The sequence below is a fragment of the Bacillus thuringiensis genome (assembly GCF_001182785.1).
In the GTDB taxonomy this organism is placed as follows: Bacteria; Bacillota; Bacilli; order Bacillales; family Bacillaceae_G; genus Bacillus_A; species Bacillus_A thuringiensis_S.
Genome location: NZ_CP012099.1, coordinates 90,001 through 146,977 on the forward strand (window position 1 = coordinate 90,001; position 56,977 = coordinate 146,977).

Below are 56,977 nucleotides of genomic sequence, written 5' to 3' on the forward strand. Positions count from 1 at the left end.
AAGGTCCGTCGTAGAGGGTAACAACCCCGTAGTCGAAACTTCGTTCTCTCTTGAATGTATCCTGAGTACGGCGGAACACGTGAAATTCCGTCGGAATCTGGGAGGACCATCTCCCAAGGCTAAATACTCCCTAGTGATCGATAGTGAACCAGTACCGTGAGGGAAAGGTGAAAAGCACCCCGGAAGGGGAGTGAAAGAGATCCTGAAACCGTGTGCCTACAAATAGTCAGAGCCCGTTAATGGGTGATGGCGTGCCTTTTGTAGAATGAACCGGCGAGTTACGATCCCGTGCGAGGTTAAGCTGAAGAGGCGGAGCCGCAGCGAAAGCGAGTCTGAATAGGGCGTTTAGTACGTGGTCGTAGACCCGAAACCAGGTGATCTACCCATGTCCAGGGTGAAGTTCAGGTAACACTGAATGGAGGCCCGAACCCACGCACGTTGAAAAGTGCGGGGATGAGGTGTGGGTAGCGGAGAAATTCCAATCGAACCTGGAGATAGCTGGTTCTCCCCGAAATAGCTTTAGGGCTAGCCTTAAGTGTAAGAGTCTTGGAGGTAGAGCACTGATTGAACTAGGGGTCCTCATCGGATTACCGAATTCAGTCAAACTCCGAATGCCAATGACTTATCCTTAGGAGTCAGACTGCGAGTGATAAGATCCGTAGTCAAGAGGGAAACAGCCCAGATCGCCAGCTAAGGTCCCAAAGTGTGTATTAAGTGGAAAAGGATGTGGAGTTGCTTAGACAACTAGGATGTTGGCTTAGAAGCAGCCACCATTTAAAGAGTGCGTAATAGCTCACTAGTCGAGTGACTCTGCGCCGAAAATGTACCGGGGCTAAATACACCACCGAAGCTGCGAATTGATACCAATGGTATCAGTGGTAGGGGAGCGTTCTAAGTGCAGTGAAGTCAGACCGGAAGGACTGGTGGAGCGCTTAGAAGTGAGAATGCCGGTATGAGTAGCGAAAGACGGGTGAGAATCCCGTCCACCGAATGCCTAAGGTTTCCTGAGGAAGGCTCGTCCGCTCAGGGTTAGTCAGGACCTAAGCCGAGGCCGACAGGCGTAGGCGATGGACAACAGGTTGATATTCCTGTACCACCTCTTTATCGTTTGAGCAATGGAGGGACGCAGAAGGATAGAAGAAGCGTGCGATTGGTTGTGCACGTCCAAGCAGTTAGGCTGATAAGTAGGCAAATCCGCTTATCGTGAAGGCTGAGCTGTGATGGGGAAGCTCCTTATGGAGCGAAGTCTTTGATTCCCCGCTGCCAAGAAAAGCTTCTAGCGAGATAAAAGGTGCCTGTACCGCAAACCGACACAGGTAGGCGAGGAGAGAATCCTAAGGTGTGCGAGAGAACTCTGGTTAAGGAACTCGGCAAAATGACCCCGTAACTTCGGGAGAAGGGGTGCTTTCTTAACGGAAAGCCGCAGTGAATAGGCCCAAGCGACTGTTTAGCAAAAACACAGCTCTCTGCGAAGCCGTAAGGCGAAGTATAGGGGGTGACACCTGCCCGGTGCTGGAAGGTTAAGGAGAGGGGTTAGCGTAAGCGAAGCTCTGAACTGAAGCCCCAGTAAACGGCGGCCGTAACTATAACGGTCCTAAGGTAGCGAAATTCCTTGTCGGGTAAGTTCCGACCCGCACGAAAGGTGTAACGATTTGGGCACTGTCTCAACCAGAGACTCGGTGAAATTATAGTACCTGTGAAGATGCAGGTTACCCGCGACAGGACGGAAAGACCCCGTGGAGCTTTACTGTAGCCTGATATTGAATTTTGGTACAGTTTGTACAGGATAGGCGGGAGCCATTGAAACCGGAGCGCTAGCTTCGGTGGAGGCGCTGGTGGGATACCGCCCTGACTGTATTGAAATTCTAACCTACGGGTCTTATCGACCCGGGAGACAGTGTCAGGTGGGCAGTTTGACTGGGGCGGTCGCCTCCTAAAGTGTAACGGAGGCGCCCAAAGGTTCCCTCAGAATGGTTGGAAATCATTCGTAGAGTGCAAAGGCATAAGGGAGCTTGACTGCGAGACCTACAAGTCGAGCAGGGACGAAAGTCGGGCTTAGTGATCCGGTGGTTCCGCATGGAAGGGCCATCGCTCAACGGATAAAAGCTACCCCGGGGATAACAGGCTTATCTCCCCCAAGAGTCCACATCGACGGGGAGGTTTGGCACCTCGATGTCGGCTCATCGCATCCTGGGGCTGTAGTCGGTCCCAAGGGTTGGGCTGTTCGCCCATTAAAGCGGTACGCGAGCTGGGTTCAGAACGTCGTGAGACAGTTCGGTCCCTATCCGTCGTGGGCGTAGGAAATTTGAGAGGAGCTGTCCTTAGTACGAGAGGACCGGGATGGACGCACCGCTGGTGTACCAGTTGTTCTGCCAAGGGCATAGCTGGGTAGCTATGTGCGGAAGGGATAAGTGCTGAAAGCATCTAAGCATGAAGCCCCCCTCAAGATGAGATTTCCCATAGCGTAAGCTAGTAAGATCCCTGAAAGATGATCAGGTTGATAGGTTCGAGGTGGAAGCATGGTGACATGTGGAGCTGACGAATACTAATAGATCGAGGACTTAACCATATAATATGTAGCAATGTTATCTAGTTTTGAAGGAATATGCCTTCATAGTTTGGTGATGATGGCAGAGAGGTCACACCCGTTCCCATACCGAACACGGAAGTTAAGCTCTCTAGCGCCGATGGTAGTTGGGACCTTGTCCCTGTGAGAGTAGGACGTCGCCAAGCAACTAAAACACGAGTCAAATGACTCGTGTTTTTTCGTGTTTTATTTTATAATCCATAGTAATAAAAAATGTGTTTAAAGTATTTATATTTTGATTAAATACAGGGGAATGTGGCTAGGATAGTGAATAAGCAAAAGAGTTGCAAATTTTATTAATACGTATATAATTAAAGTCAAAGATAGTCAAAGTCAATAAAGGTGGCGGATAAATGAGAAATATATCTGATATCATTGAGCAATATCTAAAGCAAGTTATTGACTTAAGTAATAATAATGTGATTGAAATCAAGAGAAATGAGATTGCGGATCGATTCGAGTGCGTACCATCTCAAATCAATTATGTAATCAATACCCGTTTTACGTTAGAAAGAGGATTTGTAGTAGAAAGTAAACGTGGTGGAGGAGGTTACATTCGCATTATAAAAGTCAAGCTGCATGATGATATAGACATTATTGATCAAATGCTTCATATGATTGATCATAGCGTTGCGCAAGGGAATGCAGAAAGTATGATTATACGTTTAATAGAAGAGGGAATCATAACAAATCGTGAAGCGAAACTGATGTTAAGTGTAATAGACCGTTCTGTATTATCAATGGATGTTCCTTCTCGAGATGAACTTAGGGCTCGAATATTATGCGCAATGTTAAGAACACTGAAATATAAATAAATATAACTTTTGTAAAAGATTGATAACTAAGATAAAGCAGTTAAATATTGTAGAAGTTTTGAAAAAGAACATGCACTTTTATTTAAACGGATTCAGGAAAGCGAACAATCTAGTAATGTATGAAAAGTACCATGAGATAGAGCGTTTCTGTTGTAAAGGTGGGGATAGTGATGACTTGTCAAAACTGTAACATAAGACCAGCAACTTTACATTATACAAAAGTAATTAACGAGAAGAAGGCGGAAGTTCATCTTTGTGAGCAATGTGCAGAGCAAAGTGGCTATACGTCTTTCTTTCAATCATCGCAGTCTAACTTTTCATTTCATGATTTATTTGCTGGTTTATTACACGGTGAATCAACAATGTTTGAAGAAGGAAAAAATGGATTTTCAAATGCAGATATAGTAAGGTGTCCAGATTGTAAGATGACATATGAACAATTTACAAAAGTTGGACGTTTTGGCTGTTCTTCTTGTTACGATACATTTAAGGAGCATTTAAAGCCATTATTAAAACGCCTTCACGGTGGGCATACAGATCATTGTGGAAAAATTCCGGAGCGTATAGAAGGAAATATCCACTTAAAGAAAGAATTAGATGAACTAAAACTCATTCTGAAACAATACGTACAGAAAGAGGAATTTGAGAAAGCTGCAGAGGTAAGAGATAAGATTCGAGGTCTTGAAATACAGCTTAGTGAGCATAGAGAGGGGGAATAGTTCTATGTCACTGGACAAAATTATGAACGAAGCAATTAGTCCATGGATGAAGGGGGATGGCCCTGATTCTGATATTGTTTTAAGTAGTCGAATTCGTTTGGCTCGTAATTTTAAACAATATCAATTTTCCACTATGCAAAACGAAGAAGAAGCTAAACAGATTCATGAATTATTTAAAAAGAAATTTATAAATAAAGCGGTAGGATCCTTTGGGGAGTTTGGACTATTAAAGATGAATGAATTAACCCCTCTTCAAAGGAGAGTTTTAGTCGAAAAGCATTTAATTAGTCCAAATCTTGCAGGGACAGAATATGGAGCATGTCTACTATCAGAAAGTGAGCATATTAGTGTTATGCTTAATGAAGAAGACCATATTCGGATTCAGTGCCTATTTTCAGGATTACAGTTATCGGAGGCGCTTCAAAGTGCCAATCAAATAGATAATTGGATTGAGAAAGAAGTTGAATACGCTTTTGATGAATCACTTGGATATATTACGAGTTGTCCTACTAATGTTGGCACAGGGTTGAGAGCTTCTGTGATGATTCATTTACCGGGACTGGTTTTAACAAAAAGAATTAGCCGTATTATACAAGTAATTCAAAAATTAGGGTTAGTAGTAAGAGGAATATACGGTGAAGGTAGCGAAGCGTTAGGTAATATATTTCAAGTTTCAAATCAAATGACGCTAGGAAAGTCTGAAGAAGATATTATTGCAGATTTAAAGAGTGTCATTCAACAGATTATACAGCAAGAAAAAATGGCTAGAGAATTAATTGTACAAAATTCAAGTATTGAACTTGAAGATAAGGTTTATCGTTCTTACGGCATACTAGCAAACAGTCGTTTAATTCAATCTGCAGAAGCAGCTAATTGCTTATCGGATGTACGACTTGGTATTGATCTAGGATATATAAAAGGTATATCGAGAAATATTTTGACGGAGCTAATGGTTCTTACGCAACCAGGTATTTTACAACAATACGCAGGTGGACCTTTAGGGCCAGAAGAAAGAGATTATCGAAGAGCAACCTTAATCCGTGAGCGATTACGTATTGAAAAAAACTAAGCGCAAGTAGGAGGCGATTTCTATGATGTTTGGAAGATTTACAGAAAGAGCACAGAAAGTATTAGCTTTATCTCAAGAGGAAGCAATTCGTATTGGGCATAATAATATTGGAACAGAACATATTTTACTTGGGCTTGTACGCGAAGGTGAAGGAATTGCAGCAAAAGCATTAATTGCTCTTGGATTAAGTCCAGAGAAAGTTCAAAAAGAAGTAGAAGCGTTAATTGGGCGTGGAACAGAAGCTTCTCAAACTGTACATTATACACCTCGTGCTAAAAAGGTTATTGAATTATCTATGGATGAAGCGCGTAAGCTAGGCCATTCTTACGTTGGAACAGAACACATTTTACTCGGTTTAATCCGTGAAGGTGAAGGTGTAGCCGCACGTGTTTTAAATAATTTAGGTGTAAGTCTAAATAAAGCAAGACAGCAAGTTTTACAACTTCTTGGAAGTAATGAAGCTAGTTCAGGTCATCAAGGTGGTTCAGCAGCAAATGCAAATACACCGACACTTGACAGTTTAGCAAGGGACTTAACAGTTGTTGCGCGTGAAAATCGCTTAGACCCTGTTATTGGACGTGGTAAAGAAATTCAACGTGTAATTGAGGTATTAAGCCGTAGAACGAAAAACAACCCAGTATTAATTGGTGAGCCTGGTGTAGGTAAAACGGCAATTGCAGAAGGATTAGCACAGCAAATTGTAAATAATGAAGTTCCTGAAACTTTAAGAGATAAGCGTGTTATGACACTAGATATGGGTACAGTGGTAGCTGGAACGAAATATCGCGGTGAATTTGAAGATCGTTTAAAGAAAGTGATGGATGAAATTCGCCAAGCAGGTAATATTATTCTATTTATTGATGAGCTTCATACATTAATTGGTGCAGGTGGAGCAGAAGGTGCAATCGATGCATCGAATATTTTGAAACCATCTTTAGCACGAGGAGAGTTACAATGTATTGGGGCAACAACTTTAGATGAGTATCGTAAATATATTGAAAAAGACGCGGCTTTAGAAAGACGTTTTCAACCAATTCATGTTGATGAGCCAAGTTTAGAAGAATCGATTCAAATCTTGAAAGGTTTACGTGATCGTTATGAGGCGCATCACCGTGTATCTATTACAGATGACGCTATTGATGCAGCTGTAAAACTTTCAGATCGTTATATTACAGATCGCTTTTTACCGGATAAAGCAATTGATTTAATTGATGAAGCTGCTTCAAAAGTTCGCTTACGTTCTTATACAACACCACCAAACTTAAAAGAGCTTGAAGTGAAGCTTGAGGAGATTCGAAAAGAAAAAGATGCAGCTGTACAAAGTCAAGAATTTGAAAAGGCTGCATCCTTACGTGATATGGAGCAACGCTTACGTGAGAAGTTAGAAGATACAAAACGTCAATGGAAAGAGCAACAAGGAAAAGAAAATTCAGAGGTTACGGTAGAAGATATTGCAAATGTCGTTTCTACATGGACGCGTATCCCAGTTTCTAAACTTGCACAAACAGAGACTGATAAATTATTAAATTTAGAATCCATTCTTCATGATCGTTTGATTGGTCAAGATGAAGCAGTAGTAGCTGTAGCAAAAGCTGTTCGTCGTGCAAGAGCAGGATTAAAAGATCCGAAGCGCCCAATTGGTTCATTTATATTCTTAGGGCCAACAGGTGTAGGTAAAACAGAACTTGCAAGAGCACTGGCAGAATCTATGTTCGGTGATGAAGATGCAATGATTCGCATCGATATGTCAGAGTACATGGAGAAGCATTCTACTTCCCGTTTAGTTGGTTCTCCTCCAGGATACGTTGGATATGAAGAAGGTGGACAATTAACAGAGAAAGTTCGTCGCAAGCCATATTCAGTTGTCTTATTAGATGAGGTAGAGAAAGCTCATCCGGATGTGTTTAATATTTTACTACAAGTATTAGAAGATGGTCGTTTAACAGATTCTAAAGGACGTACAGTTGATTTCCGTAATACGATTGTTATTATGACGTCTAACGTTGGTGCTGAGGCGTTAAAACGTAACAAACATCTTGGATTTAATGTACAAGATGAAAGCCGTGATTATTCGGATATGAAAGGTAAAGTAATGGATGAGCTGAAAAAGGCATTTCGTCCAGAATTCTTAAACCGTATTGATGAAATTATCGTATTCCATATGCTTGAGAAAAAACATATTCAAGAGATTGTAACTCTTATGGTAAATCAGTTAGTGAATCGCTTAAAAGAACAAGAAATCGAGTTGCACTTAACAGAAGGGGCAATTTCAGCTATTGCTGATAAAGGATTTGATCGTGAGTACGGTGCTCGTCCGCTTCGTAGAGCAATTCAGAAACATGTAGAAGATAGACTATCAGAAGAACTTTTAAAAGGTGCTATTGAGAAAGGACAAAAAGTTATCTTTGATGTAGAAGGAGAATCATTTGTCATTCATAGTGCAGAAAAGGTAAAATAAGTATAGACAAACAAAGAGGGCTACGCGATAGCCCTCTTTCTTGTACGAGAAGGATAAACGTTTATAGACGAAAGTGAAGTGAACTATAAAAAGGTATGGCTAAAAAGAAAACGAAATTTATATGTCAAGAATGTGGTTATCAGTCACCAAAATATATGGGTAAATGTCCTGGATGTGGTCAATGGAATACACTTGTTGAAGAAATGGAGCCAGTTGTATCATCCAGGCGCCTTAATTACGCGAATGCAATTCAAACGGAAGTAACAAAACCAAGACGTCTTACCGAAGTAGAAACAAAGTCTGAGGCACGTATTGAAACGGAATTTCAAGAGTTTAACCGTGTGCTTGGTGGCGGAATTGTAGATGGGTCCTTAGTACTTATTGGTGGAGACCCTGGGATTGGAAAATCAACATTACTATTACAGATTTCATCGCAATTAGCAGATTCTTCATATGATGTATTATACATATCAGGTGAGGAGTCGGCAAAGCAGATTAAACTTCGTGCAGATCGTTTGCATGTAAAGGGTAGCAATCTATTTGTTGTAGCAGAGACAGACCTGCAGCGTATTGCAGCACATATTGAAGAGATGAATCCAGCTTTTGTTGTTATTGATTCTATTCAAACGATACATTTACCTGAAGTGACGTCGGCCCCAGGAAGTGTGGCACAAGTACGTGAATGCACAGCAGAATTAATGAAACTTGCAAAAACAAAAGGAATCCCTATTTTCATTGTTGGGCATGTGACAAAAGAAGGAGCAATTGCAGGACCTCGTATGTTAGAACATATGGTCGATGCAGTTCTTTATTTTGAAGGAGACCGACACCATACGTATCGTATTTTACGAGCTGTGAAGAACCGTTTTGGTTCCACGAATGAAATGGGTATCTTTGAAATGAAAGAGCTTGGTCTTGCGGAAGTTTTAAATCCTTCTGAAATCTTCCTTGAGGAAAGGCCGGTTGGTGTTGCAGGATCAACAGTAGTTGCTTCAATGGAAGGAACAAGACCGGTTTTAGTAGAAATACAAGCATTAATCTCCCCTACTAGTTTTGGAAATCCTCGAAGAATGGCGACAGGAATTGATCATAACCGTGTTTCGCTTATTATGGCAGTATTAGAAAAAAGAACAGGTTTACTATTGCAAAATCAAGATGCATATTTAAAAGTAGCTGGTGGTTTGAAATTAGACGAACCGGCAATTGATTTAGCGGTGGCTTTAAGTATAGCCTCAAGTTTTAGGGATAAATCTACGGCACCAGCTGATGCAGTAATAGGAGAAGTAGGATTAACTGGAGAAATAAGAAGAGTATCAAGAATTGAACAACGTGTACAAGAAGCAGCTAAATTAGGATTTCAACGTGTAATTATTCCTAGAAAAAACTTAGGAGGATGGACAATTCCGGATGGGATTGAGGTTGTAGGTGTTTCTAATTTAGGGGAAGCGCTTCGTTTGACATTAGGAGGCTAGGCTATGGAAGAAAATAAGCAACGTGTCAAAAGTATGATTAATATTTTACAGCTCGTGGCCCCAGGAACACCATTGCGCGAAGGGATAGATAATGTACTTCGCGCGCAAACAGGGGGACTAATTGTTCTTGGATATAATGAGCAGATTAAAAGTATTGTTGATGGTGGTTTTCACATTAATTGTGCATTCTCTCCTGCTAGTTTATATGAATTAGCAAAAATGGACGGGGCACTTATTTTAAATGAAACGGGAAGTAAAATTTTAATAGCGAATGCACAGTTAGTTCCAGAGGCATCTATTGATTCTATTGAAACAGGTATGCGTCACCGAACAGCAGAACGTGTAGCGAAGCAGACTGGAAGCCTTGTTGTGGCCATTTCACAAAGACGTAACGTAATTACGCTATATCAAGGGAACTTACGTTATACACTAAAAGATATAGGTGTTATTTTAACAAAGGCAAATCAAGCTATTCAAACGTTAGAAAAATATAAGGCTGTATGGAATGATGGTATTACGAATTTGGGCATTCTAGAATTTGAAGAGGTCGTTACAATGTCCGAGGTAGTTCACGTTTTACATAGTGTTGAAATGGTACTGCGTATTAAAAATGAAATATTGAGCTATATTCATGAGCTAGGAACAGAAGGTAGGTTAATCCGTTTACAACTTACAGAATTACTAGCTGATTTAGAGGCAGAGGCAGCATTGTTAATTAAAGATTACCATCAGGAGAAAACACAAGACCATCATCAAATTTTGAAAAGGTTACAGGACCTTGCAAATACACAACTTTTAGAGGATAGTGATTTAGTTAAATTACTTGGCTACCCAGGGCAAACCAGTTTAGAAGAAAGTGTGACGCCAAGGGGATATCGAATTACAAGCAAAATCTCTCGTGTTCCGCCACTTATCATTGAAAATTTAATTAATCGATTCAAAACGTTGCAAGGAGTTTGTCGTGCGACTATTCATGAATTGGATGATGTGGAAGGAATTGGAGAAGTAAGGGCGAAGAAAATACGAGAAGGCCTAAAAAGAATTCAAGAGCATCTCTATATGAGTAGACACAATTAAGAATATTACATTGATTCTATAATATAACGACACTAGAACATTTTTGGTATATGATATGATATATTGGTAAATAAAACTATTTATAAAAAAACACGTCCGCTTTTGCATTCGGCGTTTTGATTAGCGAAACAATGGTTAATAATGAGTAGGAGGTGGTTGGATGTTAAAACGGATCGTACAGCTCTTCTTTCTAGTAATCGGGGGAGCGTTAGGGATTTACTTAATCCCAAAAGTTATTAATGTATTAGACATCGGTGCGGTTCCTTTATTGGAAGGATCGTATGTTCGTGCAATTATTGGTGCAATTATTTTATTTTTAACAACATTTTGGCTTGTAGATTATATTGTTCAACTTATTAAGCATATTGAAGAGGCTCTTGTAAAGGCGCCTGTAGCAGATGTTTTATTTGGTACATTAGGGTTGATCTCTGGTCTTATTGTTGCATATTTAATTTTAATACCAATTCGTGAATTTACAATTCCAGTTATTAGCACGGTGTTGCAAGTGTTCTTTACTCTTTTACTTGGATATTTAGGATTCCAAGTAGGATTTAAAAAGAGGAATGAATTGCTAGGATTATTTACATTATCCCAACGTGGAGGTAAGAAGAAAAACAATAGTGAGAACGAAGAGATAGAGGTAGAAAAATCTACGGCTCATTGGAAAATTCTCGATACGAGTGTAATTATTGATGGACGTATTGCTGATATTTGCCAAACGAAGTTTTTAGAAGGAACAATTGTGATTCCACAATTCGTATTAGAAGAGCTTCAGCATATTGCCGATTCTTCCGATGCTTTAAAGCGTAATCGTGGTCGCAGAGGGCTAGATATTTTAAATCGTATTCAAAAAGAGATGCCGATTCCGGTAGAAATTTATGAAGGCGATTTCGAGGATATCCAAGAGGTGGATAGCAAACTTGTAAAGTTAGCAAAAATCACCGGTGGAACTGTAGTAACGAATGATTTCAACTTAAATAAAGTTTCTGAATTACAAGGAGTAACGGTGTTAAACATTAATGATTTAGCTAATGCAATTAAACCAGTTGTACTCCCTGGCGAAGAATTAAATGTTTATGTTGTGAAAGATGGTAAAGAGCAAAACCAAGGTGTTGCGTACTTAGATGATGGTACGATGATTGTAGTAGAAGATGGTAGAGAGTATGTAGGTTCGCAACTTAATGTGCTGGTTACTAGCGTATTACAAACATCGGCTGGTCGTATGATTTTCGCGAAACGTAAATTATTAGAAAAAGCATTATAGGTAGAGGATTATTAATATGTATACATTAATTATTCCGGCAGCCGGTCAAGGAAAGCGGATGGGTGCTGGCAAAAATAAGTTGTTCTTACTTATAAATGAAGTACCGATTATCGTGCATACATTACGTGCTTTTGAAGGAGATAAAGCGTGCAAAAGTATTGTTATGGCAATTAACGAAGAGGAACGCCCGTATTTTGAAGAATTAATGCAGAAGTATCCAATTGAAAAACAGGTACAATTTATTCAGGGTGGAGCCGAAAGACAAGATAGTGTATATAATGCGATTCAGCATGCGAGTGATGTTGAATATGTTCTTGTGCATGACGGAGCGCGCCCATTCGTAACGGATAAAGTGATTCAAAATGTATTAACAGCAGCAGAAAAATATGGAGCTTCCATTTGTGCAGTGCCAGTAAAGGATACAGTTAAGAAAGTAGAGCAAGGTGTTGTTGTCGAAACGGTAGAACGATCTCAGCTTAAGGCTGTACAAACACCGCAAGGGTTCTCTGTTTCTCTTTTGCTAGAAGCTCATAGAAGTGCAAAACAGAGCTGTTTTCTTGGTACAGATGATGCAAGTCTCGTGGAACGCATTGGTAAGCAAGTAGGTGTGGTAGAGGGGAGTTACTATAATATTAAAGTGACGACTCCAGAGGATTTACTAATTGCTGAAAGTTTCCTTCATGTTCAGAAAAAATAGCCGTGATGGTGTATAACAAAGGAAAGCTCGGCAATGGCCGGGCTTTTCTTTGTAAGGATATCAATATAATATAGAGTCATAAAGCTCAGTGGTTTAGCTCAAGGAGGATGTAAAGAATGTTTCGAATTGGACAAGGTTTTGATGTGCATGAATTTGCGGAAGGTAGACCGTTAATTATTGGCGGAATTACAATTCCACACGAGAAAGGATTAATCGGTCATTCAGATGCAGATGTATTGTTACATACGATTGCTGATGCATGTTTAGGTGCTATTGCAGCAGGAGATATCGGAAAGCATTTTCCAGATACAGACCCAGCTTTTAAAGATGCAGATTCAGCTGTATTGTTACAAAAAGTTTGGGCATTTGCGCGTGAACAAGGTTACGAGTTAGGGAATTTAGATTGTACAATTATTGCTCAAAAGCCGAAAATGGCACCGCATATTGAAAGTATGCGTAAACGTATTAGTGAACTGTTAGAAACGTCTATAGATAACATTAATGTAAAGGCAACAACAACAGAAAAATTAGGATTTACAGGTAGGGAAGAAGGAATTGCTTCTCAAGCAGTGGTATTATTACAGAAAAAATAATGGTTTTTAATTCGTAAGATGGATAATCACATTTTTTTGTTGTACAATTATAGAATGTGTAGACATTAAGAATGGAAGGTGTACCAATTATGGAAAAGCAAGTGAGAGTGCGCTATGCGCCAAGTCCAACAGGACACTTACATATCGGAAATGCGCGTACGGCATTATTTAATTATTTATTTGCTCGTCATTTAGATGGCAAGTTTATTATTCGTATTGAAGATACTGATGTGAAACGTAACGTGGCTGGTGGAGAAGAAAGCCAATTAAAATACTTAAAATGGCTCGGTATGGACTGGGATGAAGGTGTTGATGTTGGTGGTGAATTTGGACCATATCGTCAAACAGAGCGTTTAGATATTTATAAAAAATTATATCTAGATTTATTAGAGCGTGGTTTAGCTTACAAATGTTATATGACAGAAGAAGAGCTAGAAGCAGAGCGTGAAGGTCAAATTTCGCGTGGTGAAACACCTCGTTATGCAGGTAACCACCGTGATTTAACTGAAGAACAAATGAAAGAATTTGAAGCTGAGGGACGTATTCCGAGTATTCGTTTCCGTGTACCAGCTGATCGTGATTACACATTCAAAGACATCGTAAAAGACGAAGTTGCATTCCATTCAAATGATTTTGGTGATTTTGTTATCGTGAAAAAAGATGGAATCCCAACTTATAACTTTGCGGTAGCAGTAGATGATCACTTAATGGAGATTACACATGTACTTCGTGGTGATGATCATATTTCAAACACGCCAAAACAAATGATGATTTATGAAGCTTTCGGTTGGGATATCCCACAATTCGGTCATATGACTTTAATTGTAAATGAAAGTCGCAAAAAATTAAGCAAGCGTGATGAATCTATTATTCAATTTATTGAGCAATATAAAGAGCTTGGATATCTTCCAGAAGCAATCTTTAACTTTATTGCGCTATTAGGTTGGTCACCAGTAGGTGAAGAAGAAATCTTCTCTCAAGATGAGTTTATCAAAATGTTTGATGCAGCTCGTTTATCAAAATCACCTGCATTATTTGATTCCCAAAAACTAAAATGGATGAACAACCAGTATATGAAAAAGCAAGATTTAGATACGGTTGTAGAGTTAAGTTTACCGCATTTAGTGAAAGCTGGACGTGTGGGAGAAACTTTAAGTGAACAAGACCAAGCTTGGATCCGTGGTGTGATTGCTTTATACCATGAACAAATGAGTTTTGGGGCTGAAATTGTAGAGCTTTCTGAAATGTTCTTTAAAGATCATGTTGATTATGAAGAAGAAGGACAAGAAGTATTAAATGGTGAACAAGTACCTGAAGTACTTCGTGCATTTGCTGGTCAAATAGAAGCTTTAGAAGAAATGGAGCCAGCGGCAATTAAGGCGGCAATTAAAGCAGTTCAAAAGGAAACAGGACATAAAGGTAAAAATTTATTTATGCCAATCCGTGTTGCAACTACAGGACAAACGCATGGTCCAGAGCTTCCGAATGCTATTGCACTTCTTGGAAAAGAAAAAGTTTTAAATCGTCTTCAAAAAGTAATTGGTTAACATTTTCTAGGTTTAGAAATATAATAAGTATACCTAAAACCTAATAAGGAAAAGCGACGAGAAGGAGAAGTAGAAAATCAGGCTTTTTACAGAGAGAACCACCTTTAGGCTGGGAGTGGTTTATAAGCAGATTTTTGAAATGCCCCTTCGAGTCTTCTGCTGAACAGCGAATTGTTTCGTGGGACGTCTTAGGATGCAAAGTAAGCAGAAGCGGTGTACACCGTTATCATGGATGAGTTTGAGGCTTTTTTAAGCCTAAACAGAGTGGAACCGCGCTTAAAAGGCGTCTCTGTCAATATGACAGAGGCGCCTTTTTTTTATACCGTGTAAATAGGTATGAATATAGAATTTATCTCCCTATATAAGGAATTAGGGGATAAGTGATGAGTTAGGGGAGTTAGTTCGCTCGACAAAAAGCAGCCCATAAAGGGGAGGGAACACCGATGTTTAAGAGGCTTCGGGAAGATATTGAAGTCGTTTTTGAACAGGATCCAGCGGCAAGAGGTTATTTCGAAGTCATTTTAACTTACTCTGGATTACATGCAGTTTGGGCTCATCGAATTGCACATGCTTTTTATAAAAGAGATTTTTTCTTTCTTGCACGTTTTGTTTCACAAGTTAGTCGCTTTTTTACTGGCATTGAGATTCATCCAGGCGCAACTATTGGTCGACGCTTTTTCATAGACCATGGAATGGGAGTTGTAATTGGAGAAACTTGTGAAATTGGTGATAATGTAACAATTTATCAAGGGGTTACATTAGGTGGTACAGGAAAAGAAAAAGGAAAGAGGCATCCGACAATTCAGGATAATGTATTAATTGCGACGGGTGCTAAAGTCCTTGGTTCTATTACTGTGGGAGAGAATTCTAAAATCGGGGCAGGGTCTGTCGTATTAAAAGAAGTTCCTGCACATTCTACAGTTGTAGGTATACCTGGCAGAGTCGTTATTCAAAATGGAGTAAAGATTGGTCAAGAATTAAATCACTCTGACCTTCCGGATCCAATTTTTGATAAATTAAAGGCTATGGAAGTAGAACTTGATAAATTGAAGAAACAACTGGAAGTAAAGGTAGAAAGGAAGGATAAAAATGACTATTCACATTTATAATACGTTAACACGCCAAAAAGAAGAGTTTGTTCCATTAGAAGAAAATAAGGTAAAGATGTATGTATGCGGACCTACAGTTTATAACTACATTCATATTGGGAATGCAAGACCTCCTATGGTATTCGATACAGTACGTCGTTATTTAGAATATAAAGGATACGATGTGCAATACGTATCTAACTTTACGGACGTAGATGATAAATTAATTAAAGCGGCAAATGAATTAGGTGAAGATGTACCGACAATTGCTGATCGTTTTGTTGAAGCGTACTTTGAAGATGTAACAGCGCTAGGTTGCAAACACGCAACAGTTCATCCTCGTGTAACAGAAAATATGGACATCATTATTGAATTTATTCAAGAGCTTGTGAATAAAGGGTATGCATATGAATCAGAGGGTGATGTGTACTTTAAAACGAAGGAATTCGAAGGTTACGGTAAATTATCACATCAACCAATCGCGGATTTACGTCACGGTGCTCGTATTGAGGTAGGAGAAAAGAAACAAGATCCTCTTGATTTTGCTTTATGGAAAGCTGCGAAAGAAGGAGAAATCTTCTGGGAAAGCCCTTGGGGGAAAGGACGTCCAGGGTGGCATATTGAATGCTCAGCTATGGCACGTAAGTACTTAGGGGATACAATCGATATTCATGCTGGTGGTCAAGACTTGGCGTTCCCACATCATGAAAATGAAATTGCGCAGTCGGAGGCATTGACTGGAAAAACGTTTGCACGTTACTGGATGCATAATGGATATATTAATATTAACAATGAGAAGATGTCTAAATCGCTTGGTAACTTTATTTTAGTTCACGATATTATTAAGCAATACGACCCGCAGTTAATTAGATTCTTTATGTTATCAGTACACTATCGTCATCCGATTAACTTTAGTGAAGAGTTATTACAAAGTACGAATAATGGACTGGAAAGAATTAAAACAGCTTATGGAAACTTAAAGCATCGTATGGAAAGCAGTACGGATTTAACAGACCATAATGAGAAATGGTTAGCTGAAATAGAGAAATTCCAGACTGCATTTGAAGAGGCGATGAATGATGACTTTAACACCGCGAATGCAATTACCGAATTATACAATGTAGCCAATCATGCAAATCAATATTTACTTGAAGAGCATACATCTAAAGTTGTGATCGAAGCATACGTAAAACAACTGGAAACGTTATTTGATATTTTAGGATTAGAATTAACACAAGAAGGATTGCTGGATGAAGAAATTGAAGAACTTATCCAAAAGCGCATTGAGGCGCGTAAAAATCGCGATTTCGCATTGTCTGATCAAATTCGCGACGATTTAAAAGAACGTAATATTATTTTAGAAGATACCGCTCAAGGTACAAGATGGAAAAGAGGATAAGAATGATTGATGCAAAGCAATTAAACAGCTTGGCGTTAGCGTATATGGGTGATGCGGTATATGAACAATATATCCGCTATCACCTCCTTCAAAAAGGAAAGGTTCGCCCTAATCAATTACATCGCTTAGGGACGAGCTTTGTTTCAGCAAAAGCACAGGCAAAAGTTGTTTATCATTTATTAGAGACGGCATTTTTGACAGAGGAAGAAGAGGCGGTATTAAGAAGAGGGCGTAATGCAAATTCGGGTACAGTGCCGAAAAATACGGATGTACAAACATATCGACATAGTACAGCCTTTGAAGCGCTAATTGGTTATCATCATTTATTAAATAACCGTGAAAGATTAGACGAAATTGTATATAAGGCAATTGCAGTTTTAGAAGAAAAGGAAGGGGGCACATCATCATGAGCAGTGAATATATTATCGGACGTAACCCTGTAATTGAAGCGTTACGATCAGGGAGAGATATTAATAAAATTTGGATCGCAGAAGGTGCTGCCAAAGGACAGGTACAGATTGTACTAGCGTTAGCGAAAGAAAATAAGGTTATTTTACAACACGCACCAAAGAAAAAGTTAGATCAATTAGTTGAGGGGAATCATCAAGGTGTAATTGCTCAAGTAGCTGCATATCAGTATGCGGAGTTAGAAGATTTATTCAAAGTGGCAGAAAAACGTAATGAAGATCCATTCTTCTTAATTTTAGATGAGATTGAAGATCCGCATAACCTAGGTTCTATTATGCGTACTGCTGATGCGACAGGAGCTCATGGAATTATTATTCCAAAGAGAAGGGCTGTGGGGCTTACAGCGTCAGTTGCGAAAGCATCAACAGGAGCAATTGAATACATTCCTGTTGCGCGCGTAACGAATTTATCCCGTACAATTGATGAATTAAAAGAACGTGGACTTTGGATTGCTGGTACAGATGCCAAAGGGAAAACGGATTACCGTAATTTAGATGGTAAAATGCCAATTGGGTTAGTAATTGGTAGTGAAGGAAAAGGTATGAGTCGTATTATTGGTGAAAAGTGTGATTTCCTAATCACTCTACCGATGGTTGGTAAAGTTACATCCTTAAATGCTTCCGTAGCCGCAAGTTTGTTAATGTATGAGGTATATCGTAAACGTCACGAAATTGGTAAATAAAAGATGAACGATATTTTAATCGTTGACGGTTACAACATTATCGGAGCTTGGGGAGATTTGAAGAAACTGCGGGATGTAGATTTACAATCATCAAGAGATGCGCTTATTGATAAGATGGCGGATTATCAAGGTTATACAGGCACAAAAGTGATGATAGTCTTTGATGCCTATACAGTACATGGTATTGAAAAAAAGATGAAACAATCTCGTGTGGAAGTAATATTCACACGAAAGAATCAAACTGCAGACGAAAAGATAGAGCAACTTGCGATAGAGCTTAGAAATATAAATACACGAATATATGTTGCGACTTCTGATTACACGGAACAATGGGTTATATTTGCGCAAGGTGCCCTTCGGAAATCTGCGCGTGAATTAGAGTTGGAAGTACAGGCAATGGAGCAACAAGTAAGAAGGCGTACAAAAGACACGAAAGAACAGCAACCCGCCATGCGAAAGATATTTAGTAAAGATATTACAGAAAAATTAGAAAAATTAAGAAGAGGAGAGCGTTGAAGCATTGACGCTCTTTGTCTTTTTACTGTATAATATTGCTAAATAAATAGCGGTCGGAGGGATCAAGGTGGAAGCAGGCTTCGTAAGTGTAGGCGACGTTACATTTCGTGATTTAGAGGATGAGGCAATCGTTGAGTTAGTTCGAAAAGGTAATACTGACGCTCTAGAATATTTAATTCACAAATATAAGAACTTTGTTCGCGCGAAATCAAGATCTTACTTTTTAGTGGGTGCCGATCGAGAAGACATTGTTCAAGAAGGTATGATAGGGTTGTTTAAAGCAATTCGTGATTATAAAGAGGACAAGCTGTCTTCATTCAAAGCATTTGCTGAACTGTGTATCACTCGACAAATTATTACCGCTATTAAAACGGCGACAAGACAAAAACATATTCCCTTAAATTCGTATGTGTCTTTAGATAAGCCGATTTACGATGAGGAATCTGATCGAACATTATTGGATGTTATTTCTGAAGCGAAGGTAACTGATCCTGAAGAAATGATTATTAGCCAAGAAGAATATACAGACATAGAATCAAAAATATCTGAATTATTAAGCGATTTAGAAAGAAAAGTACTTTCTTTATATCTAGATGGGCGTTCTTATCAAGAGATTTCAGAACAGTTAAACAGACATGTGAAATCTATTGATAACGCTTTACAGCGGGTGAAGAGGAAATTGGAGCGATATATGGAAATGCGAGAAAGTACAAGTTTAAATTCATAACAAATAACAAGTGCAACAGGTGTAAAATAAATCACCTGTTTTCTTTTGTAGAGAGTACAAAATGCATGTCATTGACATTGTCTTTTATTGTATGATACATTTTTAGGGACATAATGTTACAAGGTTGGTGTAACTAATGAGGAAAAAAGTTGTACTCTCATGTGAAGAGTGTAAAAATCGAAACTACTCTACTATGAAAGATACGAGCTCAATAGAGCGACTTGAAATAAAAAAGTTTTGTAAAACATGCAATCAGCATACAGTTCACAAGGAAACAAAATAAATAATTGAAATAATACACTGGAGGTCCCGCAGATGCGTTTAACGAACTTTTTCGGCGATGTAGGTCGCGAAATGAAAAAAGTAAGTTGGCCTAAAAAAGATGAATTACTCCGCTCAACAGCGACTGTTGTTGCTACAGTTGTGTTCTTTGCGATTTTCTTCGCAGTAGTTGATATGGGCATTTCTTCTTTAATTCGGTTAATTCTTGGTTAATTCTTGAATAAGAAGCACTTATCCATGATATAATGTTATTTATAAGAACTGTGTAAAAGCCCGGTGAACGGGTTTTTTCATTTGCGCAAAAAAATGTACGTCAGGGAGGGAAGGACGCTCGTCCTAAATGAATGGAAAAAAGTTGGTATGTTGTCCATACTTATTCTGGATATGAAAATAAAGTAAAAGCAAACCTAGAGAAGCGTGTAGAATCAATGGGTATGCAAGATAAAATTTTCCGTGTTGTTGTCCCGGAAGAAGTAGAAGTAGAAATGAAAAACGGAAAAGAAAAATTAATGAAAAGAAAAGTGTTCCCAGGTTATGTATTAGTAGAATTAATCATGACTGATGATTCTTGGTATGTTGTACGTAACACGCCGGGTGTAACTGGGTTCGTTGGTTCTTCTGGTTCTGGATCTAAACCATCACCTCTATTAGAAGAGGAAGTTGTTACCATTATGAAACATATGGGAATGGACAACGAAGTGGTTGATTTCGACTTTGAACTTCATGAGACAGTACGTGTAAATGAGGGGCCATTCGCAGATTATACAGGTGCTATTGAAGAAATTGATGTGGAGAAGAAAAAGGTTAGCGTACTTGTGGACATGTTTGGTCGCGAGACTCCAGTTGAACTTGACTTCCATCAAATTGAAAAATTATAAAATGAAACTTGAAATGAATTGTAAAAAGTGATAATATCTTTTAAGTCAGTACGTCTTCGTTATCGGAGACGTTTTTTGAAAGATTTTATCCTTACAGATAAAATATGACGTGGGAGGGCAAATCACTGTCCAATTGACCACATCACGGACTTAAGGAGGTGTGTCTCGTGGCTAAAAAGGTAATTAAAATGGTAAAGCTTCAAATTCCTGCAGGTAAAGCTAACCCAGCTCCACCAGTTGGTCCAGCATTAGGACAAGCAGGTGTTAACATCATGGGCTTCTGTAAAGAGTTTAACGCTCGTACAGCAGATCAAGCTGGTCTTATCATCCCTGTTGAAATTACGGTATTTGAGGACCGTTCATTCACTTTCATTACTAAAACTCCTCCTGCTGCTGTTCTTCTTAAGAAAGTAGCTGGTATTGAGTCTGGTTCTGGTGAACCAAACCGTAATAAAGTGGCAACTGTTAAGCGTGATAAAGTACGCGAAATCGCTGAAACTAAAATGCCTGACCTAAACGCTGCTAGCGTAGAAGCTGCAATGCGTATGGTTGAAGGTACTGCACGCAGTATGGGCATCGTTATCGAAGACTAATTCGATTTGTTTTTAAAAAAGGTTGCGGGTCTGGAATTCCAATTCGCAACCTTTATTATCGTAAATGATTATTGTTTTTAAATAAATGGATGGCGCTCATCCTCAGGTTATACCTGAAAACAGGCGTAAACGTGGGAGGTTATTCCGCTAAAACCACATTCGAGGAGGAAATAAAAATGGCTAAAAGAGGTAAAAAGTACGTAGAAGCTGCAAAGCTTGTTGATCGTGCATCTGCTTACTCTGCAACAGAAGCAGTAGAATTAGTAAAGAAAACAAACACAGCTAAATTTGATGCAACTGTAGAAGCTGCATTCCGTTTAGGTGTTGACCCTAAGAAAGCTGACCAACAAATCCGTGGTGCAGTTGTTCTTCCACACGGTACTGGTAAAGTACAACGTGTATTAGTGTTCGCTAAAGGTGAAAAAGCTAAAGAAGCTGAAGCTGCTGGAGCTGACTTCGTAGGCGATACTGATTACATCGGTAAAATCCAACAAGGTTGGTTCGATTTCGATGTAGTAGTAGCAACTCCTGACATGATGGGTGAAGTTGGTAAACTTGGTCGCGTATTAGGACCTAAAGGTTTAATGCCAAACCCTAAAACTGGAACAGTTACTTTCGATGTAACTAAAGCTGTTAACGAAATCAAAGCTGGTAAAGTTGAATACCGCGTTGATAAAGCTGGTAACATCCACGTTCCAATCGGTAAAGTATCTTTCGAAGATGCTAAATTAGTAGAAAACTTCAAAACAATCGCTGACACTTTATTAAAAGTTAAGCCATCTGCTGCAAAAGGTACTTACATGAAGAACGTAACAGTTGCTTCTACAATGGGACCTGGCGTACGTGTAGACGTTTCTACATTAGCGTAAAAATTGGAAGTTGACTTCATAAAGAAGATTTAATATAATCATTTATGTTGTGAATTTAAATAGTGTACCGTAGACAGTAGGTGTCAATAGACTTAATTTCCTACCTAGGTGTTAATATACGAAACGGAATTTTTTTCTGTGACTATATGCCTCCATGTCTACAAGTTGGGCATGGAGGTTTTTAGTGCACTTTCGGTACATCTTCTATATAATCTACAGGAGGTGTAATAACATGAGCAAAGTAATCGAAACTAAACAACAAGTTGTAACTGAAATCGCGGACAAACTTCGTGCTAGTAAATCTACAATCGTTGTTGACTACCGTGGTTTAACAGTTTCTGAAGCAACAGAATTACGTAAGCAATTACGTGAAGCTGGCGTTGAGTTCAAAGTTTACAAAAACTCTCTAACTCGTCGTGCTGCAGAATCTGCTGAAATGGCTGAGTTAAACGAATTCTTAACAGGACCAAACGCAATCGCGTTCAGTAACGAGGATGTAGTTGCTCCTGCGAAAGTATTAAACGACTTCGCTACAAAACATGAAGCTTTAGAAATTAAAGCGGGCGTAATCGAAGGTAAACTTGTAACACTTGATGAGGTTAAAGCAATCGCTACTCTTCCATCACGTGAAGGCTTACTTTCTATGCTTCTTAGCGTTCTTCAAGCTCCAATCCGTAACCTTGCACTTGCTACTAAAGCAGTTGCAGAACAAAAGGAAGAGCAAGGCGCTTAATTTTTTAAAAGATAATTACTTGTTATCTATAAAACAATACAAACCTATTTAAGGGAGGATATTTACAATGACTAAAGAACAAATCATTGAAGCAGTTAAATCTATGACTGTATTAGAACTTAACGACTTAGTAAAAGCTATCGAGGAAGAATTCGGCGTAACTGCTGCTGCTCCTGTAGCTGTAGCTGGTGGCGCTGGTGAAGCTGCTGCTGAAAAAACTGAGTTTGACGTAGTACTTGCAAGTGCTGGCGCTCAAAAAATCAAAGTTATCAAAGCTGTACGTGAAATCACTGGTCTTGGCTTAAAAGAAGCTAAAGAATTAGTTGACAACACTCCAAAAGCAATCAAAGAAGGCGTTTCTAAAGAGGAAGCTGAAGAAATGAAAGCTAAACTTGAAGAAGTTGGCGCTGCTGTAGAAGTTAAGTAATTAACTTTTGATGCTTTAAAAAAAGCTCGCTCTCATGCGAGCTTTTTTTTTAACTGTAAAGAAAAGAGGTGGCCATATGGCAGACCATTATTTTTCTAACGACCCTTCTAGTAAAAGTGATCGTAAACGATGGGAATTTCCACTTCGTGGATCTCAATTTACTTTTTTATCTGACCATGGGGTGTTTTCGAAAAACGAGGTGGACTTTGGTTCCCGTCTTTTAATTGAAGCGTTTCAAATGCCGGATATTAAAGGTGATATATTAGACGTAGGTTGTGGATACGGTCCTATTGGTTTGTCGTTAGCGAAAGAGTTTCAAGGTTGTGAAGTTCACATGGTGGATGTGAATGAAAGGGCGCTTGGGCTTGCGAAAGAAAATGCCGCTAATAACAGAATCGAGAATATACGTATTTTTCAAAGTAGCGTCTATGAAAATGTAGATGGCAAGTATGCTGCTATTCTATCTAACCCTCCAATTCGTGCGGGTAAAGATATCGTACATGAGATTTTAGAAAAAGCTGTGGAGTATTTAGTTCCAGGTGGAGAACTTTGGATTGTTATTCAAAAGAAGCAAGGTGCACCATCTGCGCTGAAAAAACTAGAAGAAGTATTTTCTGAAGTTGAGGTTGTAGAAAAGAAAAAAGGATATTATATCATAAAATCAAAAAAACGTTGACGGTTATTTTTGGCTATGTTAACATTATACAATGCCAATATATGATTTTCTGCGTTGAGAAAGATGTATATTTTTGTTTCTCTTGGAAAAGATAGTAAAATCAGCAGATTATGAAACAGAATGATGGTTTTCTTATAGAAGCCATTTTTCTTTTTTGAGCAGGTAGAAAGACTCAACGTATTTATCTTTAAGAGAAAAAGACTACGCTAATAGCAGTAGTTGTATTTATTTGTGATTTTGCACAAATTTTTTTGTGCATTTATAATACTCATGATTTGAGGGGTGAAGCAGTTGACAGGTCAACTAGTTCAATACGGACGCCACCGCCAACGAAGAAGTTATGCCCGTATTAGTGAAGTATTAGAGTTACCAAATCTTATCGAAATTCAAACCTCTTCTTATCAGTGGTTTCTTGATGAGGGTTTGCGAGAAATGTTCCAAGACATTTCTCCGATTGAAGACTTTACGGGAAATCTATCGCTTGAATTTATCGACTACAGCTTAGGTGAACCTAAATACTCTGTAGACGAATGCAAAGAGCGTGATGTGACGTATGCAGCACCACTTCGTGTAAAAGTGCGTCTAATCAACAAGGAAACTGGTGAAGTAAAAGAACAAGATGTGTTCATGGGAGATTTCCCACTCATGACAGAGACTGGAACATTCGTAATTAACGGTGCAGAACGTGTTATCGTTTCCCAGTTAGTTCGCTCTCCAAGCGTATACTATAGTGGCAAAGTGGATAAAAACGGAAAACGTGGTTTTACTGCTACTGTAATTCCAAACCGCGGAGCTTGGTTAGAGTATGAGACAGATGCTAAGGATGTTGTATATGTGCGTATTGACCGTACGCGTAAACTTCCTGTAACTGTTTTGTTACGCGCATTAGGGTTTGGCTCTGATCAAGAAATCACCGAGCTTTTAGGTGATAACGAATACTTAAGCAACACATTAGAAAAAGACAACACAGATAGCACAGAAAAAGCATTGCTTGAAATTTATGAGCGTCTACGTCCTGGTGAACCACCAACAGTAGAAAATGCTAAGAGCTTACTTGTGTCTCGTTTCTTCGATCCAAAGCGCTACGATTTAGCAAATGTAGGTCGCTATAAGATCAACAAGAAGTTACACATTAAAAACAGATTGTTTAATCAACGTTTAGCTGAAACGTTAGTGGATCCAGAAACTGGTGAAATTTTAGCGACAGAAGGAACAATCTTAGATCGTCGTACACTTGATCGCATTTTACCTTACTTAGAGAAAAACATTGGATTCAAAACAGCGAAACCAATGGGTGGAGTGGTAGAAGGCGATGTTGAGCTGCAATCTATTAAGATTTATGCTCCTGAGTCGGAAGGCGAACGCGTAATTAATGTAATTGGTAATGCAAATATTACTCGTGATGTGAAACACATCACACCAGGTGATATCCTTGCTTCTATCAGTTACTTCTTCAACCTACTATACAAAGTAGGGGATACAGATGATATTGACCATTTAGGAAACCGTCGTCTGCGTTCTGTTGGAGAACTATTACAAAATCAATTCCGTATCGGTCTTTCTCGTATGGAACGTGTTGTTCGTGAGAGAATGTCGATCCAAGATACGAATGCAATTACACCACAGGCACTAATTAATATTCGTCCTGTTATTGCATCTATTAAAGAGTTCTTCGGAAGTTCTCAGTTATCTCAGTTCATGGACCAAACAAATCCATTAGCAGAGTTAACTCACAAACGAAGACTATCTGCATTAGGACCTGGTGGTTTAACGCGTGAGCGCGCAGGCTTTGAAGTACGTGACGTTCATTACTCCCACTACGGTCGTATGTGTCCGATTGAAACACCAGAGGGACCAAACATCGGTTTAATTAACTCATTATCTTCGTTCGCGAAAGTAAATGAGTTTGGTTTCATTGAAACACCATACCGTCGTGTTGACCCAGAAACTGGTCTTGTAACAGGGCATGTTGATTATTTAACAGCAGATGAAGAAGATAACTATGTTGTAGCCCAAGCGAATATGAAATTATCTGATGAAGGTGAATTCCTAAGTGAAGATATCGTAGCTCGTTTCCGTGGTGAAAATATTGTAACAAATAGAGAACGCATCGACTACATGGATGTATCTCCAAAACAAGTAGTGTCGGCAGCGACAGCTTGTATTCCGTTCTTAGAAAACGATGACTCTAACCGCGCACTTATGGGAGCGAACATGCAACGTCAGGCGGTTCCGTTAATGAATCCGGAATCTCCGATTGTAGGTACAGGTATGGAGTACGTATCAGCAAAAGACTCAGGTGCTGCAGTAATCTGTAAACATCCTGGTGTTGTTGAGCGCGTAGAAGCACGTGAAGTTTGGGTACGCCGCTATGTAGAGGTTGACGGTCAAACAGTAAAAGGCGACTTAGATCGCTACAAAATGCAAAAATTCATTCGTTCTAACCAAGGAACTTGTTACAACCAACGTCCAATCGTAAGTGTTGGAAATGAAGTTGTAAAAGGTGAAATCCTTGCGGATGGTCCTTCTATGGAATTAGGTGAACTAGCACTTGGACGTAACGTGCTTGTTGGCTTCATGACTTGGGACGGTTATAACTACGAGGATGCGATCATCATGAGTGAGCGCCTTGTAAAAGATGATGTGTACACTTCTATTCATATTGAAGAATATGAATCAGAAGCTCGTGATACGAAGCTTGGACCAGAAGAAATTACACGTGACATTCCAAACGTTGGGGAAGACGCATTACGTAACCTTGACGAGCGCGGTATCATTCGCGTTGGTGCTGAAGTAAAAGATGGAGATTTACTTGTTGGTAAAGTAACACCTAAAGGTGTAACAGAATTAACAGCTGAAGAACGTCTATTACATGCTATCTTTGGAGAAAAAGCGCGTGAAGTACGTGATACATCACTACGTGTACCACACGGTGGTGGCGGTATTATCTTGGACGTAAAAGTATTCAATCGTGAAGATGGCGATGAATTGCCACCAGGCGTGAATCAACTTGTACGTGCATATATCGTTCAAAAACGTAAAATTTCTGAAGGTGACAAGATGGCCGGACGTCACGGTAACAAAGGTGTTATCTCTCGTATTTTACCAGAAGAAGATATGCCTTACTTACCAGACGGTACGCCAATCGATATCATGTTAAACCCATTAGGGGTACCATCTCGTATGAATATCGGTCAGGTATTAGAGCTTCATCTTGGTATGGCAGCAAGATACCTTGGCATTCACATTGCAACACCAGTATTCGATGGTGCTCGTGAGGAAGATGTTTGGGGCACAATTGAAGAAGCTGGTATGGCAAATGATGCGAAAACAATCCTGTATGACGGACGTACTGGTGAACCATTCGATAACCGCGTATCTGTTGGTGTCATGTATATGATTAAACTTGCGCACATGGTTGACGATAAACTTCATGCTCGTTCTACTGGACCATACTCACTTGTAACGCAGCAACCTCTGGGAGGTAAAGCTCAGTTCGGTGGACAGCGTTTCGGTGAGATGGAGGTTTGGGCACTTGAAGCTTACGGTGCTGCTTATACTCTTCAAGAAATCTTAACAGTGAAGTCTGATGATGTTGTTGGACGTGTTAAGACGTATGAAGCAATTGTTAAAGGTGAAAATGTTCCAGAACCAGGCGTTCCTGAATCATTCAAAGTATTGATTAAAGAACTGCAAAGTTTAGGTATGGACGTTAAAATGATGTCAATCAACGACACAGAAATTGAAATGCGTGATACAGAAGATGACGATGATCATCAATCAGCAGATAAATTGAATGTTGAAGTTGAGACAACTAAGGAATAATTGGGATAACCTGTAGACTAAAAGGGAGGTAGGCCCCTTGATAGATGTAAATAACTTTGAATATATGAAGATTGGACTTGCTTCACCTGACAAGATTCGTTCTTGGTCATACGGTGAAGTTAAGAAACCAGAAACAATTAACTATCGTACGTTAAAGCCTGAAAAAGATGGCTTGTTCTGTGAGCGTATTTTCGGACCACAAAAGGACTGGGAATGTCATTGCGGAAAATACAAACGTGTACGTTATAAAGGTGTAGTTTGTGATCGATGTGGCGTTGAAGTAACGCGTGCAAAAGTACGTCGTGAACGTATGGGTCATATCGAATTAGCTGCTCCTGTATCTCATATTTGGTATTTCAAAGGTATCCCGAGCCGCATGGGACTTGTCTTAGACATGTCCCCTCGCGCGCTTGAAGAAGTAATTTATTTCGCTTCTTATGTTGTAACAGAAAGTGGAGATACACCACTTGATAAGAAGCAATTACTTTCTGAAAAAGAATACCGTGCATATCGTGATCGATATGGTAGCACATTCCAAGCTGCTATGGGTGCAGAAGCGATTAAAAAGCTACTACAAGACATTGATTTAGATAAAGAAGTAGACTTCTTAAAAGAAGAATTAAAAACAGCACAAGGACAACGCCGTACTCGTGCTATTAAACGTCTAGAAGTATTAGAAGCATTCCGTAACTCTGGAAATGAACCATCTTGGATGATCTTAGATGTTCTACCAGTTATCCCACCAGAACTACGCCCAATGGTACAGTTAGATGGTGGACGTTTTGCTACTTCTGACTTAAACGACTTATATCGTCGTGTAATTAACCGTAACAACCGTTTAAAACGTCTATTGGACCTAGGTGCTCCAAGCATCATCGTTCAAAACGAAAAACGTATGTTACAAGAAGCTGTAGACGCATTAATTGATAATGGTCGTCGTGGCCGTCCGGTTACTGGACCAGGTAACCGTCCATTAAAATCACTATCTCACATGCTTAAAGGTAAACAAGGACGTTTCCGTCAAAACTTATTAGGTAAACGTGTTGACTACTCTGGCCGTTCTGTAATCGTTGTAGGACCGAACTTAAAGATGTACCAATGTGGATTACCGAAAGAAATGGCGCTTGAACTGTTCAAACCTTTCGTTATGAAAGAGTTAGTTGGAAAAGGTTTAGCACACAACATTAAGAGTGCTAAACGTAAAATTGAGCGTGTACACCCTGAAGTTTGGGACGTTTTAGAATCTGTGATTAAAGAGCATCCAGTACTTCTAAACCGCGCACCAACACTTCACCGTCTTGGTATCCAGGCGTTTGAACCTACATTAGTAGAAGGTCGCGCAATTCGTCTTCACCCACTTGTATGTACTGCATACAATGCGGACTTTGACGGTGACCAAATGGCGGTTCACGTTCCGTTATCATCAGAGGCACAAGCAGAAGCTCGTATTCTTATGTTAGCGGCACAAAACATCTTGAATCCAAAAGACGGAAAACCAGTTGTTACTCCATCTCAGGATATGGTATTAGGTAACTACTACTTAACACTTGAGCGTGAAGGCGCAATCGGTGAAGGTATGGTCTTCAAAGATGCAAACGAAGCAATACTTGCATACCAAAATGGATATGTACATCTGCACACACGTGTTGCAGTTGCTGCAAGTTCAGTAAATAACGTAACATTTACTGAAGAGCAAAAAGGTAAGCTTCTATTAACAACAGTTGGTAAATTAATATTTAACGAAATCTTACCAGAGTCGTTCCCTTATATTAATGAACCGACAAACTCAAACCTTGAAAAAGAAACACCAGCGGAATATTTCGTTGAAAAAGGTGCGAACATTAAAGAAATTATTGCTAGTCGCGAAGAAGTGGCGCCATTTAGCAAGAAGATCCTTGGTAACATCATTGCGGAAGTATTCAAGCGTTTCCAAATTACGGAAACATCTCGCATGCTTGACCGTATGAAAAACTTAGGATTTAAGTACTCTACAAAAGCTGGTATTACAGTTGGGGTATCTGACATTCTTGTATTAGGTGAAAAAGATGAAATTCTCCATGAAGCACAAGCAAAAGTAGATAATGTAATTAAACAATTCCGTCGTGGTTTAATCACGGAAGAAGAACGTTACGATCGTGTTATCTCTATTTGGAGTAATGCAAAAGATGTTATCCAAGGAAAACTGATGAAATCCTTGAATAAACGCAACCCAATCTTCATGATGAGTGATTCCGGTGCCCGTGGTAACGCATCGAACTTTACTCAGCTTGCTGGTATGCGTGGTCTGATGGCCAATCCATCTGGTCGTATTATCGAACTTCCAATTAAATCAAGTTTCCGTGAAGGTTTAACAGTACTTGAGTACTTCATCTCTACGCATGGTGCGCGTAAAGGTCTTGCCGATACAGCACTTAAAACTGCCGATTCTGGTTACTTAACACGTCGTCTTGTAGACGTTGCACAAGATGTAATTGTCCGTGAAGATGATTGTGGAACAGATCGTGGTCTATTAATTGGTGCGATTAAAGAGGGTAATGAAGTAATTGAGTCATTATATGATCGTCTTGTTGGACGTTTTGCAAGAAAAACTGTAAAACATCCTGAAACAGGTGAAGTATTAGTTAGTGAAAACCAATTAATTACTGAAGATATCGCTCATATCGTTGAGAATTCGGGTGTTGAAACTGTAAACATTCGTTCAGCGTTCACGTGTAACACTCGCCATGGTGTATGTAAGAAGTGTTACGGCCGTAACTTAGCAACTGGTACAGACGTAGAAGTAGGAGAAGCGGTAGGTATTATCGCAGCTCAGTCTATCGGTGAGCCAGGTACACAGTTAACGATGCGTACGTTCCATACAGGTGGGGTTGCCGGAGATGATATTACTCAAGGTTTACCTCGTATCCAAGAGATCTTCGAAGCTCGTAATCCGAAAGGTCAGGCAGTTATCAGTGAAATCGACGGTGTTATCGCAGCGATCAACGATGTTAAAGATCGCCAAGAAGTAGTTGTACAGGGTGAAGTTGAAGCTCGTACGTATGCTATTCCTTACGGTGCTCGTCTGAAAGTAACGTTAGGACAGCCAATTAGCCACGGTAAAGAGTTAACAGAAGGTTCTATTGATCCGAAAGAATTACTAAAAGTAACGGACATTACAGCAGTGCAAGAATACTTATTACGTGAAGTTCAAAAAGTATACCGTATGCAAGGGGTAGAAATTGGTGACAAACACGTAGAGGTAATGGTACGTCAAATGCTACGTAAAGTTCGTGTAAGTGATGCAGGTGAAACAGACGTATTACCAGGAACATTACTAGATATCCATCAGTTTACTGATGCGAATGCGAAGGTGTTACTGAAAGGTAAACAACCAGCGACAGCTAGACCTGTTCTACTTGGTATTACAAAAGCTTCACTTGAAACTGATTCATTCTTATCTGCAGCATCATTCCAAGAAACAACTCGTGTCTTAACTGATGCAGCAATTAAAGGTAAACGTGATGAGCTTCTAGGATTGAAAGAGAACGTTATTATCGGTAAACTTGTTCCTGCTGGAACAGGTATGAATCGTTATCGCAAAGTGGATCTTGTAAAAACAACACAAGATAACATGAATGTAGAAAACGATGAAGTTTATGTGGAACAGTAAAATTTTCCTTCGTAAATTTTGTATAAAAACAGCTAATCCTAGTTGACATTGTATGAGTCAAAATGTTACTATAATCAAGGTTGCTCCTGAACGATGCTTTGGAGGATATTTATATGTCTTATCAAAAAGTGTCAAATGCTGAAAATGTAGTCGTTGGTCATAAACGCACATTGGAAGCAATCAAAAATGGTATAGTTAAAGAAGTTGTTATTGCAGAAGATGCTGATGTGCGGTTAACCCATGTTATCATTCGCACTGCTTTGCAACATAACATACCCATAACAAAAGTTGAATCAGTTCGTAAGCTTGGAAAAGTTTCGGGGATTCAAGTGGGAGCTTCAGCAATAGGAATAATAAGTTAAAACTGTTTTTGTGAGGAGAGAGCATTTGCTCTTCCTTGCAAAAACTTTGTTTTCAACTAATAATGAACCACCTGGATATGTGGTCATACAAACATGCGAAGGGAGGATAATCAAATGCCTACTATTAACCAATTAGTGAGAAATGGTCGTACTGATAAAGTATGGAAATCTAAATCACCTGCGTTAAACAAAGGTTTTAACTCTTTAAAGAAAAAATCAACTGATATCTCTGCACCTCAAAAACGTGGTGTATGTACTCGTGTTGGTACAATGACTCCAAAGAAACCTAACTCAGCGTTACGTAAATACGCTCGTGTACGTTTAACAAACGGTATTGAAGTTACAGCTTACATCCCAGGTATCGGTCATAACCTACAAGAGCATAGCGTAGTATTAATTCGCGGTGGTCGAGTAAAGGATTTACCAGGGGTACGTTACCACATCGTTCGTGGAGCGCTTGATACAGCTGGTGTTGACAAACGTATGCAAGGACGTTCTAAATATGGTACTAAGCGACCAAAACCTGCTAAAAAATAATATACTTATAATGAAAGGAGGAACTCAATATGCCTCGTAAAGGACCTGTTGCGAAACGTGACGTGTTACCAGATCCAATGTACAATTCTAAGCTAGTAACACGCCTTATCAACAAAATGATGGTTGACGGTAAAAAAGGTAAATCTCAAACAATTCTTTATAACGCTTTCGATATCGTTCGTGAACGTTCAGATAAAGAACCAATGGAAGTATTCGAGCAAGCTCTTAAGAACATCATGCCTGTTCTTGAAGTACGCGCTCGTCGTGTTGGTGGTGCTAACTACCAAGTTCCAGTTGAGGTTCGTCCAGAACGCCGTACAACTTTAGGTCTTCGCTGGTTAGTAAACTATGCTCGTCTTCGTGGTGAAAAAACTATGGAAGAGCGTCTAGCTTACGAAATCTTAGATGCAGCTAACAACGCTGGTGCATCTGTTAAGAAACGTGAAGACACTCATAAAATGGCAGAAGCTAACAAAGCATTTGCTCATTACCGTTGGTAGGATTCAACGCAAAATAAATGTAAGCATAAACCGCTTTATTTGTCGCTTATGGAAGTGTGGAGAGGGAGAATGCCTCTCCCTTTCGTTGGGCGCTCGTTTTACATAATGAGGGTACTGGACACTGGCATATGTAACAATATAAAGTGGCTTTTTTGCTACTTAAAATAAAAATCCAATCCATATATGGAAGGAGCAAGACACCAAATGACAAGAGAGTTCTCTTTAGAAAACACTCGTAATATTGGTATCATGGCTCACATCGATGCTGGTAAAACAACAGCAACTGAGCGTATTCTGTATTACACAGGACGTATTCATAAAATCGGTGAAACTCATGAAGGTGCATCTCAGATGGACTGGATGGAGCAAGAGCAAGAGCGTGGTATCACAATTACTTCTGCTGCAACTACAGCTCAATGGAAAGGTCACCGTGTAAACATCATTGATACTCCAGGACACGTAGACTTCACAGTAGAAGTAGAACGTTCTTTACGCGTACTTGATGGTGCGGTAGCAGTACTTGATGCACAATCTGGTGTAGAACCACAAACAGAAACTGTTTGGCGTCAGGCTACTACTTACGGTGTACCTCGTATCGTATTCGTTAACAAAATGGATAAGATCGGTGCAGATTTCTTATACTCTGTAGGAACAATCCACGATCGTTTACAAGCAAACGCACATCCAATTCAGTTACCAATCGGTGCTGAAGACGAGTTCAATGGTATCATTGACCTTGTTGAAGAGTGTGCTTATATGTACGGTAACGATTTAGGAACAGACATCGAGCGTGTCGAAATTCCTGAAGAGCACAAAGAACTAGCTGAAGAATACCGTGGAAAGCTTATTGAAGCGGTAGCTGAGCTTGATGAAGAAATGATGATGAAGTACCTAGAAGGTGAAGAAATCACTGTAGAAGAGCTTAAAGCTGGTATCCGTAAGGCTACAACTTCTGTAGAATTCTTCCCAGTAATCTGTGGTTCTGCATTCAAAAACAAAGGTGTTCAAATTCTGTTAGACGCAGTTATCGACTACCTACCATCTCCATTAGATGTACCTGCTATTAAAGGTACTCTTCCGGATACAGATGAAGAAATCGAACGTAAGTCTAGCGATGAAGAACCATTCGCAGCTTTAGCATTCAAAATCATGACTGACCCTTATGTTGGTAAGTTAACGTTCTTCCGTGTGTACTCTGGTGTGTTAAACTCTGGATCATACGTGAAAAACTCAACTAAAGGTAAGCGTGAGCGTGTAGGACGTATCCTACAAATGCACGCTAACAGCCGTGAAGAGATTTCAACAGTTTACGCTGGTGATATCGCTGCTGCTGTAGGTTTAAAAGATACTACTACTGGTGATACTCTTTGTGACGAGAAGAGCCTTGTTATCCTTGAGTCTATGGAATTCCCAGAGCCAGTTATCTCTGTAGCTATCGAACCAAAATCTAAAGCTGACCAAGATAAAATGGGTACAGCATTATCTAAGCTTTCTGAAGAAGATCCAACATTCCGTGCTCACACTGACCAAGAAACTGGCCAAACTATCATCGCTGGTATGGGTGAACTTCACCTTGATATCATCGTTGACCGTATGCGCCGTGAATTCAAAGTTGAGGCAAACGTTGGTGCTCCTCAGGTAGCATACCGTGAAACTTTCCGCGCTGCTGCGAAAGTTGAAGGTAAGTTTGCTCGTCAATCTGGTGGACGTGGACAATTCGGTCACGTTTGGATTGAGTTTGCACCTAACGAAGAAGGTAAAGGATTTGAATTCGAAAACAAAATCGTCGGCGGTGTAGTTCCACGTGAATACATCCCAGCTGTTGGAGCGGGTCTTGAAGACTCACTTAAAAATGGTGTACTAGCTGGTTACCCACTAGTTGACATTAAAGCAGCATTAGTTGACGGTTCTTACCATGATGTCGATTCATCTGAGATGGCGTTCAAAATCGCTGCATCTATGGCACTTAAAGCTGCGGTTTCTAAATGTAACCCAGTAATTCTTGAGCCAATGATGAAAGTTGAAGTTGTAATTCCTGAAGAGTACATGGGAGACATCATGGGTGACGTAACATCTCGTCGTGGACGTGTAGAAGGTATGGAAGCTCGCGGTAACGCACAAGTTGTTCGCGCTATGGTTCCACTTTCTGAAATGTTCGGTTATGCGACAGCATTACGTTCTAACACTCAAGGCCGCGGAACATTCTCAATGACATTTGATCATTATGAAGAAGTACCGAAGTCTGTTTCAGAAGAAATTATTAAAAAAAATAAAGGCGAATAATTGATTTTTATCAATTGTTCGAGTATAACTACTTATGTAAGCTTAGAAAGTGGGACGTAAGTTTCGCTTTCTAGTCTAAATATAAAATAACCTATATAAACTAAGGAGGAATTTAGAATGGCTAAAGCTAAATTCGAACGTTCTAAACCCCATGTTAACATCGGTACAATCGGCCACGTTGACCATGGTAAAACTACATTAACTGCTGCGATCACTACAGTTCTTGCAAAAGCTGGTGGTGCTGAAGCACGCGGATACGATCAAATCGACGCTGCTCCAGAAGAAAGAGAGCGCGGAATCACAATCTCAACTGCACACGTTGAGTACGAAACTGAAACTCGTCACTATGCACACGTTGACTGCCCAGGTCACGCTGACTATGTTAAAAACATGATCACTGGTGCTGCTCAAATGGACGGCGGTATCTTAGTAGTATCTGCTGCTGATGGTCCAATGCCTCAAACACGTGAGCACATCCTTCTTTCTCGTCAAGTAGGTGTTCCTTACATCGTTGTATTCTTAAACAAATGCGACATGGTAGACGACGAAGAATTATTAGAATTAGTAGAAATGGAAGTTCGTGACCTATTATCTGAATACGGATTCCCAGGCGACGACATTCCTGTAATCAAAGGTTCTGCTCTTAAAGCTCTTCAAGGAGAAGCTGATTGGGAAGCAAAAATCATTGAATTAATGACTGAAGTTGATGCTTACATCCCAACTCCAGAACGTGAAACTGACAAACCATTCTTAATGCCTATCGAGGATGTATTCTCTATCACAGGTCGTGGTACAGTTGCAACTGGTCGTGTAGAGCGCGGAATCGTTAAAGTTGGTGACGTAGTAGAAATCATCGGTCTTGCTGAAGAGAATGCTTCTACAACTGTAACTGGTGTAGAAATGTTCCGTAAACTTCTTGACCAAGCTCAAGCTGGAGACAACATCGGTGCTCTTCTTCGTGGGGTTGCTCGTGAAGACATCCAACGTGGACAAGTTCTTGCTAAAACTGGCTCTGTAAAAGCACACGCTAAATTCAAAGCTGAAGTTTTCGTATTATCTAAAGAAGAAGGTGGACGTCACACTCCATTCTTCGCTAACTACCGTCCTCAGTTCTACTTCCGTACAACTGACGTAACTGGTATCATCCAATTACCAGAAGGTACTGAAATGGTAATGCCTGGTGACAACATCGAAATGACTATCGAACTTATCGCTCCAATCGCTATCGAAGAGGGAACTAAATTCTCTATTCGTGAAGGTGGACGTACAGTAGGTTACGGTGTAGTTGCTACTATCGTTGAGTAATCTTAACTGATATAAAAACCCCCCAAGGGATTTTCCCTTGGGGGGTTTTCTGTGTGTTCGTATAATGAATAAGAGGATATCTTTATGTTTTGACGAGTTTCTTCTATAGTATATAAAAACATTAAAACAAAACCCAAAAACTGTAAAACGAATTCTAGTAGATGAAAACTTGAAATTCTTTAAAGTGCCATGTATAATAGCAAAAGTAGAGAAAAGCAGATGCAAACAAAAAGATGCTTGCATCTAGACGAATAACATTGTATAATAGACAATGTTGGTCTTTGACTGCGATGAAGTGGAAGGTTGCTGACACACCCGGCCGCTTTGCCATGGCATGGTGTGGGGAAATTTCCATGGAGAAGGTCTATTTTAGAAATAGGCGAACGAAGGAGGGAAAATAATGGCAAAAGAAAAAATTCGTATCCGTTTAAAAGCTTATGATCACCGTATTCTTGATCAATCAGCTGAGAAAATTGTAGAAACAGCTAAGCGTTCTGGGGCAACAGTTTCTGGTCCGATCCCATTACCAACTGAGAAGACTATTTACACAATTCTTCGTGCTGTTCATAAGTACAAAGATTCTCGTGAGCAATTCGAAATGCGCACACACAAACGTTTAATCGATATCGTGAGTCCTACTCCACAAACAGTAGATTCATTAATGCGTTTAGACTTACCGTCTGGTGTAGATATCGAAATCAAACTATAAATTATATAACTTAAAAATGTAGGAGGTGTAACTCATGACCAAAGGAATCTTAGGAAGAAAGATCGGTATGACTCAAGTATTTGCTGAGAACGGTGAGTTAATCCCAGTAACAGTTATCGCTGCTAATCCAAACGTTGTTCTTCAAAAGAAAACAACTGAAACTGATGGCTACAATGCAATCCAGTTAGGATTTGAAGACAAACGTGAAAAGTTAACTAACAAACCTGAACAAGGCCACACTGCTAAAGCATCTACAACTCCTAAGCGCTTCATTCGCGAAATCCGCGATGCAGACGTGGACGGATTAGAGGTTGGTCAAGAGGTAAAAGTTGAAGTTTTCGCTGCAGGTGAAATCGTTGACGTAACAGGAATTTCTAAAGGTAAAGGTTTCCAAGGTGTTATCAAACGCCACGGACAATCTCGCGGACCTATGTCTCATGGTTCTCGCTATCACCGTCGTCCAGGTTCAATGGGCCCAGTTGCTCCGAACCGTGTATTCAAAGGCAAAAAACTTGCTGGACGTATGGGTGGAGACCAAGTTACTATCCAAAACTTAGAAATCGTTCAAGTTGACACTGAGCGCAACTTATTACTAGTAAAAGGTAACGTTCCAGGTGCTAAGAAATCTCTTGTAGTTGTTCAAGGCGCTGTGAAGGTTAGCAAATAATTCACAATAGGAAGGAGGAATTCCAATGCCAAAAGTTACTGTATATAACCAAACTGGTTCACAGGTTGGTGAAATCGAATTAGCTGAAGCTATTTTCGGTATCGAACCAAATGAAGCTGTACTTTTCGAAGCTGTAATGATGCAACGTGCATCTTTACGTCAAGGTACACACAAAGTAAAAACTCGTTCTGAAGTTCGTGGTGGTGGTCGTAAACCATGGCGTCAAAAAGGAACTGGACGTGCTCGTCAAGGGTCTATCCGCTCTCCTCAATGGCGTGGTGGTGGTACGGTATTCGGACCTACACCAAGAAGCTATGCGTACAAACTTCCTAAGAAGGTTCGTCGTTTAGCAATCAAATCTGCATTAGCTACTAAAGTAGTTGAGAACAACATTGTAGTTCTTGAAGACCTAGTGTTAAATGCACCAAAAACAAAAGACATGCTAGCAGTACTTAAAGGATTAACTGTTGAGAAGAAAGCTCTTATCGTAACTGCTGATGCAAACGAATCTGTAGAGTTATCTGCTCGCAATATCCCTGGAGTAACAGTAATCACTGCTGAAGGCGTAAACGTTTTAGACGTACTTCATCATGATAAGCTAATCATGACAAAAGCGGCAGTGGAAAAAGTAGAGGAGGTGCTTGCATAATGAGAGATCCTCGTGATATCATTAAGCGCCCAGTTATCACTGAACGTTCTATGGAAATGATGGCTGAAAAAAAATATACGTTCGACGTGGACGTTAAATCTAATAAAACAGAGGTTAAAGACGCTATCGAAGCGATCTTTGGTGTTAATGTAGACAAAGTAAACATCATGAACTACAAGCCGAAAGCAAAACGTGTTGGTCGTCACGCTGGTTTTACTAGCCGTCGTCGTAAAGCAATCGTTAAGCTAACTGCTGACAGCAAAGAAATCGAAATCTTCCAAGGCGTTTAATTCTTACTAAAGAAGGAGGGAAATTGAGATGGGAATTAAAAAGTATAATCCAACTACTAACGGTCGTCGTAACATGACTACGAATGATTTCGCTGAAATCACGACTGACAGACCGGAAAAGTCTTTACTTGCTCCTTTAAGCAAAAAGGCTGGTCGTAATAACCAAGGTAAAATTACTGTACGTCATCAAGGTGGCGGACATAAGCGTCAATACCGTATCATCGACTTTAAGCGTAACAAAGATGGAATTCCAGGACGCGTTGCTACGATCGAATATGATCCAAACCGCTCTGCGAATATCGCATTAATTAACTACGTTGACGGTGAAAAACGTTACATTCTTGCTCCTAAATCTTTAGAAGTAGGTATGGAAGTTATGTCTGGCCCAGAAGCTGACATCAAAATCGGTAACGCATTACCATTAATCAACATTCCAGTAGGTACTGTTGTTCATAACATCGAGCTTAAGCCTGGTCGTGGCGGACAATTAGTTCGTTCTGCTGGTACATCTGCTCAAGTACTTGGTAAAGAAGGTAAATACGTACTTGTACGTTTAACTTCTGGTGAAGTACGTCTTGTATTATCTGCTTGTCGCGCTTCAATCGGTCAAGTAGGTAACGAACAACATGAACTTATCAAAATCGGTAAAGCAGGTCGCTCTCGCTGGTTAGGTAAACGCCCAACAGTTCGTGGTTCTGTAATGAACCCAGTTGATCACCCACACGGTGGTGGTGAAGGTCGTTCTCCAATCGGACGTAAGTCTCCAATGTCTCCATGGGGTAAACCAACTCTTGGATTCAAGACTCGTAAGAAAAACAAAGCGTCTGACAAATTTATCGTTCGTCGTCGTAAAAAATAATGGGATTGTAGTACGGTTCATTTCTAGAACCGTACGCCAATCACGAAGGGAGGCACCAAAATGGCTCGTAGCTTAAAAAAAGGACCATTTGTCGATGATCACTTAATGAGCAAAATGGAAAAATTAGTTGCATCTGAGCAAAAACAAGTTGTTAAAACTTGGTCTCGCCGTTCAACAATCTTCCCTCAGTTCATCGGACACACAATCGCTGTATATGATGGTCGTAAACACGTACCTGTGTACATCACTGAGGATATGGTTGGCCATAAGTTAGGTGAATTCGCACCAACTCGTACGTATAAAGGTCACCTTGCTGACGATAAGAAAACTAGAAGATAATGAGAGGAGGCACTTCAATGCAAGCTAAAGCAGTAGCGAGAACAGTTCGTATTGCTCCTCGTAAAGTTCGTTTAGTAGTAGACTTAATCCGAGGTAAGCAAGTGGGTGAAGCGATTGCTATCCTTAACCACACACCAAAAACTGCTTCTCCAGTTGTAGAAAAAGTTTTAAAATCTGCAATCGCAAATGCAGAGCACAATTATGAGATGGACATTAACAACCTAGTTGTTGAAAAAGTTTTCGTTGACGAAGGTCCAACGTTGAAACGTTTCCGTCCACGTGCAATGGGTCGTGCAAGCCAAATTAACAAACGCACAAGCCACATCACAGTTGTGGTATCAGAAAAGAAGGAGGGATAATCGATGGGTCAAAAGGTTAATCCAATTGGTCTTCGTGTCGGTGTTATCCGTGACTGGGAATCTCGTTGGTTCGCTGAGAAAGATTACGCTACATTATTACATGAAGACATCAAAATCCGTGAGTACATTAATGTACGCTTAAAAGATTCTGCTGTTGCTAAAGTAGAAATCGAACGTGCAGCAAATCGTGTAAATGTTACAATTCACACAGCAAAACCTGGTATGGTAATTGGTAAAGGTGGTACTGAAGTTGAAGCACTTCGTAAAGCTCTTAACCAATTAACAGGCAAGCGTGTACACATCAACATTTTAGAAGTTAAGAGAGCTGATCTTAACGCTAAATTAGTAGGCGAAAACATCGCTCGTCAATTAGAAAACCGTGTATCATTCCGTCGTGCACAAAAGCAAGTTATTCAACGTGCTATGCGTGCAGGTGCTAAAGGTATTAAAACACAGGTTTCTGGTCGTCTTGGCGGAGCTGATATCGCTCGTGCAGAATCTTACAGTGAAGGAACTGTTCCACTTCATACACTTCGCGCTGATATTGACTATGCAGCAGTTGAAGCTGATACAACATACGGTAAATTAGGCGTAAAAGTATGGATCTACCGTGGAGAAGTCCTTCCTACAAAAAAGAAAGCTTCTGAGGAAGGAGGAAAATAATATGTTAATGCCAAAACGCGTAAAATATCGTAGAGAGCATCGTGGTAAAATGCGTGGTCGTGCTAAAGGTGGAACTGAAATTGCTTTCGGTGAATTCGGTTTACAAGCACAAGCTGCTTCATGGATTACAAACCGTCAAATCGAAGCTGCTCGTCGTGCAATGACTCGTTACATGAAACGTGGCGGTAAAGTATGGATTAAAATTTTCCCTTCTAAACCTTACACTGCAAAACCTCTAGAAGTACGTATGGGTTCCGGTAAAGGGGCACCAGAAGGCTGGGTAGCAGTAGTAAAACCTGGGAAAATTATGTTCGAAATCGCGGGTGTATCTGAAGAGGTAGCACGCGAAGCATTACGTCTTGCAGCTCACAAGTTACCTGTGAAATGTAAATTCGTAAAACGTGAAGAAAATGGTGGTGAATCTAATGAAAACTAATGATATTCGTGAATTAACCACTGCCGAAATCGAAACAAAAGTTAAAGCTTTAAAGGAAGAGTTGTTTAATCTTCGCTTCCAACTTGCTACAGGACAATTAGAGAATCCAACTCGCATTCGTGAAGTGCGTAAAGCAATTGCTCGTATGAAAACTGTAGTTCGTGAAAGAGAGATCGGAATTAATCGATAAATTGAGGGGAGGTTTGCATAGTGAGCGAACGTAACCAACGCAAAGTTTATACTGGTCGTGTAGTGTCTGACAAAATGGACAAAACGATTACAGTTTTAGTTGAAACTTACAAAACTCATTCCTTGTACGGAAAACGTGTTAAGTATTCTAAGAAGTACAAAGCCCATGATGAGCAAAACCAAGCGAAACTTGGCGATATCGTTAAAATCATGGAAACTCGCCCGCTTTCTGCTACTAAGCGTTTCCGTTTAGTTGAAATCGTTGAAGAAGCGGTTATTATCTAAATAGACGAATCGGAATTTTTAGTCCGAAGGGAGGTTTCATAACATGATCCAACAAGAATCTCGTTTGAAAGTTGCTGACAACTCTGGTGCACGTGAACTTTTAACAATTAAAGTATTAGGCGGCTCTGGTCGTAAATATGCTAACATTGGTGACATTATCGTTGCTACGGTAAAACAAGCAACACCAGGTGGCGTTGTTAAAAAAGGTGACGTTGTTAAAGCGGTAGTAGTACGTACGAAGAGCGGAGCTCGTCGTCCGGACGGTTCTTACATCAAATTTGATGAAAACGCAGCGGTTATCATTAAAGACGATAAGAGCCCACGTGGTACTCGTATCTTCGGACCAGTAGCTCGTGAATTACGTGATAGCAACTTCATGAAGATCGTTTCTTTAGCTCCAGAAGTTCTATAATTTAAGGTATTGCCTTGCTAAGGAGGTGCAGAATTAAGATGCATGTAAAAAAAGGTGATAAAGTACAGGTAATCACTGGTAAAGACAAAGGAAAACAAGGCGTTATCCTTGTGGCTTTCCCAAAGCAAAACCGTGTTATCGTTGAGGGTGTCAATATCGTTAAGAAGCACTCTAAGCCATCTCAATTAAATCCACAAGGTGGAATTATTACTAAAGAAGCACCTATTCACGTTTCTAACGTTATGATTTTAGATCCGAAAACAGGTGAACCTACTCGTGTAGGCTTCAAAGTAGAAGATGGTAAAAAAGTTCGTATTGCAAAAAAATCTGGTGAATTATTAGATAAATAATTTTCTTAAGAAAGGAGGTCACTTCATTGAATCGCCTTAAAGAGAAGTTCCAAAAGGAAATTACTCCTGCTCTAGTGAGCAAGTTTAACTATAAATCTGTGATGGAAGTACCGAAAATCGAAAAGATCGTAATCAACACTGGTGTTGGTGACGCGGTATCTAACTCAAAAGCTTTAGACAATGCAGTAGAAGAATTAACACAAATCGCAGGTCAAAAACCTGTTGTAACTCGTGCTAAAAAATCAATCGCTGGTTTCCGTCTTCGTGAAGGTATGCCAATCGGTGCGAAAGTAACTTTACGCGGCGAGCAAATGTATGAGTTCTTCGACAAATTAGTATCGGTTTCTTTACCACGTGTACGTGATTTCCGTGGTGTTTCTAAGAAATCATTCGATGGTCGTGGGAACTACACATTAGGTGTTAAAGAGCAACTTATCTTCCCTGAGATTGATTATGATAAAGTAAGCAAAGTCCGCGGTATGGACATCGTAATCGTTACTACAGCGAAAACTGATGAAGAAGCTCGTGAACTTTTAACACAATTCGGTATGCCATTCCAAAAATAATGGAAGCCAACGCTAAGTAGAGGAGGCGAAAACGTGGCTAAAAAATCTATGATAGCGAAACAAAAGCGTACTCCTAAGTTTAAAGTACAAGAGTATACACGTTGCGAACGCTGCGGTCGTCCGCATTCTGTATACCGCAAATTTAAACTTTGCCGTATTTGTTTCCGTGAACTTGCATATAAAGGTCAAATTCCTGGTGTTAAAAAAGCTAGTTGGTAAAACCCACAAATGGGAAGGAGGTAAAACACATGGTGATGACAGATCCAATTGCAGACATGCTTACTCGCATCCGTAATGCGAACATGGTACGTCATGAGAAATTAGAGGTTCCTGCTTCTAAAATCAAAAAAGAGATCGCTGAACTTTTAAAACGTGAAGGTTTCATTCGTGATGTAGAATACATCGAGGATAACAAACAAGGTATCCTTCGTATTTTCCTGAAATATGGTGCAAACAATGAACGTGTAATCACTGGATTAAAACGTATCAGTAAACCTGGCTTACGCGTTTACGCTAAAGCTGACGAAGTACCACGTGTACTTAACGGATTAGGTATCGCTCTTGTTTCTACATCTAAGGGAGTAATGACAGACAAAGACGCTCGTCAATTACAAACTGGTGGAGAAGTAGTAGCATACGTTTGGTAATATATATTTAAAACGAACGGAGGTGTGACCACATGTCTCGTATTGGTAAAAAGATTCTTGAAATCCCTGCAGGTGTTACTATTACAATTGCAGAAGACAATACTGTAACAGTAAAAGGCCCTAAAGGTGAATTAACTCGTAAATTCAATGCTGATATGTCTATCAAAATTGAAGAAAATACACTAACAGTTGAGCGTCCATCTGAACAGAAGGAACACCGTGCATTACACGGTACAACTCGTGCTTTAATCGGAAACATGGTTGAAGGTGTAACTGCAGGTTTCGCACGCGGACTTGAATTAGTCGGTGTTGGTTACCGTGCTCAAAAACAAGGAGATAAACTTGTTTTAAGCGTAGGTTATTCTCATCCAGTAGAAATGACTCCGGAAGCAGGTCTTGAAGTTGAAGTACCTGCACCAACTAAAATCGTAATTAAAGGTATCGACAAGCAACGTGTTGGCGAATTTGCTGCTAACATCCGTGCTGTACGTGCTCCTGAGCCTTATAAAGGTAAAGGTATTCGTTACGAAGGCGAAGTTGTTCGTCGTAAAGAAGGTAAAACTGCTAAGTAAACCCGTTAGGTGAGAGAAAGGAGTGACAAGAATGATCACTAAAGCTGATAAAAATGCGACTCGTAAGAAAAGACATGCACGTGTACGTGCTAAACTTACTGGTACTGCAGAGCGTCCACGTTTAAACGTGTTCCGTTCTAACCAACATATTTACGCTCAAGTTATTGATGATGTGAATGGTGTAACGTTAGTAAGTGCATCTACTCTTGATAAAGACCTTGCTCTTAACGGTACTAGCAATACTGAAGCTGCTACGAAAGTTGGAGAATCAGTTGCTAAGCGTGCTGTAGAGAAAGGCGTTAAAGAAGTAGTATTTGATCGCGGTGGTTACTTATACCATGGCCGTGTTAAAGCTCTAGCTGAAGCTGCTCGTGAGGCTGGATTACAATTTTAATGGTCAAAGGAGGGAAAATTGATGCATCGCATTGACCCAAGTAAATTAGAACTTGAAGAACGTGTAGTTACGATAAATCGTGTCGCGAAAGTTGTTAAGGGTGGTCGTCGTTTCCGCTTTGCTGCACTAGTTGTAGTTGGCGATAAAAACGGTCATGTTGGATTCGGTACTGGTAAAGCACAAGAGGTACCAGACGCAATCCGCAAAGCTATCGAAGACGCTAAGAAAAACTTAATCGCTGTACCATTAGTTGGTACAACAATTCCACACACAATCAACGGTCACTTTGGAGCTGGTGAAGTATTCTTAAAACCTGCTGCTGAAGGTACTGGTGTTATTGCTGGTGGACCTGTTCGTGCGGTACTTGAATTAGCTGGTGTACAAGATATTCTTTCGAAATCTCTTGGTTCTAACACACCAATCAACATGATTCGCGCTACTGTGAACGGATTAAGCGAACTTAAGCGCGCTGAAGATGTTGCAAAATTACGCGGTAAATCTGTAGAAGAGCTACTAGGTTAAGGAGGGAAAACAAATGGCGAAAAAGTTAGAAATTACCCTCACTCGTAGTGTAATTGGTCGTCCACAAGATCAACGTGCGACGGTAGAAGCTTTAGGTCTTAAAAAGTTGAATTCAACTGTAGTTAAGGAAGAAACTCCTGCTATTCTTGGTATGATCAACAAAGTTTCTCACCTTTTAACTGTAAAAGAAGCTTAAGGATAACTCATTAATATAAGGAGGTGCCTGGGAATGAAACTTCATGAATTAAAACCTGCAGAAGGTTCTCGTAAAGTACGTAACCGTGTCGGTCGTGGTATCGGTTCTGGTAACGGTAAAACTGCTGGTAAAGGTCATAAAGGACAAAACGCACGTTCTGGTGGCGGTGTTCGTCTTGGCTTCGAAGGTGGTCAAACTCCATTATTCCGTCGTTTACCAAAACGCGGCTTCACAAACATTAACCGTAAAGAGTTTACTATTGTAAACTTATCAACGTTAAATCGTTTTGAAGATGGTACAGAAGTAACACCTGAATTATTGCTGGAAACTGGCGTTATCAGCAAGTTAAACGACGGTGTTAAAATTCTTGCAAGCGGAGCAGTAGAGAAAAAACTAACTGTTAAAGCGCACAAGTTCTCTTCAAGTGCTAAAGAAGCAATTGAAGCAGCTGGCGGATCAGTTGAGGTGATCTAATGTTTCGTACAATCTCCAACTTTATGCGCGTTGCTGAGATAAGACGTAAAATATTATTCACTTTAGCGATGTTAATCGTATTCAGGATTGGCACGTTTATCCCAGTGCCATTTACAAATGGAGACGTACTGAAAGCACAAGACCAATTAAATGCTTTAGGTATTCTAAATACATTTGGCGGTGGCGCCTTGAAAAACTTCTCCATCTTTGCGATGGGAATCATGCCGTATATTACAGCATCCATCATCGTGCAATTATTGCAGATGGATGTTGTTCCTAAATTTTCGGAATGGTCGAAGCAAGGTGAAATGGGCCGTCGTAAACTAACGCAATTCACGCGTTACTTTACAATTGTTCTTGCGTTTATTCAGGGGTTTGGTATGTCAATCGGTTTTAACGGTATGGTAGGTGGGCAATTAATTTTGAATCCTGGTTGGAGCACTTATTTATACATTGCTACGGTACTGACTGCTGGTACTGCATTTTTAATGTGGTTAGGTGAACAGATTACAGCTAAAGGTGTAGGTAATGGTATTTCCATCCTTATCTTTGGCGGTATTGCCGCAGCGATCCCAAGTGTTATATCTCAAGTGTATCAACAACAGTTTCAAAATATCGGAGATCAATTGTTCATGAGTATCGTTAAAGTTGCATTGATTTTACTAGCTGTGCTAGCAGTTATTGTTGGTGTTATTTTCATTCAACAAGCTGTTAGAAAGATCCCAATTCAATACGCGAAGCGTGTAACAGGAGGGAATGGGAATCATGCTGGAGCACAAAACACACATTTACCGCTTAAGGTAAATAGTGCGGGTGTTATTCCAGTCATTTTTGCTGTTTCATTCTTAATTACGCCTCCAACTATTGCACAGTTCTTCCCGAAACATGATGTATCGCAGTGGATTATTGCAAACTTTAACTATTCTCACCCAGTGGGAATGATCATATATGTTGCGCTCATTGTAGCCTTCACATATTTCTATGCATTTGTTCAGGTTAATCCAGAGCAAATGTCAGAGAATTTAAACAAGCAAGGTGGATATGTTCCAGGTATTCGTCCGGGTAAGAATACGGAACAATATCTAACAAAAATCTTGTATCGTTTGACCTTTGTAGGATCAATTTTCCTAGCAGCGATTGCAATCTTACCAGTTATCTTTACGAAATTGGGAAATCTTCCTCCATCTGCACAGATTGGTGGAACGAGTATGTTAATCGTTGTCGGCGTTGCTTTAGAAACAATGAAGCAGCTAGAAAGCCAACTGGTAAAACGCCATTACAAAGGGTTTATCAAGCAGTGAGTAAGTGGGAAGAACTATCTTCCCTACATGCTCATGTACTGAGGGGGAACAAGGATGAACTTAATTTTAATGGGGCTTCCTGGTGCTGGTAAAGGTACACAAGCCGAACAGATTGTAGCCAAGTATAACATCCCTCACATTTCAACAGGAGATATGTTCCGTGCAGCTATGAAGGCTGAAACTGAAATGGGTCTACAAGCAAAATCTTTTATTGATAAAGGTGCACTTGTTCCAGATGAAGTTACAATCGGAATTGTTCGTGAACGTTTAAGTCAAGAAGACTGCGTAAGAGGTTTCTTGCTAGACGGTTTCCCACGAACTGTTGCACAAGCATCAGCTCTTGAAGAGATTATGAAAGATCTTGGCAAAAAAATCGACTATGTTTTAAACATTAATGTGGATTCAGGGTTGTTATTAAAACGCCTTACAGGCCGTCGCATTTGTAAAGAGTGCGGTGCGACTTACCACTTAGAATTCAATCCACCAGCAAAAGCTGATGTGTGCGATAAATGTGGTGGCGAATTATACCAACGCTCTGATGACAATGAAGAAACTGTAGCAAATCGTTTAGATGTAAATATTAAGCAAACAAAACCTTTGCTTGATTTCTACGATGAGCTTGGTTACTTGCAAAGCATTAATGGTGAGCAAGATATCAATAAAGTATTTGCTGATATCGATGTTCTCATCGGAGACTTAGCGTAATGATCATCTGCAAAACTCCTCGCGAGATAGAAATCATGCGAGAAGCTGGCAGAATCGTTGCTTTAACTCATCAAGAGTTGAAACAGCACATTACTCCAGGAATTACAACGAAAGAGCTCGATCAAATAGCGGAAAAGACGATTCAAAAATATGGTGCTACGCCATCTTTTAAAGGATACAACGGATTTCCGGGGAGCATATGTGCTTCTGTAAATGAAGAGCTTGTACACGGAATTCCAGGGAAGCGTAAGCTCAAAGAGGGCGATATCATCAGTATCGATATTGGTGCGAAATACAATGGGTACCATGGAGATTCTGCATGGACGTATCCAGTTGGAAACATTTCTGAATCTGTTCAAAAGCTACTTGATGTCACAGAAAAATCGTTGTATCTTGGTCTAGAACAAGTAAAACCAGGCGAAAGATTATCAAATATCTCACATGCGGTTCAAACCCATGCTGAAGAGAATGGGTTATCGATCGTTAGGGAGTATGTTGGTCACGGAATCGGGCAAGACTTACATGAGGACCCTCAAATCCCGCACTATGGTCCACCAAATAGAGGCCCTAGATTAAAGCCGGGAATGGTCATCTGTGTTGAGCCGATGGTGAATCAAGGAAGACGATATGTAAAAACACTATCTGATGACTGGACAGTGGTAACGGTAGATGGTAAATGGTGTGCCCATTTTGAGCACACGATTGCTCTTACAGAAGCAGGATACGAAATCCTTACCACTTTATAAGTAGCTGGCTCTCCGGGATTTCAGAGCAGTGTAAAATGTTACTGATTTGAAGAAGGGAGAACTATTGAATGGCTAAAGATGATGTAATTGAAGTCGAAGGTACCGTTCTTGAAACGTTGCCAAATGCTATGTTCAAAGTAGAATTAGAGAATGGGCATGTCGTATTGGCTCACGTTTCTGGTAAAATCCGTATGAACTTCATTCGTATTTTACCAGGAGACAAAGTTACGGTAGAATTATCTCCGTACGATTTAAATCGTGGTCGTATTACGTACCGTTTTAAATAATATAGCACTCCGTAATCTTTAAGGAGGTTCGAGACATGAAAGTAAGACCGTCAGTTAAACCAATCTGCGAAAAATGTAAAGTTATTCGTAGACGTGGAAAAGTAATGGTTATTTGTGAAAACCCTAAACATAAACAAAAACAAGGTTAATCAGAAGGAGGTGCATTCAGAATGGCACGTATCGCAGGTGTAGATATTCCTCGAGACAAACGCGTTGTTATTTCTTTAACTTACGTATTCGGCATTGGTCGCACAACTGCTGAAAAAATTCTTACTGAAGCTGGTATTTCTTCAGAAACACGAGTTCGTGATTTAACGGAAGACGAATTAGGACGTATCCGTGATGTTATCGATCGTATTAAAGTTGAGGGAGACCTTCGTCGTGAAGTATCTCTTAACATTAAACGTCTAATGGAGATCGGTTCTTACCGTGGTCTTCGTCACCGTCGTGGTTTACCAGTTCGTGGTCAAAATTCTAAAAACAATGCTCGTACACGTAAAGGTCCACGTCGTACAGTAGCAAATAAAAAGAAATAATAAGTAAAGGAGGTTGAACTAACAATGGCACGTAAAACAAACACTCGTAAAAAACGTGTGAAAAAGAATATCGAAGCTGGTATAGCTCATATTCGTTCTACTTTCAACAACACAATCGTAACACTTACAGATACTCACGGTAACGCACTTTCTTGGTCTAGTGCTGGTGCACTTGGTTTCCGTGGATCTCGTAAATCTACTCCATTCGCTGCGCAAATGGCTGCTGAAGCTGCTGCTAAAGTTGCAATGGAGCACGGTTTAAAAACTTTAGAGGTTACTGTTAAAGGTCCTGGTGCTGGTCGTGAAGCTGCAATTCGTGCTCTTCAAGCTGCAGGTCTAGAAGTAACAGCAATTAGAGATGTTACTCCAGTTCCTCATAATGGATGTCGTCCGCCAAAACGTCGTCGTGTGTAATTTTTCTGTATAGAATTTTCCCTTTTGTCTATAATGGATATGATGCATTATCGAGAAATTTCGTACAGAAACATCGCTTGTTGTGCACAATCGGGAACTGCCTAAGGGGGACTTTCGGTTAGACAGGGGTTATACCTTTGTTTAACCGGGGTTTCGACGTTTTGAAGGAGGGTTTAGTTAATGATTGAAATCGAAAAGCCGAAAATCGAAACGGTTGAACTTAACGAAGATGCTAAATATGGTAAATTCGTAATTGAACCGCTTGAGCGTGGATATGGTACTACTTTGGGTAACTCCTTACGTCGTATTCTTTTATCCTCACTCCCTGGTGCCGCTGTTACTGCTATCCAAATCGATGGCGTATTGCATGAATTTTCAACAGTTGAGGGCGTAGTAGAAGACGTTACGACGATCATCTTAAACTTGAAAAAGTTAGCTCTTAAAATCTACTCTGAAGAAGAGAAGACGTTGGAAATTGATGTACAGGGCGAAGGTATTGTCACAGCTGCTGATATTACTCACGATAGTGATGTAGAAATCTTAAATCCAGATTTACACATTGCAACGTTAGCAAAAAATGCGCATTTCCGCATGCGTTTAACTGCAAAGCGTGGCCGTGGGTATACGCCAGCTGATGCAAATAAAAGCGAAGATCAACCAATAGGAGTAATTCCTATTGATTCTATTTATACTCCAGTATCACGTGTAACTTACCAAGTGGAAAAGACACGTGTCGGACAAGTGGCTAATTATGATAAGCTTACGCTTGATGTATGGACGGATGGAAGCATCGGGCCAAAAGAAGCTATCTCTTTAGGTGCCAAAATCTTAACTGAGCATTTAAATATCTTTGTTGGTTTAACTGATGAAGCACAAAATGCTGAGATTATGGTCGAGAAGGAAGAAGATCAAAAAGAGAAAGTTCTTGAGATGACTATCGAAGAACTAGATCTTTCTGTTCGTTCTTATAATTGCCTAAAACGTGCAGGAATTAATACTGTACAAGAGCTTGCGAACAAAACAGAAGAAGATATGATGAAAGTTCGTAACTTAGGACGTAAATCCTTAGAAGAAGTTAAACATAAACTTGAGGAATTAGGTTTAGGTTTACGTAAAGACGACTGAGGATTTAAACCCATCAACAAAGGAGGGAACTACGAATGGCATACAGAAAATTAGGCCGTACAAGTGCGCAACGTAAAGCTATGTTACGTGATTTAGCTACTGATTTAATTATCAACGAGCGCATCCAAACGACAGAAACTCGTGCAAAAGAACTTCGTTCTGTAGTGGAAAAAATGATCACTTTAGGTAAACGCGGAGATCTTCATGCTCGTCGTCAAGCAGCAGCTTTCATTCGCAATGAAGTTGCTAACGCTGAGACTGGTCAAGATGCACTTCAAAAATTATTCGCTGATGTAGCTCCACGCTATGCTGAGCGCCAAGGCGGATACACTCGTATTGCAAAAATTGGTCCACGTCGCGGAGACGCAGCACCAATGGTAATTATCGAGTTAGTATAATGCTGATTAAAAGGGCAGGACAGTTCTTTTCAAGTAACTGGTCATGGCCCTTTTTTTTTAAATATAAAAAAATAGGCTAACTTGGCGAAGGAAAGGGTGCCTTCTATTGAAAAAAGAGAAACTTCGGATAGAAAATATATCATTTCAATATCCTGGGGCAGCCACGTATGCATTAAAAGATGTTTCATTTTCCTTATATGAGGGAGAATGGGTATCTATTATTGGACAAAACGGTTCAGGAAAGTCTACACTTGCAAAATTATTGAATGGTTTGTTTTTGCCGGAAGCAGGGACTATTACAGTAAATGATACAATGGTTTTATCAGAGGAAACGGTATGGGATGTTCGAAAACAAATTGGAATGGTATTTCAAAATCCGGATAATCAATTTGTTGGAACAACAGTGCAAGATGATGTTGTATTTGGCTTAGAGAATATCGGAATGCCAAGAGAACAAATGATTGAAAGATTAGAACAGGCCTTACGACTTGTCCGTATGGAAGATTTTCTTAATGATGAGCCTCATTCCTTATCTGGTGGGCAAAAGCAGCGAGTGGCAATAGCAGGCGTTTTAGCACTTCAGCCATCTATTTTAATATTAGATGAAGCAACGTCAATGTTAGATCCTCAAGGAAGACGTGAAGTAGTAGAAACGGTTAGACAACTTGTTAATCAAAAAGGTATTACCGTGTTATCAATTACGCACGATTTAGAAGAAGCGGCACAGTCAGATCGTGTCATTATTTTAAATAAGGGAGAAATATTAGAGGAAGGGACTCCAGAGAAAATTTTCAAGTCCTCTCATATGCTCCAAGAAATTGGCTTAGATGTACCGTTTTCGGTGAAAATAGCAGAATTATTAAAAAGAAATGAAATTCTCTTGCAAAATACGCATCTTACAATGGAAAGCTTGGTGAACGAACTTTGGAGATTACATTCCAAAAAGTAGAACATCGTTATCAATATAAAACTCCATTTGAAAGACGCGCACTTTATGATGTAGACGTGTCGTTTCCAAGTGGGGGCTATTATGCCATTATCGGTCATACTGGTTCAGGTAAGTCGACGATGATTCAACATTTAAATGGTTTATTGCAGCCGACAAATGGTACAGTTCAAATTGGTGAACATTTGATTTCGGCAGGAAAGAAAGAAAAAAAGCTAAAGCCACTACGTAAAAAAGTAGGGGTTGTCTTTCAATTCCCAGAACATCAGTTATTTGAAGAGACTGTGGAGAAAGATATTTGTTTCGGACCTACTAATTTTGGGGTATCTGGAGACGAAGCGAAGCAAAAGGCTAGAGAGGCAATAGAACTTGTAGGGCTAGAACCGGAACTGTTAACACGTTCTCCTTTTGAATTAAGTGGTGGACAAATGAGACGTGTTGCTATAGCGGGTGTACTGGCGATGGAACCTGAAGTACTTGTATTAGATGAACCTACAGCAGGACTAGATCCAAAAGGGCAGAACGAACTTATGCAGATGTTTTATAAGTTGCATAAGGAGAAGGGGCTTACAGTTATCCTTGTAACGCATAATATGGAGGATGCTGCTCAGTATGCGGAGCAGATTGTAGTTATGCATAAAGGAACGGTCTTTTTGCAAGGAAGTGCAGAGGAAGTATTTTCACATGCTGATGAACTAGAGAAAATTGGTGTGGATCTTCCTATGTCATTAAAGTATAAACGTGCAATTGAAGAGAAGTTTGGTATTTCAATTCCAAAGGCTACCTTATCTTTAGAGGATCTTACTCATGAAGTTGTGCAGGTGTTACGAAAAGGTGGTCATGAATCATGCAGCAGTTGATTATTGGGAGATATATCCCGGGGAATTCACTTATTCATCAACTTGATCCACGTACGAAGCTGCTGATTGTCTTTTTATATGTATTTGTTGTTTTCTTAGCAAATAATGCGATTTCATATGGATTTTTATTTTTATATGCACTCATTGCTTTATTTTTTGCAAAAGTGCCGATTCGTTATGTACTTTCGGGCTTAAAACCAATTTTATGGATTTTTCTTTTTACATTTTTCCTGCATATTTTTACAAATAAAGAGGGGGATGTGCTACTCCAGCTTGGTTGGTTTTCGATACATGAAAAAGGATTAGAGCAAGGGATATACATTTCTGTACGATTCTTCGTTATTATTTTAATGACGACATTATTAACGTTAACGACGACACCTATTGAAATTACAGATGGTTTGGAGACGTTATTAAAGCCGTTGAAGCGTATAAAGGTTCCTGTTCATGAAATCGCATTAATGATGTCAATTTCTCTTCGTTTTATTCCGACATTAATGGATGAAACGAGTAAAATAATGAAAGCACAAGCATCACGTGGTATTGATTTCGCCGGGGGACCGATAAAAGATAGAATGAAAGCTATTATCTCACTGCTCGTTCCTCTGTTTATCAGTGCTTTTAAGCGTGCAGAGGACTTAGCAATTGCGATGGAAGCTCGTGGATATCAAAGTGGTGAAGGACGTACTAAATTTAGGCAACTACGCTGGAAAACAAGCGATACTGTAACGATTGTAAGCTTATTTTGTTTAGCTTGTATTTTGGCATGGGTGCGATCGTAATGGAGAATAGAGAAATGGATAGAATAAAATGTACGGTTGCATATGATGGCATGCATTTTTGTGGTTATCAAATTCAGCCGAAGCATCGTACTGTTCAACAAGAGATAGAAAAAGCATTACAGAAATTGCATAAGGGAGAACTTGTTCGTGTTCAGGCATCTGGTAGAACAGATTCTACGGTTCATGCAAAAGGACAAGTCATACACTTTGATACTCCTTTGTCTCTTGAAGAGTGGCAATGGAGTAACGCTTTAAATACAATGTTGCCAGATGATATTGTTATTAGGCAAGTAGAGAAAAAAACAGAAGAATTTCATGCACGTTACGGTGTTGAGAAAAAAGAATATCGTTACCGTGTATTATTATCAAAGACTGCGGATGTATTCCGTAGAAATTACGTATATCAATATCCATATCCGCTCGAAATCAAAAAAATAAGAAAAGCAATTCCTTATTTTATTGGAACGCATGATTTCACTTCTTTTTGTTCGGCAAAAACTGACAAAAAAGATAAAGTGCGAACAATTTATGAAATCGAGTTAATTGAGCAAGACGATGAATTAATTTTTCGTTTTGTAGGTAATGGATTTTTATATAATATGGTCAGAATTATTGTTGGTACGTTACTTAACGTAGGGCAAGGAAAGCTTGATCCTGATAGCATTCCAGAGATTTTAGCGAAACAAAATCGTCAGTTTGCTGGAAAGATGGCTCCAGGTCATGGGCTTTACCTATGGGAGGTAAACTATAACAACTAATCCTGGTGTAACATTTGCTTGACATTAGAAACTCAAAAGTATATCATAACATATGGTATTGTTTCTAAAACCACGATTAGCCCCGGAAGGAAATCGTGTTTAAGATAAACAATAGATTTTTTCTATGGAAAAGATAACGAGGAGGGAAACACATGCGTACGACTTTTATGGCAAAAGCTAACGAAGTTGAGCGTAAATGGTATGTGGTTGATGCTGAAGGTCAAACTTTAGGTCGCCTATCTACGGAAGTAGCATCTATTTTACGCGGTAAAAACAAACCTACATTTACACCACACGTTGACACGGGTGATCATGTAATTATTATTAACGCTGAGAAAATTCATTTAACAGGTAATAAATTAAACGATAAAATTTACTACCGTCACACTAACCACCCAGGTGGACTTAAACAAAGAACAGCTCTAGAAATGCGTACAAACTACCCTGTACAAATGTTAGAGCTTGCAATTAAAGGCATGCTTCCAAAAGGACGCTTAGGCCGCCAAGTTTCTAAGAAACTTAACGTGTATGCTGGAGCAGAGCATCCACACCAAGCACAAAAACCAGAAGTTTACGAACTTCGCGGATAATTAATTAAAGGAGGGCTTACTTTGGCACAGGTTCAATACTATGGCACTGGACGTCGTAAGAGTTCAGTAGCGCGCGTACGCCTAGTTCCAGGCGAAGGACGCGTTATCATTAACGGTCGTGATTTTGAAAACTATATCCCATTTGCTGCATTACGTGAAGTAGTGAAACAACCTCTAGTTGCAACAGAAACTTTAGGTAACTACGATGTACTTGTAAACGTAAATGGTGGTGGATACACTGGTCAAGCTGGTGCTATTCGTCACGGTATTTCTCGCGCTTTATTAAAAGCTGATCCAGAATACCGTCTAACACTAAAACGTGCAGGTCTATTAACTCGTGACGCACGTATGAAAGAGCGTAAAAAATACGGTCTTAAAGGCGCACGTCGTGCACCTCAGTTCTCAAAACGTTAATTTTTGCGAACTACAAACCCCAACCATTTTGGTTGGGGTTTTTTTATGTTTCATTCCTTTTTTGTGATTTTTATAGCTTGGAATATTTTAGTGCTACCGCCGTGCGTATGCTTCTTCTTTAGAAGTTTAGACTAATACGTATTAGGGAGGTTTATAAGTACTATGAATGTCATTGTCAGCTTACGAGAAAAACAAAAAGAAAAGCAGTTAAAATACGAGCGGAAGATGTTGCGGGAATTATCATTAAAAACATTGCGTTCAAATATTCGTGATGCCTTTCAAATGCAAGAGCTTCATCGTCAGTATGAAGATTACTGTATTGAATTAGGGATAGAATCTTATTTATTAGGAGCGAGATATAGTAAATTTGGCTATTATGGTGAATCGTTCTTTGATGTGAAATATAGAGCCTTAGAAGAAGAACAACAATTAACTGAAACGCTATTTCAATTTTTAACGAGTATGACTATGCGAGAAATAAAGTTGAAAGATGAGGAATTACTTTTTGAATCTTGTCAGCAGTTTATAGGATTGTGGTGGCAAGAAGGATATGAAAAAGGTGAAAGAAGATATCGATTAAAGCTTCATTAAGACAAGCATAAACTTTCCTCTTGTCCCATATAAGTAATTAGAGGGACTAGCTGGAGGAGGAAAGGTATGAAGAGAATTCGAATTATCTCTTTTGCACTCGCTGCGGTTGTATTGTTTTTTTTAGTCAAACAAGAATTTCAAATTACAAAATCGTGGCGAGCTTGGAATTTACCCTTATCAGGGAAAGTAATCGTATTAGATGCTGGGCATGGTGGACCAGATGGAGGGGCTGTTGGTGGAAAGGATATTATAGAAAAGGATATTACACTTGAAATTACAAAAAAGGTACAAGACTATTTACAAGAACAAGGTGCACTAGTTATTTTAACGCGTGAGGGAGATTATGATTTAGCTAACAAAGATACAAAGTCATATAGTAGACGTAAAGCAGAGGATTTAAAAAAACGTGTAGAAATCATCAATAAACCGGATATAGACTTTTTTGCAAGCATTCATTTAAATGCTTTAACTAGTAGTGGATCGAAAGGCGCACAAACATTCTACTATCGCTCTTCAATTGAAAATGAACGTGCTGCGAAATTTATACAGGCTGAATTGAGAACGAGTTTAGAAAATACGAATCGTTCTGCTAAAACGATCTCTCACGTATACTTATTGAAGTATGCGAAAACACCAGGTGCTTTAATTGAAGCCGGCTTTTTATCGAATGTGAACGAAAGGTATATGTTAAATTCGGAGAAATATCAACAGAAGGTAGCAGCTGCAATATACCGTGGTATATTGCGTTATTTCACGGAAAAAGGAAATCCTCCAGAATAAGGAGGATTTTTTTGAGTTTCTCTCGTTAACGAAGTTTTCGGAAAATATGTTATACTGGAAATGTAAACG

Annotated in this window: 69 protein-coding genes, 2 rRNA genes and 2 other annotated features (1 of these 73 cut by a window edge); all 71 genes read left to right on the forward strand. The window is 39.7% G+C overall.

The genetic code is table 11. From position 1 onward, the window contains the following. Positions 1-2,569: ribosomal RNA gene (locus AC241_RS00500) — 23S ribosomal RNA — on the forward strand; it begins 353 nt to the left of the window's first position. Positions 2,570-2,617: 48 nt separating this feature from the next. After that, a 5S ribosomal RNA gene (gene rrf, locus AC241_RS00505) occupies positions 2,618-2,733 on the forward strand. Positions 2,734-2,940: 207 nt separating this feature from the next. Then, entirely contained in the window at positions 2,941-3,402 is a 462-nt protein-coding gene (gene ctsR, locus AC241_RS00510; RefSeq protein ID WP_001244560.1) for a transcriptional regulator CtsR, read from the forward strand. Between the two features lie 170 nt (positions 3,403-3,572). Then, positions 3,573-4,121 carry a protein-arginine kinase activator protein McsA gene (locus tag AC241_RS00515; protein WP_016084037.1) on the forward strand — a complete coding sequence of 183 codons (549 nt, stop codon included), beginning with the start codon at positions 3,573-3,575 and terminating at the stop codon, positions 4,119-4,121. Between the two features lie 4 nt (positions 4,122-4,125). After that, positions 4,126-5,190 (forward strand): protein-arginine kinase McsB, encoded by a 1,065-nt coding sequence (locus tag AC241_RS00520; protein WP_000050837.1) that lies wholly within the window; start codon positions 4,126-4,128, stop codon positions 5,188-5,190. Positions 5,191-5,212: 22 nt separating this feature from the next. Beyond that, a complete protein-coding gene (clpC, locus tag AC241_RS00525) occupies positions 5,213-7,648 on the forward strand; it encodes an ATP-dependent protease ATP-binding subunit ClpC (protein ID WP_016084035.1) in 2,436 nt (811 codons plus the stop codon). A 95-nt stretch (positions 7,649-7,743) separates the two neighbouring features. After that, positions 7,744-9,120, forward strand: coding sequence for a DNA repair protein RadA (gene radA, locus AC241_RS00530; RefSeq protein ID WP_016084034.1), 1,377 nt, complete (start codon positions 7,744-7,746; stop codon positions 9,118-9,120). A 3-nt stretch (positions 9,121-9,123) separates the two neighbouring features. Further along, the gene (gene disA, locus AC241_RS00535; protein WP_016084033.1) at positions 9,124-10,197 is read left to right on the forward strand and encodes a DNA integrity scanning diadenylate cyclase DisA; all 1,074 of its coding nucleotides are present in this window, start codon (positions 9,124-9,126) and stop codon (positions 10,195-10,197) included. Between the two features lie 160 nt (positions 10,198-10,357). Beyond that, on the forward strand, positions 10,358-11,461 hold the full coding sequence (locus AC241_RS00540; RefSeq protein WP_050842390.1) for a PIN/TRAM domain-containing protein: 1,104 nt from the start codon (positions 10,358-10,360) through the stop codon (positions 11,459-11,461). Positions 11,462-11,477: 16 nt separating this feature from the next. Further along, positions 11,478-12,158, forward strand: coding sequence for a 2-C-methyl-D-erythritol 4-phosphate cytidylyltransferase (gene ispD, locus AC241_RS00545; protein WP_016084031.1), 681 nt, complete (start codon positions 11,478-11,480; stop codon positions 12,156-12,158). 116 nt (positions 12,159-12,274) lie between these two features. After that, positions 12,275-12,751, forward strand: a complete 477-nt coding sequence (gene ispF / locus AC241_RS00550; RefSeq protein ID WP_050842392.1) for a 2-C-methyl-D-erythritol 2,4-cyclodiphosphate synthase — start codon at positions 12,275-12,277, stop codon at positions 12,749-12,751. Positions 12,752-12,840: 89 nt separating this feature from the next. Continuing rightward, complete coding sequence (gltX, locus tag AC241_RS00555; protein WP_029441422.1) at positions 12,841-14,298, forward strand: glutamate--tRNA ligase; 1,458 nt, start codon at positions 12,841-12,843, stop codon at positions 14,296-14,298. A 47-nt stretch (positions 14,299-14,345) separates the two neighbouring features. Beyond that, positions 14,346-14,592: a binding site (T-box leader), on the forward strand. A 149-nt stretch (positions 14,593-14,741) separates the two neighbouring features. Continuing rightward, complete coding sequence (cysE, locus tag AC241_RS00560; protein ID WP_000476495.1) at positions 14,742-15,407, forward strand: serine O-acetyltransferase; 666 nt, start codon at positions 14,742-14,744, stop codon at positions 15,405-15,407. After that, positions 15,388-16,785 carry a cysteine--tRNA ligase gene (gene cysS, locus AC241_RS00565; RefSeq protein WP_016084028.1) on the forward strand — a complete coding sequence of 466 codons (1,398 nt, stop codon included), beginning with the start codon at positions 15,388-15,390 and terminating at the stop codon, positions 16,783-16,785. The genes cysE and cysS overlap by 20 nt, the downstream gene beginning before the upstream one ends. 2 nt (positions 16,786-16,787) lie before the next feature. Continuing rightward, complete coding sequence (locus AC241_RS00570; RefSeq protein ID WP_000564261.1) at positions 16,788-17,195, forward strand: Mini-ribonuclease 3; 408 nt, start codon at positions 16,788-16,790, stop codon at positions 17,193-17,195. After that, the gene (gene rlmB, locus AC241_RS00575) at positions 17,192-17,935 is read left to right on the forward strand and encodes a 23S rRNA (guanosine(2251)-2'-O)-methyltransferase RlmB (protein WP_000093762.1); all 744 of its coding nucleotides are present in this window, start codon (positions 17,192-17,194) and stop codon (positions 17,933-17,935) included. The genes AC241_RS00570 and rlmB overlap by 4 nt, the downstream gene beginning before the upstream one ends. 3 nt (positions 17,936-17,938) lie before the next feature. Further along, positions 17,939-18,451, forward strand: coding sequence for an NYN domain-containing protein (locus AC241_RS00580; RefSeq protein WP_000997887.1), 513 nt, complete (start codon positions 17,939-17,941; stop codon positions 18,449-18,451). Between the two features lie 67 nt (positions 18,452-18,518). Beyond that, the gene (locus AC241_RS00585) at positions 18,519-19,178 is read left to right on the forward strand and encodes an RNA polymerase factor sigma-70 (protein WP_016084027.1); all 660 of its coding nucleotides are present in this window, start codon (positions 18,519-18,521) and stop codon (positions 19,176-19,178) included. Between the two features lie 136 nt (positions 19,179-19,314). After that, entirely contained in the window at positions 19,315-19,461 is a 147-nt protein-coding gene (gene rpmG / locus AC241_RS00590; RefSeq protein WP_014481927.1) for a 50S ribosomal protein L33, read from the forward strand. A 32-nt stretch (positions 19,462-19,493) separates the two neighbouring features. Beyond that, the gene (secE, locus tag AC241_RS00595; RefSeq protein WP_001241323.1) at positions 19,494-19,673 is read left to right on the forward strand and encodes a preprotein translocase subunit SecE; all 180 of its coding nucleotides are present in this window, start codon (positions 19,494-19,496) and stop codon (positions 19,671-19,673) included. 131 nt (positions 19,674-19,804) lie between these two features. Beyond that, the gene (gene nusG / locus AC241_RS00600) at positions 19,805-20,338 is read left to right on the forward strand and encodes a transcription termination/antitermination protein NusG (RefSeq protein WP_000415794.1); all 534 of its coding nucleotides are present in this window, start codon (positions 19,805-19,807) and stop codon (positions 20,336-20,338) included. A 167-nt stretch (positions 20,339-20,505) separates the two neighbouring features. Next, positions 20,506-20,931 (forward strand): 50S ribosomal protein L11, encoded by a 426-nt coding sequence (gene rplK / locus AC241_RS00605; RefSeq protein ID WP_001085872.1) that lies wholly within the window; start codon positions 20,506-20,508, stop codon positions 20,929-20,931. Between the two features lie 176 nt (positions 20,932-21,107). Continuing rightward, the gene (gene rplA, locus AC241_RS00610) at positions 21,108-21,800 is read left to right on the forward strand and encodes a 50S ribosomal protein L1 (protein ID WP_002094239.1); all 693 of its coding nucleotides are present in this window, start codon (positions 21,108-21,110) and stop codon (positions 21,798-21,800) included. Positions 21,801-21,849: 49 nt separating this feature from the next. Further along, positions 21,850-21,993 (forward strand) — a sequence feature (ribosomal protein L10 leader region). Between the two features lie 39 nt (positions 21,994-22,032). After that, positions 22,033-22,533: a 50S ribosomal protein L10 gene (rplJ, locus tag AC241_RS00615; protein ID WP_000048718.1), complete on the forward strand. Its 501-nt coding sequence runs from the start codon at positions 22,033-22,035 to the stop codon at positions 22,531-22,533. Between the two features lie 67 nt (positions 22,534-22,600). Further along, positions 22,601-22,960 carry a 50S ribosomal protein L7/L12 gene (rplL, locus tag AC241_RS00620; RefSeq protein WP_000159737.1) on the forward strand — a complete coding sequence of 120 codons (360 nt, stop codon included), beginning with the start codon at positions 22,601-22,603 and terminating at the stop codon, positions 22,958-22,960. A gap of 76 nt (positions 22,961-23,036) precedes the next feature. Beyond that, positions 23,037-23,636 (forward strand): class I SAM-dependent methyltransferase, encoded by a 600-nt coding sequence (locus tag AC241_RS00625; protein WP_016084026.1) that lies wholly within the window; start codon positions 23,037-23,039, stop codon positions 23,634-23,636. Between the two features lie 291 nt (positions 23,637-23,927). Continuing rightward, positions 23,928-27,461, forward strand: a complete 3,534-nt coding sequence (gene rpoB / locus AC241_RS00630) for a DNA-directed RNA polymerase subunit beta (protein ID WP_016084025.1) — start codon at positions 23,928-23,930, stop codon at positions 27,459-27,461. Positions 27,462-27,498: 37 nt separating this feature from the next. Next, the gene (rpoC, locus tag AC241_RS00635; protein WP_016084024.1) at positions 27,499-31,110 is read left to right on the forward strand and encodes a DNA-directed RNA polymerase subunit beta'; all 3,612 of its coding nucleotides are present in this window, start codon (positions 27,499-27,501) and stop codon (positions 31,108-31,110) included. A gap of 113 nt (positions 31,111-31,223) precedes the next feature. Next, positions 31,224-31,472 carry a 50S ribosomal protein L7ae-like protein gene (locus AC241_RS00640; protein WP_000121833.1) on the forward strand — a complete coding sequence of 83 codons (249 nt, stop codon included), beginning with the start codon at positions 31,224-31,226 and terminating at the stop codon, positions 31,470-31,472. A gap of 114 nt (positions 31,473-31,586) precedes the next feature. Next, positions 31,587-32,009, forward strand: a complete 423-nt coding sequence (gene rpsL / locus AC241_RS00645; protein WP_001142341.1) for a 30S ribosomal protein S12 — start codon at positions 31,587-31,589, stop codon at positions 32,007-32,009. 29 nt (positions 32,010-32,038) lie between these two features. Next, on the forward strand, positions 32,039-32,509 hold the full coding sequence (gene rpsG, locus AC241_RS00650; RefSeq protein WP_001137492.1) for a 30S ribosomal protein S7: 471 nt from the start codon (positions 32,039-32,041) through the stop codon (positions 32,507-32,509). 204 nt (positions 32,510-32,713) lie between these two features. Beyond that, entirely contained in the window at positions 32,714-34,792 is a 2,079-nt protein-coding gene (fusA, locus tag AC241_RS00655) for an elongation factor G (protein WP_000196383.1), read from the forward strand. A gap of 117 nt (positions 34,793-34,909) precedes the next feature. After that, complete coding sequence (gene tuf, locus AC241_RS00660) at positions 34,910-36,097, forward strand: elongation factor Tu (protein ID WP_001029617.1); 1,188 nt, start codon at positions 34,910-34,912, stop codon at positions 36,095-36,097. Positions 36,098-36,497: 400 nt separating this feature from the next. Further along, positions 36,498-36,806 carry a 30S ribosomal protein S10 gene (rpsJ, locus tag AC241_RS00665; protein WP_001040595.1) on the forward strand — a complete coding sequence of 103 codons (309 nt, stop codon included), beginning with the start codon at positions 36,498-36,500 and terminating at the stop codon, positions 36,804-36,806. 34 nt (positions 36,807-36,840) lie between these two features. After that, complete coding sequence (gene rplC / locus AC241_RS00670; protein WP_000160209.1) at positions 36,841-37,473, forward strand: 50S ribosomal protein L3; 633 nt, start codon at positions 36,841-36,843, stop codon at positions 37,471-37,473. Between the two features lie 25 nt (positions 37,474-37,498). Then, the gene (gene rplD, locus AC241_RS00675) at positions 37,499-38,122 is read left to right on the forward strand and encodes a 50S ribosomal protein L4 (protein WP_016084023.1); all 624 of its coding nucleotides are present in this window, start codon (positions 37,499-37,501) and stop codon (positions 38,120-38,122) included. Next, complete coding sequence (gene rplW, locus AC241_RS00680; protein ID WP_001205557.1) at positions 38,122-38,412, forward strand: 50S ribosomal protein L23; 291 nt, start codon at positions 38,122-38,124, stop codon at positions 38,410-38,412. The genes rplD and rplW overlap by 1 nt, the downstream gene beginning before the upstream one ends. Before the next feature lie 28 nt (positions 38,413-38,440). Beyond that, a complete protein-coding gene (gene rplB, locus AC241_RS00685; RefSeq protein WP_000511583.1) occupies positions 38,441-39,271 on the forward strand; it encodes a 50S ribosomal protein L2 in 831 nt (276 codons plus the stop codon). Between the two features lie 60 nt (positions 39,272-39,331). After that, positions 39,332-39,610: a 30S ribosomal protein S19 gene (rpsS, locus tag AC241_RS00690; RefSeq protein ID WP_000124454.1), complete on the forward strand. Its 279-nt coding sequence runs from the start codon at positions 39,332-39,334 to the stop codon at positions 39,608-39,610. 17 nt (positions 39,611-39,627) lie between these two features. Beyond that, positions 39,628-39,969 carry a 50S ribosomal protein L22 gene (gene rplV, locus AC241_RS00695; protein ID WP_001148024.1) on the forward strand — a complete coding sequence of 114 codons (342 nt, stop codon included), beginning with the start codon at positions 39,628-39,630 and terminating at the stop codon, positions 39,967-39,969. A gap of 3 nt (positions 39,970-39,972) precedes the next feature. Continuing rightward, positions 39,973-40,632: a 30S ribosomal protein S3 gene (rpsC, locus tag AC241_RS00700; protein ID WP_000529956.1), complete on the forward strand. Its 660-nt coding sequence runs from the start codon at positions 39,973-39,975 to the stop codon at positions 40,630-40,632. Position 40,633: 1 nt separating this feature from the next. Then, a complete protein-coding gene (rplP, locus tag AC241_RS00705) occupies positions 40,634-41,068 on the forward strand; it encodes a 50S ribosomal protein L16 (RefSeq protein WP_000928969.1) in 435 nt (144 codons plus the stop codon). After that, a complete protein-coding gene (gene rpmC / locus AC241_RS00710; protein WP_000855718.1) occupies positions 41,058-41,258 on the forward strand; it encodes a 50S ribosomal protein L29 in 201 nt (66 codons plus the stop codon). Before rplP ends, rpmC begins: the two co-directional genes overlap by 11 nt. 20 nt (positions 41,259-41,278) lie before the next feature. Next, on the forward strand, positions 41,279-41,542 hold the full coding sequence (gene rpsQ / locus AC241_RS00715) for a 30S ribosomal protein S17 (RefSeq protein WP_000004106.1): 264 nt from the start codon (positions 41,279-41,281) through the stop codon (positions 41,540-41,542). Positions 41,543-41,585: 43 nt separating this feature from the next. Beyond that, a complete protein-coding gene (rplN, locus tag AC241_RS00720; RefSeq protein WP_000615912.1) occupies positions 41,586-41,954 on the forward strand; it encodes a 50S ribosomal protein L14 in 369 nt (122 codons plus the stop codon). Between the two features lie 38 nt (positions 41,955-41,992). Further along, positions 41,993-42,304: a 50S ribosomal protein L24 gene (rplX, locus tag AC241_RS00725; RefSeq protein WP_000558200.1), complete on the forward strand. Its 312-nt coding sequence runs from the start codon at positions 41,993-41,995 to the stop codon at positions 42,302-42,304. Positions 42,305-42,330: 26 nt separating this feature from the next. Then, the gene (gene rplE / locus AC241_RS00730; RefSeq protein WP_001080829.1) at positions 42,331-42,870 is read left to right on the forward strand and encodes a 50S ribosomal protein L5; all 540 of its coding nucleotides are present in this window, start codon (positions 42,331-42,333) and stop codon (positions 42,868-42,870) included. Between the two features lie 33 nt (positions 42,871-42,903). Beyond that, positions 42,904-43,089 (forward strand): 30S ribosomal protein S14, encoded by a 186-nt coding sequence (gene rpsN, locus AC241_RS00735; protein ID WP_001085700.1) that lies wholly within the window; start codon positions 42,904-42,906, stop codon positions 43,087-43,089. A gap of 29 nt (positions 43,090-43,118) precedes the next feature. After that, the gene (gene rpsH, locus AC241_RS00740) at positions 43,119-43,517 is read left to right on the forward strand and encodes a 30S ribosomal protein S8 (protein WP_000245511.1); all 399 of its coding nucleotides are present in this window, start codon (positions 43,119-43,121) and stop codon (positions 43,515-43,517) included. Positions 43,518-43,549: 32 nt separating this feature from the next. Further along, positions 43,550-44,089 carry a 50S ribosomal protein L6 gene (gene rplF / locus AC241_RS00745; RefSeq protein WP_000086551.1) on the forward strand — a complete coding sequence of 180 codons (540 nt, stop codon included), beginning with the start codon at positions 43,550-43,552 and terminating at the stop codon, positions 44,087-44,089. A gap of 31 nt (positions 44,090-44,120) precedes the next feature. Next, positions 44,121-44,483, forward strand: a complete 363-nt coding sequence (gene rplR, locus AC241_RS00750) for a 50S ribosomal protein L18 (protein ID WP_000628818.1) — start codon at positions 44,121-44,123, stop codon at positions 44,481-44,483. A gap of 21 nt (positions 44,484-44,504) precedes the next feature. After that, complete coding sequence (rpsE, locus tag AC241_RS00755; RefSeq protein ID WP_000554646.1) at positions 44,505-45,005, forward strand: 30S ribosomal protein S5; 501 nt, start codon at positions 44,505-44,507, stop codon at positions 45,003-45,005. Positions 45,006-45,018: 13 nt separating this feature from the next. Beyond that, a complete protein-coding gene (gene rpmD, locus AC241_RS00760) occupies positions 45,019-45,201 on the forward strand; it encodes a 50S ribosomal protein L30 (RefSeq protein ID WP_001085233.1) in 183 nt (60 codons plus the stop codon). Positions 45,202-45,234: 33 nt separating this feature from the next. Further along, on the forward strand, positions 45,235-45,675 hold the full coding sequence (gene rplO / locus AC241_RS00765; protein WP_000766083.1) for a 50S ribosomal protein L15: 441 nt from the start codon (positions 45,235-45,237) through the stop codon (positions 45,673-45,675). Further along, positions 45,675-46,976: a preprotein translocase subunit SecY gene (gene secY, locus AC241_RS00770; protein WP_000490118.1), complete on the forward strand. Its 1,302-nt coding sequence runs from the start codon at positions 45,675-45,677 to the stop codon at positions 46,974-46,976. Before rplO ends, secY begins: the two co-directional genes overlap by 1 nt. A 54-nt stretch (positions 46,977-47,030) precedes the next feature. Continuing rightward, positions 47,031-47,681 carry an adenylate kinase gene (locus AC241_RS00775; protein WP_016084022.1) on the forward strand — a complete coding sequence of 217 codons (651 nt, stop codon included), beginning with the start codon at positions 47,031-47,033 and terminating at the stop codon, positions 47,679-47,681. After that, positions 47,681-48,427 carry a type I methionyl aminopeptidase gene (gene map, locus AC241_RS00780; RefSeq protein ID WP_016084021.1) on the forward strand — a complete coding sequence of 249 codons (747 nt, stop codon included), beginning with the start codon at positions 47,681-47,683 and terminating at the stop codon, positions 48,425-48,427. Before AC241_RS00775 ends, map begins: the two co-directional genes overlap by 1 nt. 68 nt (positions 48,428-48,495) lie before the next feature. Further along, positions 48,496-48,714, forward strand: a complete 219-nt coding sequence (infA, locus tag AC241_RS00785) for a translation initiation factor IF-1 (RefSeq protein WP_001029884.1) — start codon at positions 48,496-48,498, stop codon at positions 48,712-48,714. Between the two features lie 35 nt (positions 48,715-48,749). Then, entirely contained in the window at positions 48,750-48,863 is a 114-nt protein-coding gene (gene rpmJ, locus AC241_RS00790; RefSeq protein ID WP_000868344.1) for a 50S ribosomal protein L36, read from the forward strand. Between the two features lie 21 nt (positions 48,864-48,884). Continuing rightward, complete coding sequence (gene rpsM, locus AC241_RS00795; RefSeq protein WP_000090792.1) at positions 48,885-49,250, forward strand: 30S ribosomal protein S13; 366 nt, start codon at positions 48,885-48,887, stop codon at positions 49,248-49,250. A gap of 24 nt (positions 49,251-49,274) precedes the next feature. Next, positions 49,275-49,664 (forward strand): 30S ribosomal protein S11, encoded by a 390-nt coding sequence (gene rpsK, locus AC241_RS00800; RefSeq protein ID WP_000101797.1) that lies wholly within the window; start codon positions 49,275-49,277, stop codon positions 49,662-49,664. 180 nt (positions 49,665-49,844) lie between these two features. Continuing rightward, complete coding sequence (locus AC241_RS00805) at positions 49,845-50,789, forward strand: DNA-directed RNA polymerase subunit alpha (RefSeq protein WP_000569644.1); 945 nt, start codon at positions 49,845-49,847, stop codon at positions 50,787-50,789. 35 nt (positions 50,790-50,824) lie between these two features. Continuing rightward, positions 50,825-51,187 carry a 50S ribosomal protein L17 gene (rplQ, locus tag AC241_RS00810; protein WP_000331490.1) on the forward strand — a complete coding sequence of 121 codons (363 nt, stop codon included), beginning with the start codon at positions 50,825-50,827 and terminating at the stop codon, positions 51,185-51,187. A 106-nt stretch (positions 51,188-51,293) separates the two neighbouring features. Next, the gene (locus AC241_RS00815) at positions 51,294-52,136 is read left to right on the forward strand and encodes an energy-coupling factor ABC transporter ATP-binding protein (protein WP_016084019.1); all 843 of its coding nucleotides are present in this window, start codon (positions 51,294-51,296) and stop codon (positions 52,134-52,136) included. After that, positions 52,112-52,993: an energy-coupling factor ABC transporter ATP-binding protein gene (locus AC241_RS00820; protein ID WP_000406529.1), complete on the forward strand. Its 882-nt coding sequence runs from the start codon at positions 52,112-52,114 to the stop codon at positions 52,991-52,993. Before AC241_RS00815 ends, AC241_RS00820 begins: the two co-directional genes overlap by 25 nt. After that, positions 52,981-53,775, forward strand: a complete 795-nt coding sequence (locus AC241_RS00825) for an energy-coupling factor transporter transmembrane component T family protein (RefSeq protein ID WP_001186530.1) — start codon at positions 52,981-52,983, stop codon at positions 53,773-53,775. The genes AC241_RS00820 and AC241_RS00825 overlap by 13 nt, the downstream gene beginning before the upstream one ends. Positions 53,776-53,789: 14 nt before the next feature. Next, positions 53,790-54,533: a tRNA pseudouridine(38-40) synthase TruA gene (gene truA / locus AC241_RS00830; protein WP_002094238.1), complete on the forward strand. Its 744-nt coding sequence runs from the start codon at positions 53,790-53,792 to the stop codon at positions 54,531-54,533. A 152-nt stretch (positions 54,534-54,685) separates the two neighbouring features. After that, positions 54,686-55,123 carry a 50S ribosomal protein L13 gene (gene rplM / locus AC241_RS00835; protein WP_001260795.1) on the forward strand — a complete coding sequence of 146 codons (438 nt, stop codon included), beginning with the start codon at positions 54,686-54,688 and terminating at the stop codon, positions 55,121-55,123. 21 nt (positions 55,124-55,144) lie between these two features. Next, positions 55,145-55,537: a 30S ribosomal protein S9 gene (gene rpsI / locus AC241_RS00840; protein ID WP_000079986.1), complete on the forward strand. Its 393-nt coding sequence runs from the start codon at positions 55,145-55,147 to the stop codon at positions 55,535-55,537. A 162-nt stretch (positions 55,538-55,699) separates the two neighbouring features. After that, positions 55,700-56,128, forward strand: a complete 429-nt coding sequence (locus tag AC241_RS00845) for a DUF2521 family protein (RefSeq protein ID WP_001101008.1) — start codon at positions 55,700-55,702, stop codon at positions 56,126-56,128. Positions 56,129-56,194: 66 nt separating this feature from the next. Continuing rightward, positions 56,195-56,908: an N-acetylmuramoyl-L-alanine amidase CwlD gene (gene cwlD / locus AC241_RS00850; protein WP_000822437.1), complete on the forward strand. Its 714-nt coding sequence runs from the start codon at positions 56,195-56,197 to the stop codon at positions 56,906-56,908. The last annotated feature ends 69 nt before the right edge of the window (positions 56,909-56,977 follow it).

Coding starts and splice junctions, on each gene's coding strand:
- rpsL (WP_001142341.1), top strand. CDS start 31,587: ATGCCTACTATTAACCAATTAGTGAGAAATGGTCGTACTGATAAAGTA.
- map (WP_016084021.1), top strand. CDS start 47,681: ATGATCATCTGCAAAACTCCTCGCGAGATAGAAATCATGCGAGAAGCT.
- rplA (WP_002094239.1), top strand. CDS start 21,108: ATGGCTAAAAGAGGTAAAAAGTACGTAGAAGCTGCAAAGCTTGTTGAT.
- rpsS (WP_000124454.1), top strand. CDS start 39,332: ATGGCTCGTAGCTTAAAAAAAGGACCATTTGTCGATGATCACTTAATG.
- ispF (WP_050842392.1), top strand. CDS start 12,275: ATGTTTCGAATTGGACAAGGTTTTGATGTGCATGAATTTGCGGAAGGT.
- cysE (WP_000476495.1), top strand. CDS start 14,742: ATGTTTAAGAGGCTTCGGGAAGATATTGAAGTCGTTTTTGAACAGGAT.
- AC241_RS00825 (WP_001186530.1), top strand. CDS start 52,981: ATGCAGCAGTTGATTATTGGGAGATATATCCCGGGGAATTCACTTATT.
- secE (WP_001241323.1), top strand. CDS start 19,494: ATGCGTTTAACGAACTTTTTCGGCGATGTAGGTCGCGAAATGAAAAAA.
- rplJ (WP_000048718.1), top strand. CDS start 22,033: ATGAGCAAAGTAATCGAAACTAAACAACAAGTTGTAACTGAAATCGCG.
- rplW (WP_001205557.1), top strand. CDS start 38,122: ATGAGAGATCCTCGTGATATCATTAAGCGCCCAGTTATCACTGAACGT.
- AC241_RS00580 (WP_000997887.1), top strand. CDS start 17,939: ATGAACGATATTTTAATCGTTGACGGTTACAACATTATCGGAGCTTGG.
- infA (WP_001029884.1), top strand. CDS start 48,496: ATGGCTAAAGATGATGTAATTGAAGTCGAAGGTACCGTTCTTGAAACG.
- cysS (WP_016084028.1), top strand. CDS start 15,388: ATGACTATTCACATTTATAATACGTTAACACGCCAAAAAGAAGAGTTT.
- rpsG (WP_001137492.1), top strand. CDS start 32,039: ATGCCTCGTAAAGGACCTGTTGCGAAACGTGACGTGTTACCAGATCCA.
- AC241_RS00805 (WP_000569644.1), top strand. CDS start 49,845: ATGATTGAAATCGAAAAGCCGAAAATCGAAACGGTTGAACTTAACGAA.
- AC241_RS00640 (WP_000121833.1), top strand. CDS start 31,224: ATGTCTTATCAAAAAGTGTCAAATGCTGAAAATGTAGTCGTTGGTCAT.
- rpsM (WP_000090792.1), top strand. CDS start 48,885: ATGGCACGTATCGCAGGTGTAGATATTCCTCGAGACAAACGCGTTGTT.
- AC241_RS00845 (WP_001101008.1), top strand. CDS start 55,700: ATGAATGTCATTGTCAGCTTACGAGAAAAACAAAAAGAAAAGCAGTTA.
- ctsR (WP_001244560.1), top strand. CDS start 2,941: ATGAGAAATATATCTGATATCATTGAGCAATATCTAAAGCAAGTTATT.
- rpmJ (WP_000868344.1), top strand. CDS start 48,750: ATGAAAGTAAGACCGTCAGTTAAACCAATCTGCGAAAAATGTAAAGTT.
- AC241_RS00520 (WP_000050837.1), top strand. CDS start 4,126: ATGTCACTGGACAAAATTATGAACGAAGCAATTAGTCCATGGATGAAG.
- rlmB (WP_000093762.1), top strand. CDS start 17,192: ATGAGCAGTGAATATATTATCGGACGTAACCCTGTAATTGAAGCGTTA.
- rplN (WP_000615912.1), top strand. CDS start 41,586: ATGATCCAACAAGAATCTCGTTTGAAAGTTGCTGACAACTCTGGTGCA.
- rpmG (WP_014481927.1), top strand. CDS start 19,315: ATGAGGAAAAAAGTTGTACTCTCATGTGAAGAGTGTAAAAATCGAAAC.
- AC241_RS00515 (WP_016084037.1), top strand. CDS start 3,573: ATGACTTGTCAAAACTGTAACATAAGACCAGCAACTTTACATTATACA.
- clpC (WP_016084035.1), top strand. CDS start 5,213: ATGATGTTTGGAAGATTTACAGAAAGAGCACAGAAAGTATTAGCTTTA.
- AC241_RS00540 (WP_050842390.1), top strand. CDS start 10,358: ATGTTAAAACGGATCGTACAGCTCTTCTTTCTAGTAATCGGGGGAGCG.
- rplP (WP_000928969.1), top strand. CDS start 40,634: ATGTTAATGCCAAAACGCGTAAAATATCGTAGAGAGCATCGTGGTAAA.
- ispD (WP_016084031.1), top strand. CDS start 11,478: ATGTATACATTAATTATTCCGGCAGCCGGTCAAGGAAAGCGGATGGGT.
- rplL (WP_000159737.1), top strand. CDS start 22,601: ATGACTAAAGAACAAATCATTGAAGCAGTTAAATCTATGACTGTATTA.
- rplD (WP_016084023.1), top strand. CDS start 37,499: ATGCCAAAAGTTACTGTATATAACCAAACTGGTTCACAGGTTGGTGAA.
- rplF (WP_000086551.1), top strand. CDS start 43,550: ATGTCTCGTATTGGTAAAAAGATTCTTGAAATCCCTGCAGGTGTTACT.
- rpmC (WP_000855718.1), top strand. CDS start 41,058: ATGAAAACTAATGATATTCGTGAATTAACCACTGCCGAAATCGAAACA.
- rplV (WP_001148024.1), top strand. CDS start 39,628: ATGCAAGCTAAAGCAGTAGCGAGAACAGTTCGTATTGCTCCTCGTAAA.
- tuf (WP_001029617.1), top strand. CDS start 34,910: ATGGCTAAAGCTAAATTCGAACGTTCTAAACCCCATGTTAACATCGGT.
- rpmD (WP_001085233.1), top strand. CDS start 45,019: ATGGCGAAAAAGTTAGAAATTACCCTCACTCGTAGTGTAATTGGTCGT.
- rplB (WP_000511583.1), top strand. CDS start 38,441: ATGGGAATTAAAAAGTATAATCCAACTACTAACGGTCGTCGTAACATG.
- gltX (WP_029441422.1), top strand. CDS start 12,841: ATGGAAAAGCAAGTGAGAGTGCGCTATGCGCCAAGTCCAACAGGACAC.
- rplO (WP_000766083.1), top strand. CDS start 45,235: ATGAAACTTCATGAATTAAAACCTGCAGAAGGTTCTCGTAAAGTACGT.
- truA (WP_002094238.1), top strand. CDS start 53,790: ATGGATAGAATAAAATGTACGGTTGCATATGATGGCATGCATTTTTGT.
- rplQ (WP_000331490.1), top strand. CDS start 50,825: ATGGCATACAGAAAATTAGGCCGTACAAGTGCGCAACGTAAAGCTATG.
- fusA (WP_000196383.1), top strand. CDS start 32,714: ATGACAAGAGAGTTCTCTTTAGAAAACACTCGTAATATTGGTATCATG.
- cwlD (WP_000822437.1), top strand. CDS start 56,195: ATGAAGAGAATTCGAATTATCTCTTTTGCACTCGCTGCGGTTGTATTG.
- rplX (WP_000558200.1), top strand. CDS start 41,993: ATGCATGTAAAAAAAGGTGATAAAGTACAGGTAATCACTGGTAAAGAC.
- AC241_RS00775 (WP_016084022.1), top strand. CDS start 47,031: ATGAACTTAATTTTAATGGGGCTTCCTGGTGCTGGTAAAGGTACACAA.
- rplC (WP_000160209.1), top strand. CDS start 36,841: ATGACCAAAGGAATCTTAGGAAGAAAGATCGGTATGACTCAAGTATTT.
- rplM (WP_001260795.1), top strand. CDS start 54,686: ATGCGTACGACTTTTATGGCAAAAGCTAACGAAGTTGAGCGTAAATGG.
- rplR (WP_000628818.1), top strand. CDS start 44,121: ATGATCACTAAAGCTGATAAAAATGCGACTCGTAAGAAAAGACATGCA.
- secY (WP_000490118.1), top strand. CDS start 45,675: ATGTTTCGTACAATCTCCAACTTTATGCGCGTTGCTGAGATAAGACGT.
- radA (WP_016084034.1), top strand. CDS start 7,744: ATGGCTAAAAAGAAAACGAAATTTATATGTCAAGAATGTGGTTATCAG.
- nusG (WP_000415794.1), top strand. CDS start 19,805: ATGGAAAAAAGTTGGTATGTTGTCCATACTTATTCTGGATATGAAAAT.
- rpsK (WP_000101797.1), top strand. CDS start 49,275: ATGGCACGTAAAACAAACACTCGTAAAAAACGTGTGAAAAAGAATATC.
- rpsH (WP_000245511.1), top strand. CDS start 43,119: ATGGTGATGACAGATCCAATTGCAGACATGCTTACTCGCATCCGTAAT.
- rpsJ (WP_001040595.1), top strand. CDS start 36,498: ATGGCAAAAGAAAAAATTCGTATCCGTTTAAAAGCTTATGATCACCGT.
- rpsC (WP_000529956.1), top strand. CDS start 39,973: ATGGGTCAAAAGGTTAATCCAATTGGTCTTCGTGTCGGTGTTATCCGT.
- disA (WP_016084033.1), top strand. CDS start 9,124: ATGGAAGAAAATAAGCAACGTGTCAAAAGTATGATTAATATTTTACAG.
- rpsE (WP_000554646.1), top strand. CDS start 44,505: ATGCATCGCATTGACCCAAGTAAATTAGAACTTGAAGAACGTGTAGTT.
- AC241_RS00625 (WP_016084026.1), top strand. CDS start 23,037: ATGGCAGACCATTATTTTTCTAACGACCCTTCTAGTAAAAGTGATCGT.
- AC241_RS00570 (WP_000564261.1), top strand. CDS start 16,788: ATGATTGATGCAAAGCAATTAAACAGCTTGGCGTTAGCGTATATGGGT.